The organism is Arcobacter sp. F2176 (genome assembly GCF_004116465.1).
Lineage (GTDB): Bacteria > Campylobacterota > Campylobacteria > Campylobacterales > Arcobacteraceae > Arcobacter > Arcobacter siniprincipis.
On record NZ_PDJV01000002.1, the window covers coordinates 1 to 57,671 of the forward strand.

Consider the following 57,671-nt stretch of genomic DNA (forward strand, 5'->3'; position numbering starts at 1 on the left):
GTTCATCGATATATTTATGCATAAATTTTTTGGTTAGTTGATTAGAACTAAATCTAAGTCATAATTCAAAACCTCCTGCATAGTTTAATTTTGTGTTAATGTATGAACCTACTTTTTCCCAAAGACTTCTTAACCATAGAGTAGACTTTGCTAAATAAATTCTTTTGGATAAAAAATTGTGAATATTTATTATGTGGAAAAGATGGTTTAGTATGAGAAGTTTGACCTTCTTCATTAAAATATATATTTGCACCTATTATCCAGTTTACAGTAGGATTTTGCATGAAAATATTTGCAATATTAAAGAGTGCTTTATCATGATATTTATCATCGGAATTAAGCCATCACATTATATCTTCAGTAGATTTGTTAAATCCCTTTTGTATAGCTTCATACATTCCTGAATCTTTTTCACTAATCCAATATGAGATATATTTTTCATATCTTTTAATAATTTCTATAGATTTATCATTGTTGCCCCATCTATTATTATGTATTCTAGATTAGGGTAATTTTGATTTATAACACTTTTAATAGTCTCTTCTAAAAATTTATTGCAATTTGGAGTAATAATTGAGACTTTAGGATAATTATTTTTCCTTAGTAATCTTTATTTTTTATATCTTAAAAATATATAACTTTTTTTTGTGAATACCAATCTCTTTTGTAAGATAATTTTGTATTTCTTTTTCTCTTCCCATCACACTAATGATGATTTTATCATATATTAAGTTACTTAAAACTTTTGAATGATCTTTAGAATCATTAATATCAATAAATCCAACAATTTTATTAGTTAATAAAGCTTCTATTATTTTTTTTATTGTTCCATTACCATAAATAATATATTTTTTATTAGGTTTTTTATTTAGTTTCTCTATATTTAAGTAAAAACTATTTATTAATATTGAAAAGTTATAGTTATTAGTTGTTAAAGCATCAAAAACTAAATCTTTAATTTTGTCATTATTTTGATTCTTTTCAGTATGAAGTCTTTTTTGTATTACTTTTGCAGAGGATTTTTTGTTTATAATTCTTTCATATAATTTTTTATATTGAGCTGATATTACTATACTATCAAATTTTTCTTTTGCATTTTCTCTGGTCTTTAGACACAAATTATTATAATTTGTATTATTAATAACCCATTCAATTCCATTTGCAAGGTCTTTAGGAGAGTATGGTTTGGCTTTATATCCATCTTTTTTATGTGAAATAATATCTTTTGGTCCTGTTGCATTAAAACATACGGCAGGAGTACCACTAAGCATTGATTCTACAATTGTTTTTCCAAATGCTTCTGTTATTGATGGTGCAACAAAAACATCAGATGCAGAGTATAACTTGTTTAGGTTTACACTATTTTTGACAAATCCGAATAGTTTATGGGGCATATTTATTTGAATAAGTAAATCAGTAGTTATTTCTCCAAATATGCATAAAAAATAGTCATTTCTATTTAAATAAGAAATGGCTTTTATAAATTTAGAAAAACCTTTATAAACGTCATCTAGACTCTGAGCTCCCACTAATATTATTTTTTTATCAAGGGGTAATAAAAGTTCTTTTTTAGATATTTCTTTATTAAGAGGAAGGAATGTTTTGCTATTAACATTATTAAATATTCTTTTTATATTAAAATTCTTAAAAAGAGAACTTTTTTTAGCATTATTTGTTACCCAATTACTAATACCAACAATTTGTATATTTGAGTTGAAAGAATCTTTCTTAAGTTGAAGGATCTTATTTGATAAATCATATTGATCATTACTTGAAATTTGGGGACAAGCACCACATTTATCAAAAAAATTTTTACAATCCATTGGGTAGTGGCAACCTCCTGTCATAGGCCATAAATCTCTAACTGTCCAAACTATTGGTTTCTTGAATTTTTTTATATCTTCAATTTTAATAAAGGAGTCATTTATCCAATGAAGATGTATAACATCTGCTTTTTCAAATTCCTTTAATTTTGTTATGTCGAACCCAAATAATCCAGTAGAAAATATTTGTTTTGTTCTATTAGGATAATTTTTATCTAAGACTATTTGTTCTAATCTTCTCCTGTAATAGTTATCCTCTGACACATAAATAATATCAGTATCTTCAATTATTTTGGTACTAGTGGTAATAATTTTAGAGTTTATATGCAATTCTTTTAATGCAGTATGGAGCCAAAATGCACCTCTTGCTGCTCCACCATCTAAATTACCAGAAATTACATGCAAAATATTCAAATTACTTCCTTTACCTTAATATATTATTTCGTACAAAAGTAAATTTCACCTGCTGAAGGGGTAATTCTCATAAGTTCTATATCATCTTGAGTTAAAAAATCTTTTGGATATATAGTTTTTACTTTAAACCCTGATCCCTCTAATCTATCTTTATAATCTGTGCCATAATTTCTAATATGATCTGCTTGCCCGAAAATTTTTGTTCTTTGAATTGGATCAACAATAGAAAAATCTTCAAATGTTGGTTTGTCATTATAGACTATAGGGACATTTAAAATAGCCCAGCCACTTTTTTTTAATACTCTATTTAATTCTTTCATAGCTTTTCTATCATCAACTACATGTTCGAGAACATGACTACAGTATATTGCATCAAAACTATCGTCATCAAATCTTATGTTTGTTATATCCATCTTAATCATGGCACTTTTATCATGTAAGTCTACTGATATATAATTATTTTTGAGTAACTTTTGAAATATTTTTTGAAATATTTTTTCTGGTGCGACATGAAGCATTTTTATATTTGGATTACTTGAAATATTAGTTTGCTTAATTAAATATAACCAAACCAATCTATCCTTTTCAACTGATCTACATGTGGGACACATTGCATCTTCTCTCATGGCTACGCCATAAGGGCTAAACTTGTGTGTACTAGTATTACAAATTGGACAATATCGTTTTGTTTTCATTCTTCCATTTTTATTTAAAAAATCAAATAGGTTATATTTATTAAACACTTGATTTATTTGTTTATTATTACCATTTATTTCATCAATATTTAATAAACTCAAGCCATTTTCTTGTGTATTCTCAATATATTTTAAATCCATGTATTTTTTATTTTTTTGCGATATTATTTTAGATTTAATACCATTTCTTAAGGTCATAGCTTTAAACCATATATCATCTCCATGTGGGGCTAACGTCATGAAAATATTTTTATTTGTTATCTCTTTATCAAAACAGTCAGGAGGATATAGAATACCACCTGCGCCTGTGGGAAATATTTCAAACCCTTCTTTAAATACTTCAGAACAATGTTCCCATTGATTATATGAACGTACATTGTTATCCTTATCAAATCTTATTCTATGACCTCGCGCACAATGAACTACCATAGGTTCTTTTTTATACGCGTCCACTAATTTTTCAATAATATCCTTCTCATAAATAATATCATCATCAAAAGTTATAATTAAATCATTTGGATATTTCTCAAGTGTTGGTATTAGTTTTTTATAAGATTTTATGTCTTCACAAAAATTGAGTTCTAAACCTTTATTTTGTAATTTTTTCAAACTCTCAGGAATAGATTTTTCTTGAAACTCATCTTCTGCAAGCCAAAGGATAACTTTATTCGCTTTAAATGTTTGATTTAAAATAGTTTCAATTGCAATATGTACAGTATTTATTCTTGTCCCATAAGTTGTTAGTGATGCAATTATTCTATTTTTTGAAGTCATTTTTCTTTTTTCTTTGCAATTACAAAAAAACTTTGTGCCTCTAAAGACCAACCTCTATGCATATTATCAAGTTTAGGGGCAAGTTTTTGATTTAGCCACCAAATTGGCATTAATATACCTTTAATAACTTTTTTTCTTAGTTTTGAACCTTTTATTGCTCTTTGAGTAAAATAATTTATTTTTAATAGTATAGTTGTAAAAAAACCTGAGCTTGGTTGAATATGAATATCTAAAAATCCCGCATTATTCAAAAGATACCTTAGCCCATAAGGCGTATATCTAAAGTAATCATATGGGTGTTCATGTATCCACCATTGAAATGGTATATGTAAAATTAAAGTTCCATCATTTTTTAAAAGTCTATGACATTCATTGAGAAAAACTTGTGGTTCACAAAGATGTTCTAATACATTTAGAGAAACAATTGTATCTGCATAAGCATCTTCTAAATCAATCCTTTTATTTAGGTCTGAAACAATATCAGCTTTGTTATTATGAATAGTGTTTGACCAATCTACGCCTATATATTCATCAACATATTGTCTAAAAAATTCTTCAAAAGGTTTGTCTGCACATCCTAAATCTAGCATTACACCTTTATAAAAAGGTATATATTCAATCAAATACTTATCTGCTTGGTCATATAGTAGCCAATTATATGCTTTTCTATTTGTATGATTTTTAGATGGATTTATCATTGCTTTTTCTCAAAAATGTAAAAATCTGCAAAAGTTGTTTCTGTAGGATTCTTAGAATCATATTTATTTTTGTTCATTAAGATAACCTCTTATTTATTAAATTGTAGTCTCTAATTAATTCATCTATTATTTCTTCTTCTCTTCCCAATACAGAAATAACAACATAATCAAACTCTAATTGCTTTATTTTTTCTAATCCAAAAATATCTAATTTATATTGATTCCTTAATACTTTATAGATTTTATCAATTATTGCTATGACTTGATTATTGAAATTATTGTAAATATTAATCCCAATATTACCATAACCATATAGAATAAATTTTTTATTTTCAATTAATTGATTTAAATTTATATTTAGTTTATTTAATAGCTTAGTAAGTAATATCTGATTGTTCGGATTATTAGAAATAAAATTATTAGTTACTCTTGTATTATATATATTTTTGTGATTTTTTTCAAACTTAGTTTGAGCAAACATGGATTCAATATGTGATAAAATTATATTCTTTTGAGATACCCCATTTCCAAAATTTATTCTTGTATCATAAGTTGTTAGAGATGCAATTATTTGTTTACACTTTAAAAGATTATTTATCATTTAAGACTCAAAATTTATAATTTATCTAATGTTTTTAATAGTGAATTAATATTATTGTCAAGACAGTAATACTTTTCATAGGCACTTAGTGAATTTTTTGAATATTCATCGTAATGAGCTAAGATTTCTGTTATCGCTCTGTTTATATTTTGAAATTCATCTATTCCAATTCCAAATTTTACTTTTCCATAAATATTTATATAATTACTATAGTCAAAACTTATTATTGGAAGACCTGCTCTAGTATATGAGGCTATTTTATCTGATGACATAATAGTTAACAGTTCATTTACATCATCTTCTACATAAAATGCTAAACCAATATCTGCAGTACAAAATAAATTATGTCTTTCTTCTGGACTATGCAAAATAGTATCAATAAATATTTGACCTTTTTTATCTAATATTTTGATTATTCTAAGTAATTCAGAATCACCATTATGTAGGCCACTTAATACTACTACAACTTCTTCTGGCATTTTTTGTGCTGCTATTACTATATCAATAATAAATCTTTTATGGACAGAAATCAATCCATTGTATAAAATAATTTTCTTTTGTTTCTCTAGATTAAATAGATTATGATATGATTTATTTGGAGAATTTGATATTTTTTCTCGTTTAAGTGAAATAGGAAAATATAATTTTTTTGTAAAAAATTCTTTTTGACAAATTCTAAAAAATTCCTTTTCTCTATTTTCATCAGCATGTATTATCAAATCTATTGAGTTTATAACTTTTCTTTCATAATCAAGTTGAATAGGCAGCCTATGATGAGAGTCAGCATGGCTTTCCATAGTATATAATTCTGTAGGCCAATAAATAATTTTAGTGTTTTTTTGCATAAATTCTTTTGCTATAACTAACGAGCTTTTTTCATTAGCAATACAATAGTCGTAGTTGTTTTTTTGTATAGAATTATATAGATATTGAATATTTCCAGATGTTAAGCTTTCAATAAGGTATGGTTTAATATCACTAAAATCTTGTTTTACATAGTGCTCTAAAATTCCATAGCTAATTACATTAATATTTTCATGAAGTTTAAGTGTACTACCTTGGAAATGATTTTCTTTTTGTCCCCAATATAAATCAATGAAAAAATAATTTGCTAATATATTAAGAAAATCTTGTGGCCAAATCATTCTATTTAAAGGAAATCCTGCAGGCCAAATAAATGCAATTTTTTTCATTTTAGAATCCATACAACATTCCAACTATTAAAATTTGGATTTTTAGAATCCAACCATTCTCTTTTTTCTTCAATATTGAATCCTTCTTTTTCACAAATAAGTTCAAGTTCTGTGTCAAAAAAATATCTCATTTGATGTAATTCATTTTTTTGTATAATATTTTTAGATAATTTATTTTCAATAAATATATTGTAGCTAACATTAACTAAGTTCTTTTGACATTCTAATGTTGGTTCTGCAATTCTCGTAACATTAATATGTTCATTTTTTAATCTTTTTATTCTAGTCGTTGGTAAATCAGTTAATACAGCTGGTCCATACCAAAAATCAAATATAAAAACCCCATTTGTATTTAAGTGAGTTTTAGCAACCTCAAAAGCTTTTATAAGTTCTTCATTAGAGTTTTGATAACTCATTACATGAAATAATGAAATTACAACATCAAATTTTTTACGTAAATTCAAATCTTGAATTTTTGACTGGCTAAAAGATAATCTATCTTCTTTGTTCCTTGCTCTTTCATGTGCAATTTTAAGCATATCTTCACTTAAATCAATTCCATGAACTTTGTATCCCTTATTGCAAAAAAGTTCAGCATGCTTTCCTGTTCCGCAGCCCATATCAAGAATAGTTTTTGCTTGTGGAAGGTTTGATTTAATTAATCTTTCTACATAATCAACTTCTTTTTCATAATCTTTATCACTATAAAGTAAATCGTAATATTGTGAATATAAATCTCCAAACTGATTCATTTTAAAACCTTATGTAATACTTCTGATACTTCTTCTATTTGCTCTTTAGTTAAAGCTAACCCACTTGGTATGTAAAAACCTTTTTCATAAAGTTTTTCACTATATGGCAAGTTATCGTTTAAAAACAATCCCATTTTATTAAACACTGGTTGCTTGTGCATTGGATAAAAAAATGGTCTGCTACCTATTTTATATTCTCCAAGTTCTGAGATAATATCTTTTGCATTTTTTGTACATGTATCTTTTAGTGTAATCGCATATACCCAATAAATATTTTCACAATAATTTGTATTTGGTATAGGTAAATTAATTGATTCAATATCTTTTAATAAATCATTATATGTATTTCCTATCCATCTTTTTTTCTCAATTATTGTGTCAATTTGTTCAAGTTGTGCAACACCAAGTGCTGCTTGCATATTTGTCATTCGATAATTCCATCCAAGTTCTTCATGAATAAATCTATTTGTAGAAAAACAAAGATTTCTTAAGCTCTTGGCTCTTTTATTAAGGTTTTCATTATTTGTAAGAACCATCCCACCTTCACCTGTAGTTATATGCTTATTAGGATAAAAACTAAATATACTTATGTCTCCAAAACTACCACATTTTTTGCCTTTATACTCTTGTCCATGTACTTCTGCTGCATCTTCTATAATTTTAAGGTCATATTTTTTTGCAAGTTCTAAAATAGGATCAATATCAACTGCAAGTCCAAATATATGTACAATCATAATAGCTTTTGTTTTATTTGTTATTTTTGATTCAATATCTTCAACTATCATATTAAATGTATCAAAATGGCTATCTATAAGTACTGGCTTGATTCCTTGGGTTACAAGTGACTGTGCACATGAAATAATAGTAAATGAGGGTATTATTACTTCATCATCTTTTTTCAGTTCTAATACTTTGACTGCGATATCTAATGCTGCACTTCCATTTGCACAAGCTGTAGCATATTTTCGTCCTACATAAAATGCCATTTCTTTTTCAAATCTTTGGATAAATGGACCTTCACTACTTATCCATCCTGTATCTATACATTCATTTAGATATTTTTTTTCATTACCATTAAAGATTGGAGTATTTACAGGTATCATCATAAGTACTTTTGGCTAACTTTAGCATATTTTTCTTGTGCTATATTTAAAATATTATTTTTATCATTTAAAAAATTGGTATATTGAATAGAAGAAATTGTATTCCAATAGCTATTATTGGTATTTATTATCTCACTATTTGAATCTTTTTTACATACTATACTAAATGCAGCTCCCTTAATTATTATTTGTTTAATTCTAAATCCTACTTTATTTATTAATTTTTCGATTGTAATTGGATTAAAATACCATAAATGTCCAATATGAAAGAATTTTTGGAGTGAAATATCTGAATAGCTGTACATGTATTCTAAATTTGGTATATCAATAATTATATAATTATTATTTATTTCAAGTCTTTTGGATAAGTTATTTAAGAAAATCGTGGGATCATTTAAATGTTCCAATATATTACTTAATAAAATAATATTGTATTGAGAAAATATCTTATTATCTAATTCTAAAGCATCTGCAAACTCAATTTCTTCTACAAAAGATTTTCCATAATTAATTTTTTGAGAATCAATGTCATATCCTTTTACTGAGTTTGCTCCCCATTCTTTAAAAGCTTTTAATATCCCTCCTGAACCACAACCTATTTCTAAAATATTTGTTTCATTTGCTTCAAGGTCTAAGTTATTTAAAATATCTATAAAATATAAACTCATTATTTCATATTCTAATGCAAAGTGGGTTTTATCATCTAAATTTCCCATACATATTGCTTGATATTCACCAGATGTATAAAACTCATTTATATTATTTTTACCTAATCTATGAAATATTTGTAACAGTCCGCAAGATTTACATATACCCCATTTAAAACCTTCATCTGCTTCTGCAACGGTTGTAAAATCAGATGTGTTACAAATAGTACAAGAGTATTCACTTATGGAATAATCTTTATTTTTCAATTTTCTTTTGAAATTAGATATATGTTTACTATTCTTATCTGCATATTGAAAAATATCATTTCTAAAATTATGAGTTTTATATAAGTTATTCATTTGCTCCCTTAATTTTTATATTTTCTTTTAAAATATGGGTAAATCTTGTTTTATCTTCATCTCCTAGGTATGGACCTTGCTTTATTTCAATCATTTCAATGTCTTCCAATACTTCAAATCCATGTCCACCACTAGCAAGTAGTATTACATCTCCTTTTTCAAGAATTCTACTTTCTAAGTATTCTTTTTCCTGTGTGTAAAAATCTATACGAAGTTTGCCTTCTCTTATTACTAAAACTTCTTGAGTCATATGAACATCTCGAGTTACTTTATTATGTATATGTGCATCAATTTTTTTACCTTTTTTATGCGACATATAGGCAAGTTGTTGAGAGTAATCATTTGGCGTGAAAAACTCTACACCTTCTTTTTTGTAATTATTTTTAATAATAATAGCTATTTGTTGATTATCATGAATGATTGTTCTAATCATTTATTAAACCTAAGTATTTGCAAATTGCTTTTCCTTGTTGTGCAAGATTATCAATATCATATTGTTCTTTAACTAAATTATATCCATTTTTGGCAAGTTTATTTTTTGTTAGTTTATTTTCAATTAAATCAACAACTTTTTGATAAAAAATATTAGGTTCATCAGCTATTAATATATTTTCATTATCTGTTACAGGTATTCCTTCTGCACCTAATGTCGTAGATACTATTGCCTTTTTACAAGCCATTGCCTCTAAAATCTTAAACCTTGTTCCTGATTCGAAACGTAAAGGAACCAATACTACATCAACATGCTTTAAATATGGTAATACACTTTCAACTTTACCTACTACAAGTATATTTTGATTACTTAAATCACCTACTATTTCAGTAGATTTCTTCCCTAATATATATAACTTTAAATTTGGGTATTTAATTATTAAGTTTGAAAATACTTTATCTACAAGCCAACGAGTAGCATCTTCCATTGGAGAATTTTTCCAAAAAGTTCCTGCTAAATATAAAGAAGGAGATGTTATGTTATAAATATTTTCTATACAATTTTGGTATGATGATAAATCAATTACATTAGAAAAAAGATGGATTTTATTTTTATCTTTTGTTAATGACTTATAATATTCCATATCAATTTCAGAAACAGCAGTTGTTACATCACAAAAATCAACCCAACTTTCTTCTTCATTTTCCTTGATTTTACCTGCATCTAGGATTTCTATTTTTCTTTTCTCATTATTTTCTACATCTAGTTCTCTAAGAATAAATTTAGACCAAACACTATCAGTATCACAGACTAAAGGTATATTTGTTATTGACTTCAAGTATTTCATTAGAACATATGATATATTCCCATATCCAAACCAAATTAAATCAGGTTTTTCATTTTCTAAAATTTGTGGCCAAAAGACATCTTTAGGAATATGTGGGTCTAAATAATAAACTTCCTCAGATAAATCATTTAAAAAATTATCAGATTCACTAGTTAGCCTTAATTTTGGCAGTCTAATATAGCATACAAGATTACTAATTTTAGATAATGCTTTAATTGATGTTTCAATTCTTAATTCGGGTCCTCCTATTGATGGAAAGCGAAATATTGGTGTTGTAAATAGTATTTTCATTTAATTACCTTTATGGATGTAGTTATATTGGGAAAATTGAACAATTTAATTAGTATATTCTCCATCTTAGCCTTAATATTTTACCATGCAAATAACATATATGGTCTAGGAGGTTCAAAATAACAATATTCACCTCTAAACTCTATATTATATGAAGGATTAGCTTTTAATATAATTTCTCTACAAAGCGTGGCATTTTCATATTCATGATAGACTGCAATTGCTAATTTAGGTTTATATGTTTTCAAGAGTTGTGTTGCTCCTGATAATGCATCCATCTCCGCTCCTTCTATGTCCATCTTTATCATTCCATTTTTAGTAATATTTTGTTGTTTACTTACAAGATCAATAGTTGTGACTTCTACATCATATGAATGATCATTTTTTTGAGTATCTAAACAAATTTTAGAGTCACATAAATGTGTATCTCCACTAAAAAACTTTAGTTTTCCAGTCTCTTTTCCTAATGCTTTATTAATCAGAATCATATTTTTAGATTTTAGTTCTTTTGAAAATGTATTTACTAGTGCCTCTTCCATTTCTATTAATGGTTCAAAAGCAATAACTTTACAATTTGAGTTTTTTTGAAATGCAAATAATGGAAAATATCCTTCACAGCAACCAGCATCAATAATCCAATCTACCTTATCAATTTCCATACATGGATGATTATATGAAGAGGGGTTATTTTCAAAGGAGTCAAATATTTCATGATGAAGCCAGGGTAGAGCAGTATCTGAAATATTTGAAGGCCAAAAAACTTCATTTGTTGTAATTTTGACTGTATTCAATGTTTTAGAATATTGCTTCACACTTTTTTCTTGCATTTTTAATGATTGTTCTACTTTATAAAGATTGTTGTCTTTTTCTGTAAATATATAATTCATCAGCTTTCTTTTGGCCATTCTTTAGAATCTAGAATAGGTTCTCCTTTTTCTATTTTATCTATTATATAATCCCAATGTTGATGATTACCTTTTTTTAAATCTTTTGAAGAAGAAATTAATATATTTATTGGTTTTTTCCATTCAAATTCAAATAAACCTATTTTAGAATAATAATGAAAGAAGTTAAATTTAATAAATTTTTTAGCAAGATTTATAGTTTCTTTTGAATCAGATTCATTTGGATCTTTTAGTATACTTTTTAATGAAGTGAAATACTCAGAAATAGTACTAGGATCAATAGTAAATCCATACCCCCTATAGTGTGACTTTCCTGCCGTTATAATAGGAATACCTCTCGCCGCCATTTCCATAGCAACTGTTGTTGTATAAACAATACCTACAGTAGTTATTTTAAATAAATCATATACTGTAATAGAAGCTTTTGGTGATAAAAAGAAAATATTATTTGGTAATTTTACAAATACTTTTTTTATAACAGATTCAATTGTTTCCTTTGTAGCTGGTATTGTTGGATTAGCTTCTGCTGGATGTGTTTTTATAATTAATTGAAATTCTTGATGTTCACTAAACCATTTTATCGTTTCGATTATCCACTCTGAAATATTTTTTGTAAAAATTTCTTTATTCAGTGCGGCTAAATCCCAAGCAACATTTGTAAAAAGTGTTGCAGTTGGTTTATTCTTGTGAAATTTAGAAAAATCAGCAGTTTCATTTTGATAATCCAACAATGTTGCTGTATTTAAAATCATGTCATTACCCAAAGTTCTATTTTGAAGCCATTGTTCTACTCTTTCATCTTCTTCTTTTGTAAGTGAGATAGATGAGTAAGTTTCCCATATTTTAGAAAAATCAAGATTCATACTTGCATCGTTATATGCATAGCACCATCCTCCTTTTCTTGTTCCACTCCAATGAGAATAGAATGGTATGTTATTCTCTACTGCTAATAATTCCCACATTTTCCACATTCCATAGTAACTATCATTTGAGATTATTCTATTTGGTTTATTTACTTTTATAATTCTTTCATAGGCAATTTTTAGTAATAATAGATTTTTTAGATGACTTCTTCCTAAAATCTCATGATTTTCTATAAGTTTATAATCAGCAACTACATAATTATTTACTAAGATATCTTTACTCCATAGTCCATAATTAAAATCATCTTCATGATAATCTTTCCATTTATTATATGGAACAGCTATTAGCTTATTCTCAATATCTATATAGTCTTGTTTTTCTAAATAAGAAGAATATTTATATATATTTTCTTCATCTAAAATTGACCATAAATCTTGTGATTTTTCTTGGCAAGTTTGACAGTTCTTATTGAAAGTCTCACCTCCCCCCCATACTCCACCATAGACATTACATTCATTCTCTTGGATACCATCACAGAACGTTGCATAAATATCAAAACCTCTTAACATTAAAGAATATGCCATCAATCTATCATGCACAAAACAGGGTTCATATATACTAAATGATTGAGTAAATAAGACTTTCCCTCTGTTGGTTTGTTTAGGAATATTTTTATTTATTGAATTTAAAATTTCAGCTGTTTTCATTAGTATTATTCCTGTATTTGAGTATTTTGGCATAATCCATTTTAAATACCATGTATTGTTTTATTCTATTACTTTTATAGTTTCTAAAATTCATTAAATATCTCTCAAAATATTTCTAATCTCATCCATACTTTTCAAACTCTCATAAGTAGGTAGATTTAGTCCAACTTTTGAAAGCTTATGAGTAACTGGTGTTTTATTTTTACAATACTGCTTATATATATCCATATCACTAAGTGGATAAAAAAATGGTCGTACATCTATCCCTTTTTCTTTTAGTTTAGTAATATATACTTCTCTATCTATACTTTTCGCAAGTAGCACACTTACAAGCCATGTGATTCTTCTTCGATTTTCTATATCTTGTTGAAATGCAAACTTATCTTTGGGTAGTAGTTTTTTGTAGTTTTTTTCATATTCTTTTCTGTTTTTGTGTATTTCTTCTATTCTTTCCAATTGTGCTAGTCCTATAGCAGCTTGAAGGTTTGTCATACGGTAGTTGTAACCAATTACATCATGCCAGTATTTTTTGGTCTTACTCATACCGTGATCTCTTAGTACTCTCATTTTTTCATCTAATAGGACGCTGTTTGTTACACACATACCACCTTCACCAGTTGTAATTACTTTATTTCCAAAAAATGAAAAACACCCTATATCTCCAAAACTTCCAACTTTTTTACCACCATACATAGCACCATGAGCTTCTGCACAATCTTCTATTACTTTTAAGTTATATTTTGTAGCTATTTTCATAATAGTACTCATATCACAACTTTGCCCATAGATATGTACAGGGATGATAGCTTTAGTTTTTGGAGTAATGGCTTTTTCTATCTCTTTTGGGTCTATACACCAGCTATTTTCTTCAACATCAACTATCACTGGAGTTGCTTTTGAATGAAGTACGGTGTTTATAGTAGCTGGAAAAGTGAGATCTGGTACTATCACTTCATCCCCCTCACTAATTCCTAAAGCAATAAGTGCTAAATGAATCGCAACAGTTCCGTTTGAACAAGTAACACCATATTTGCAGTCTGAATATTTAGAAAATTCATTTTCAAATCGTTCTATATATTCACCACTACTAGATATCCATGTGCTCATAAAAGCATCCGTGAGGTATTTAAACTCATTTCCATTGAGATTTGGAATAGCTACAGGGAAATAAACATTTTGCTTATATTCAAAAAAATCCACTACTTCCTTCTGTTTATTTACCAAAGGTATAATTTTGATTCTATGGTCGATTCTTTTTTGCAAACTTTCATAGCTATCAGTGATATATCCAAAAGTAAACTCTTTTAAGATGATATTTTTGACTTTATCCTGCAGACCTATATCTTTAAGCAGTGCTCTTCGGATATCTCCATCTGTCACTGTGCCACATAGTTTATTAGATTCATCGACAACAAATGCTATTCCCATAGCATTTTCATTGATGATTTTCATCACTTCTATTAGACTGTCATTTGCTTTACATATCATTTTATTTATCACTGTATTACCTCTTTTAAAAGTTTATTTTGTTCTATTATTTCGTTAGGTTCAATTTTATAAACTTCTAGTATCAAATATCTATCTTTAAGCTTTTTTATATATTTTAAAATATCACTATTTAATGTTAGTTTTTCATTTGTGTCTCTTTTCCCATTATTATCACTTATGTGCAGTCCTATTATCTTTTTATCAAACTTCTCTATTAAATGGTCAATATTTAATCCAAGTGTATTTATATTAACTTTTGCATGTGCTAAATCAAGCAAAAGATGTAAGTTTTTATCATTTACAATATGAAATATTTTTTCTAATCCTTCAATATCTGCACCTAAACATATTTCATTTTTTCCATCTATAAGTCCAAAATCAGCTATTACATTGTTTTCTATAGCTAGTTTTACATTTTTAGACTTTGCATACTTATTGAGCTCTTTAATATTCCTTATATAGTTACTATAAGCATTTTGCATTGATAGCTTTGGTAAATCCATTTGAGAAGCATTACCTAAATGTGAACCATTTGAATCAAATGTAAATCCACAATGTACTGCATAAAACTCAGCATTTACTATCGCAGATATATCTATAGCTTGTTTAGCTAAACTCATAGATGATTCTATAGTCGTATCATTTTCAGAAGCAAAATTAAGTAAAAAAGAGTCTTTTGGTGTTGGGAAATAGTTATGCACTAAAAAGTTAAAATCTTTTTCAGCTTCAGATATTTTTGAAATAATATCTTCATCATAATCCATTCCAGCACTTAGTTCAATATTCATTATATTGTGTCTTTTTGCTATTTCTAATATTTCATCAAAATTTTTAGTTTTAAATGCACCTGTGCTTATATAAATATTATTTTCCAAAATAAATCCTTTCAAAGCATTTTAAAATATTTCGTTCAATTGATGGATTAAAAAGTATTTCATTAAAATATATTTCTCTATGTTCTGCTTCTTGATTATTTAACTCAGCTAACGATTGAACGATCATACAATCTTGAATAAATCTATATATCTTCAAGATTAAATCAAATTTTTCTATTCCATAGTTTAAAAATACTGCTTGAGTTAGTTTTATACCTGTATCCACTCCATTATCTACAAAATGCAATGTTGCTCCTAAAAATTTATCATCACTCTCTACCAACTTTTCTTTTTTAAATAATCCTGGATGAGCTGGCAGTAGAGAATGATGAGAATTAATGATTTTATTTATGTTAGTTTCTACAAGTTTTGAAGGTATTAGCCAATCAAAGCCAGATAAAACAATATAGTCATATTCTATTTTTGCAAGTAAATCTTGTACATTATCAAAAAATTGCACTCGACTTTCATTATCTTGTTTACAATAGAAGTTATCACTAATGATTTTATAGTCATTCATTGCTTTAGATAATGATGAATTAGAAATTATGTAAACAATTTCAATATTTTGAAGTAGCCCTTTTTCTATTGCTCTTTTTACAGCGAAATAATCACCACCCCTTTTACCTACGATAAATACAATTTTCATTTATAAACCTATATTTTAAAAAAAAATTTTTGTATTTACTCACCACATCGGAATAATTTACTTCCCATTGTTTACATATATTTTTATATATATTTTCATTATGGACTTTTTTCCCTATATAAACATCTCTTAAATTATCTCCAAATCTATTTTTATACTTAAACAATTTATCCTCTGGATTATCAGTTGTCCCTCCACCTAAACTAAGTAATGAATTGTTTATCTTTTTACTTTCATTAATCATTGCTTGCATAAGGAGTTCATTTGGATATAATTTTTTATACTTAAAATCAGATCCACTTAGATGATAAATCGTTTTTTTAAAACCATAATAGAACATAGAACTTGATATGATTTTATCTTCAAAAAGAATATTTATAATTTTTGTATTAGCTATAAAATATTTTTTATGATTATTAAAATAATTATCGTTGAATAAGTAACTTTTATCCATATCTAATCTTTTAGCTGTCATATTATATAATTTAGTAAAACTATCTATGGTTTCTAGATTTTCATCAATTTGAATACTTAGATTATTTTTTATTGCCTGCTTAATATAATTTCTTCTACTTTTACTAGGAATTTTATAATTATCTGTTGATTTTAAAAAAACATTGGTTCTCACTTTCAAATATTCAGCATCTCTTATGAAGTTATCTAATTTATTTATAGATGGGTTTTCTCGTATAAATTCAGCAATGATATTATTGTTTTTGCACCATCTATTAAACTCATAATTAAATATTTTTCTATCAGTCTTCTCTTTTACATCAGACACTACTCCTCCATATCCATACGCACTAAAAATATCATAATATTTTGCATCAAGTTCATATCGTTTAATCTCTTTTTTAAAAAATGGATATAAAAATTTACTATTATTTATTTCACAATAGATACAAATGGGTTCTGCTTTTTCATGTTCTATCCACGTTTGATAGTATTCTGGTAAATAGTAAATATCTAATTTTTCATCATCAAATGAAGAAATTCTCTCATCCCATTTGAGCTTATCTGAAATAGTATAAACTTCAAACAGCATTAAAACATTTCCTTTGTAATGTATTCATCCTCATCTATATCTACTTTTGCCACTTTTCCTAAGATTGAGTCTATCTCTATGGGTAGAATGCCACCTCCTGGTCTTTTTGAACCAATATTTTTGAGACTAAAAATATCACCTTTTTTTATAGAGCTTAAACTAAATAATGATTTTCTCATAGTTTTTAAGTGCTCTTTTTCACTCTCTTTTATCTCTTTTAGTCCATCACCTAACGCATCTTCAATCTCTCTTATTTTTAAAACCATCTCTTTTAACTCATGCGGTTCAATCGAAGCGATATGATCTACTCCTGGTAGATTTCTACTTAACGTAAAGTGTTTTTCAATAATTTTTGCACCCATTCCAATAGAAGCATAAGGTACATGTAATCCTTGCGAATGATCAGAAAGTCCAACTGGTACATCAAACTCTTTTTTATATTCATTCATTACATTTAGATTGATATCTTTAAAGGGTGCTGGATACTGTGAAGTACATTGCAAAATCGATAAATCTTCAACACCTGAATTATAGAGATAATCAACTCCCATTCGTACATTTTCAAGTGTCGAAATACCTGTAGAGTAAATTATCGGAAGTTTCGATTCTCCCATGAGTTTAAAAAGAGGAAAATTAAGTGTATCTGATGAACCAATTTTGATAGCAGGACATCCTATATCAAGGAGTATCTCAAATGATGGATAATCAGCTGCCATAGATAAGAACATTATCCCTTTTTCATCACAATATTGTTTTAGGTCTTTAAATTGTATCTTATTAAATTCTAAAGATTTTGAAAAATCTTTTTTATTAAATTCTCCATCTCTTCCTTTAAAATACTCTGGTTTTAATGCATATTTACTCTCACACATCTCTGTATTGAATGTTTGAAATTTTATACAATCTGCACCTGCCTTTTTCGCTTCATCTATTAATTTAAAAGCTAAATTCATGCTACCATTATGATTCACTCCTGCTTCTGCAATAATAAAGCTTGGTGCTTGATCTGAAATCTCTCGACCTTGTATAATCTGTTTTTTCATATTAGCTCTTTTTCTATCATAAACTCACACAACATAAATTCAAATTCTGTATCTATGTCAATCGCTCTTTCTTCATCTATTTCAATATATCCTATAGCGTTACCATATATATTTTGGTATTTTTTTAGAGTATTTACTCTTGTTATATCCACAACACCATTTAACCTAAAGCATTCTGGTAAAAGCTGACTTTGGTAAAACTTTTCTACTTTTAAATCATCTACAAAAGTATTTAAAAAACCATTTTTTTGTTTATACATCCAATAAGGGTGAAATACTCCTTCAGATTTTGTAACACTTCTTATAGCTGAATATTTTTTATCTTCTATCTGTTTTAATGCTTCTTCTATCATTTGGGTACTTTTAAATGGAGTTGTTGGTCTAATATAAATTAGATTATCAAAGGTGTAATTTTCATTTTTTTTCAACCAGTCTGTTAAATGTAACATAACTTCTCTATCTCCAACTTTGTCTTTTGCAAGATATTTAGGTCTTATAAATGGAACTTCTGCACCATATTCTTTCGCAACTCTTGCAATATTCTCATCATCAGTAGATACAATAACTCTACTAATATTTCTAGATGCCAAACAAGTTTCTATACTATAGGCAATAAGTGGTTTACCATTTAGTTTTTTTATATTTTTTCCTGGAAGTCTTTTACTTTCACCTCTTGCAGGAATTAGAGCTATATTTTTCATATTTATATATTGTGAAATAATTTTCTAATAAAGGTAATATAGCTTTTACTCTCAACTGCACGATATATTTTAGAATCTCTTTGAAGTGAATACATAGAGTAATCCTCTTTTAAATTATTACTTGATTTTATGATAAACTTACTTAAAATTAAATTATATTTTTATTTAATTTAAAGAATTGGATAATATTAATCTTGATACGCTTTTACAACTCCTTTTTTAATACTTTGTAAATTGTAAAACTCTAACTAATTCGCTTGATTATTATTTTGAAATGATGGTGTAAGCTTTTCTCTCCCCACCCAATATTGGACAAAATAAAGAACCAAAGAGATAAATAGAATATTGGAAAAGGTTTGAAACGATTAGAAAAAAGAGTTAAATCAGGAAAGCTCTCAAAAAATCAAATCAAGAGTAGAGGATACAATAAATATATTTATTAAAAAATAGCTGATAATATTGATTATGATAAATTTCATTAAGATGAGCTTTGGGATGGACTTAAGGGGTATATTACAAATACAAAGCTTTGTCCAAATGAAATAGTAGAAAATTACTCTAATCTTTGGCATATTGAGAAAGCTTTTAGAATATCTTAAACAGATTTAAATATAAAATCAATTCATCATTAAAGTAAGTATAGGGTAGAAGTCGATACATTAATATTATTTATTGCATATACAATTTACAAAGGACTTGAAGAATTATCAAACTGCATACTAAAGATATTTTTATATTACATGCAATAAAGAGATTAAAACTATCTATGGATTAGAATATACTAATCCTCTTAGAATAAGAAAATTTTTGTGGTATTACAACTTAATAAAATTCAATTAAAAATTCAAGATATTATTGAGTTTGAACTTGGGTGACCCATTTGATGAAGTCAGGAATAATTATCTATTACCATTTGAGTTTGAAGAAAATGTTACATTTAGAAAAGCTTGCTTAGAATATAGACTTATTTGTCTGATTTAGGGTTGATATACTATACTTCTTGCTACAGCAACAAGTACCAAAAAAGAGGATGAACTAACAGTTCTTTATATCTGCTCATTTTTATTATAGATAGCATTCTTAAATAACTCTTCATTACTTACAATTAAATGTAGTATTATTCCCCACTAGATTTAAAAAGACCTGGTAAATGAAGTTTTCTTAATTTATTAATCTTTTGTATAAAAGAATTGTTCTGTAGTGCAAATTCAATATATATATAATGAACAATATGTGCTAATGTTGTATTATTACCAATTTGTAAATTATTTGAATTCTCTTCTAAGAAATAATTAGTAAGAATTATGTGATAGTTATTATTAAATTTTTTAAAAATATTTGGATCGATACCAATTTCTTTTAATGAATTTAGAAAAAAATTGTCTTTATCAAGTACAAAGTCAGATAATTTTCTTGTAGATAACGCTCTATCATAGATAGAATAATATATATTTTTGTTAAATGGTAACATTTTTTGTTCGATGTCTTGATAAAAAATAGAATTCTTATTATTTATAAAAATCTTTAAATTATTAAAAAAATTGTCTTTAGTAAATTTCAATATTGAAAAATTTGTATTATGAAGCTTTTCTTTTACCAATGTACTATCTGAATCATTAAAATAGTACGCATTAATACTTACTGAAGGATGGGCTTTCTTTAAACTTAACAAGTACCTAATAAACTCATCATCATAAATATTATCATTAGTTGCTAAAAATGCTATATTATTTTCAGGCATTGTATTTTGCAATCTTTCTATATTTAGGTTTCTATTCAGTTGTTTTACAAAGATAGTTTCATCATAATTTTCAACTAAATTATCTAAATAATTACTTGAATCTTCTTGTATAATAAAATCTTCATTTAAAACTAATGGATATAAATAAACACTATCATTGATTAGTTTATATATTTTATCAAATAAAAAACTTTGATTAGGAATCTTAGCTTGCACCCAAACTTCAGTATTATCTGCAATTTCATAAATATTTTTAGGACAAATAAGTTTGAATCTATTTATTACAGGACTAAAGATACTAATATACTCTTTTAGCACTTCTTCATCAAAATAAAAAGCAGAGAATTTTATATTTGGGAATTTATTAGAAATCTCTACGATCTTATTTACAAATTCCTGTTGAAGATTCTCTTTTATAGCAAAGAATCCTATGTGTTCTTTTAGATACTTTTCATTGAATAAATCTTTATCAATATCTTCTTTTAGACTATTTGCAAATTCAAAATAGCTAGTATTTGAAAGAGTGAAGTTTTCTTTTAAATTATTTGCAAGGGTGAACTTTTTTGGTACAATTAATTCAGTTTCTAGCTCTTTTAATGCTTTTTCTTTATTGTCAAACATTACACCATAGATATTTTCATAGTTATTTAAAATAATGTCATCTATTCTTTTTACATTTATTGTATTATCATATGTTTCAAGCCATAGTTCTACACTTGAAGTTATATTTGAAATATTATTTGGGATTGAAAGTTCGATTCTATTTAACTCTTGTTTAAATACAAATTGTGCTTGAATTTTTTGAAACTCAAAAAAGTAGAAAAGTTTTAATTCTACTTCTGGAAATCTTTTAAGTACTTCTTTTACATAGTTTACAAAATCTTTATTTGTAAGATTATCTTCTATTGCAAAAAAGCCAATTGAGTTTGGCTTGAAATCATATTGATAGCCTCTTTTTGAAGTTTCAACTAGTTCTTTAAAGAATGGTTCAGAGTAGATACTATTTTTTATAGAGTACTCTTTTAAATATTTGTTTAATTTTTTTAGTAAAATACTATTTTCATCACTTGAATATGATATTGAGATTACATAAGTATCAATTATCTTATTTAGTTGAGTAAGTAGATTCTTATTTATCTCATAAATATACTTTTTCTTATCATTCTCACTATCTAAATCAAATAGATAAAAGATATAGTGTAGATTGTGTGAAGAGTAGTTTAACAATATAGATTGCAAATCTTCGCAATGTTGTTTTTCAAATAGAACACTTTGAACAACATTTATTAGGGTATTTTGATATTCATCAAAATTGTTATATTTTTTTATTTTTTGAAATTGCTCAAGGTGTTTTTTCATTTTTTTAACACCACTAAGCTTTAAGTTTATTTTTTCTAAATCTTTTTCATTGTATCCAATTTCACTAATACCTTCTAATGCTTTAAAAATCTCATTTTTGTATGATTCTTGATCTTTCTTTGGGAAAGTTGAAAAATCTATATCTTCAATTCTTAAAGGAACTGCACCAGAAAGATATGCTCCATTTGATAGGTTATATACTTTTTGACTTTCATCTTTGTAGAATTCTGTGAATTGAGCAAAGGTATCAATATTTGTTTTAAATACAGGTATTGATTTAACTTCAGGCAAAAAGTTACCTTTTACAATAATTGTATTTTTTCTAAATGAGTAATTCTTATCTGATGAATCTTCTAACTCTTTTATTTTATTAAATGCACCAGCTCCTGAGTGACCTTCAATATGAGTTGCTCCTGATTCAACATCCATCGCAAAATCTAGACCTAAAAGATAAAGTTCTTTTGTTTGGAAAAGAAGTAATAACGCGTAGGTCAATTCACCAATACTCGGGCTTGTCAATATCCCAAAGTTTTCTTTTACTTCAAACATTGCTTGGAAGATAAAGATATTTTCTTTTGGAAAACTATTCATTAGTTTTGCATTTACATGTGAGGCAAAGATAAAAATTGTATCTTTGAAATAGTTTATATCATTTAGTTTATCCAAGGTATTAAGTACTTGAATATCTTGTTCATCATACTGTGTTACGATATCTGGTTTTATACCATTTTTTTCCAAAATAGGTAAGGTTGCATAGATAGCAACTATAGTAAATTTGTCTTGATTCTCTTTTACAAAATTAATATTATGTTGTAAAGAAGGACCAGCTGCAAGAAAAAGAATAGGTTTCTCAAAAGGTTTGAGGCTTTGTTTATATTTTACATTCAATAATTTAAAATTTTGAGTAATATATGAGTTTGTTCTACTTATACTTAAAAATGTTCTATCATAAGAATACAACAAATGTGCTTGTGAGACTAAGTAGTTTTGGATCACCTTCATATACATATCTGACCCAGAAGATATATTTACAAATTTTAAATAATGATTATAAATAAAAATTTCACCATAAAAACTATCAAATGTCTTTCTAAATTCATACTCATTTTGTGCTATTGAAAAATATAATTTTGTTTTTGTTGCCAGATTTGCATAATTTGTCACAAACAAAGATAATCTAAAAAACTCTAGATTAGGTTCAACTATTAAATATACATCTGAATTGAGTTTCTCATGTATCAAAGGTATATGAATTCCAAGTAAAACTCCAAAAATTATAAATTTGTGGAACTCTTTTACATTTTGTGGATTTGATACATTTTTATTTACAAAATTTATAACAGGAGCATTTCCTATAGAATATGAAGCTAAAATGTCTTGTTCAAGAGCTCTTTTTGCCATTTTGTCATTATAGGATAATTCATAATAAGTTTTAAAACTATTAACCGTAGCATCATAACTTATGTCATCAGCTATCTTTTGTGATATCTCATTTGAGTTTTGTGTGTATAAAAACTCTTTTGTTGTAGGATTTACTATGTCAAAGTGTGTGTTTAAGTATTGAAGTTCAAATTCTGGTTTTACTTGACCTAATTCAATTGCTGTTGCATAAAGTTCTAGCGTTTTATATAAATCAGGGTGATTTTGTTTAAAAAACTCTAAATTTTCATTATAAGTTTGTAATGCTAATTGCTGAACTTGATCCAATGACATTTTATACCTTATATAAATCTTTTTACTTAAGTAAAAAAAGTATTATTTAATAAATATTTTATCATAATAGCTCTAAAGATAGCTGAATTTTAGAAGATTTTTTTTATTTTTAACTAAAAAAAAGTAGTACCCAAAGAGCACTACTTTTTAGATGTTTAAGATTAATTACTATTGTAATAATCTTAATACATTTTGTTGGATTGAGTTTGCTTGACTCATAGCATACGATCCAGCTTGAGATATAATATTTTGTTTGTTGAAGTTTGCAGATTCTTGTGCATAATCAACATCTCTAATAATAGATTCTGCTGCTTTAACATTTGTTTGTTGAGTCATTAAGTTTCTAACCCCAGATTCAATTTGATTTTGAGATGACCCTAAATCTGCTCTAAATGTATTAAGTTGAGTAATAGCAGCATCAACTACACCTTGGAATTTATCCGTTTGAGCCACTGTTAACTGACCAGCTTGTAAAGATTTCAATGCAGAAAGAGTTAATCCACCTCTCATACCTTTATTTTCATCTGTTTCAGTATCTGCAACACCATCAGTGATTTTTAATTCTTTATTGCTTCCTGTCTCTTCATTGTAAATAGACAAATTAGCTGCATTAGCACTGAATGTCACACTTCCAGAAGTATCTGTTTGCTCTATTTTCATAGACCCAATATTATAAGTAGCTAGTGCACTACTTGCTGTATTTGCAGTATCTGTTGTTTGTCCGCCAAAGCTAATTACAGTTCCAGATGCAATAGTATATGAAGCTGCTTTAACTTCTACACCATTAACGATAGTTGCAGCTACTTTTACAATACCACTAGCACCATTAGTTGCACTAAATGTACCTAAACTATTTCCATTTATGTCTTTTACTTCTACTGATGCACCACTATTAGATGATAATTTATCTAAAATAAGTTGTGTATTAGAATCTAATTCACTAAGTGTACTTTGTTTACCAAAAGTAATATCTCCAGTAACCCCTGAAATACTTACTTTACCTACAGCACCACCTGATGCAAAACTTTCAAGTTTAAGTGCATTTGTTCCATCAGCTGTTACTCTGATTGAAGTTTCAGCTGAAATAGTATTACCTTTTGAACCAGTAGTATCTTGCATGATTCTTTCAGTTCCACCACCTAAACCTACAGTATTAGATTGAATTGATGCAGATTGGATGATATCATCTTTATTTTCACCAATTTGGAATCTTAATTGATCTGAACCTCTAGTATTATCATAACCACTTTGTAATAAAGTTGTACCATTATAGTTAGTTTGTGCAGCGATATTATCTAATTGCTCAAGTAATTTATTAATATCTTTTCTAATAGCTTCTCTACCATCATCAGAAGTAGTATCAGTATTAGCTTGAATTAATTTAGCTTTAACAGTATCTAAGATATTTGATTGTTCAGACATAGATTTATCAGCAATTTGGATTAATGAAACAGCTGAGTTACCATTGTCAATACCTTGACCAATAGAATTAGCTTGAGTTCTTAGTTTATCAGCAATTGCTAAACCAGATGCATCATCAGATGCTTTATTGATTTTTAATCCAGTAGAAAGTTTTTCTAATGAACTTGAAATTTTGTTACTTGTATTTTTTGCTGCTTCTTGTGCAGTAAGCGAAGCAACGTTAGTATTAATTCTCATAATAAATCCTTTAAATTATGACACATTGTGATAAATCACACCGAATACATTCTCAGGTGAATGAGCATAGAGTAAAACAACTCTTTGGAATCAATCGATCCCTACTTTGTAAAAAGAATTATTACATACCAATTCTTAAAAGTAGATTAAAATAAAATTTGACAATAAAAAAAGAGAGCTTTTATACTCTCTTTAAATTTGTTATTTAAAAGTGCTATTTATTGAAGTAGTCTAAGAACATTCTGTTGCACAGAATTAGATTGGCTCATAGCATAGTTTCCTGCTTGAGAGATGATATTTTGTTTATTGAAATTTGCAGATTCTTCAGCATAATCAACATCTCTAATTACAGATTCTGCTGCTTTTACATTTGTTTTTTGAGTCATTAAGTTTCTAACTGCTGATTCGATTTGATTTTGAGTAGAACCTAAATCAGACCGGTAAATATTCATTTGACTTAATGCAGCATCAACTATTGCTTGATACTTATCTGCTTGTACTTTTGTTAATTGACCTGTTGCTAAAGCTTTTAATCCAGCTAATGTACCGCCACCAATAATACTTCCTGATGCTGTAGTCACTTTTAATTCTTCACCATTTGCACTATTTAAGTTTTGAATATTAAGATTTTGAGCACTTGCATCAAAGGTAATACTTCCTGATGCTGAAGTTTGAGTAAGTGTCATTGCTCCAATTGTAAAAGTATTTAGAGGTTTGCCAGCAACTTCAACTGTATTTACTGTTTGTCCACCCATTCCAAGTGTTGTACCTGATGCAAGTGTAAATGTTATAGTTGGTTCTGCTCCATTTACTCCTGGTGTTGAATGTCTAATTAAAGCATCTTCTATTGTAGTAGGACTAGTTGGTGTTAGTGTAAAAGTTCCAATAGTTCTATTGTTTATGTCTTTTACTTCTACTGAGGCAGGATTTCCATTTACCCCACTTGTTGCATTTGCTAAAGCTTCTAATACAAATTGAGTAGTTGAATCTACATCACTAATCTCTGTTGTACCTGGTCCATTTGCAGTTATATCTCCAGGTATTCCTGTAATATTTACTTTTAAAGCAGTTCCTGTAGCATATCCATCTAATGTAATAGGATTTGTTCCATCTCCACTTATAACAGTTGATAAACCTTGAGAAATAACATTATTTCTTGTACTTGAACCAGAAACTTGGTCAAGAGCTTTGTCTCCTCCGCCTAATCCAACTGTATTTGACTGTACGAACGAACTTTGCATAACATCATCTTTATTTCCACCAATTTGAAATTTCAATTCAATTGAACTTGACATGCTGTCATAGCTATCTTGTAAAAGTGTAATACCATTATAACTTGTCTGTTGAGCGATATTATCTAATTGTTCTAATAGTTTAACAATATCTTTTCTAATAGCTTCTCTACCATCATCAGAAGTAGTATCAGTATTAGCTTGAATTAGCTTAGCTTTTACAGTATCTAAGATATTTGATTGTTCAGCCATAGACTTATCAGCAATTTGGATTAAAGAAATAGCTGAATTACCGTTATCTATACCTTGGCTAATTGATGAAGCTTGAGTTCTTAGTTTATCAGCAATCGCCAAACCAGAAGCATCATCACTAGCTTTGTTAACTTTCAATCCAGTAGAAAGTCTTTCTAATGAAGTTGCAATCTTCTTATTAGTATTGCTTGCCGCTTCTTGTGCAGTAAGCGAAGCTATGTTTGTATTTATTCTCATGTTTTTTACCTTGTTACAGCTTTTATACTAAATTTTAACAAGTTTTTTTGAGAATTACTCCTGTTTCGATGTGCCCAGAATAGGAAAATTGGTCAAATAAAGAAAATTTTAAGATTTGGTGAGATTTGATTAATCCTTTTAAATCTCTATGCAAAGTTTCTGGATTACATGAGATATATATAATTTGCTCGAAATTTTTAACTAATTCTCTAGTTGTATCATCAAGTCCAGATCTTGGAGGATCTACAAATATAGTTGAAAAGTTGTATTCACTTAAATTTATGTCTTTTAACCTTCTAAACTCTCTTACACTATTTAAAGCTTCCACAAACTCTTGCGCACTCATTCTTATAAAGTCAATATTTGTTATGTCATTTAACTCACAATTTAGAAGTGCAGAGTTGATTGAAGTTTTTGAAATCTCTGTAGCTAAGACCTTATTAAATTTAGTAGATAAAGGGATAGTAAAATTTCCACCTCCACAATAAAGTTCACATAAATCATCTTTTGTTTCAATATTATTTAAAACCCACTCTATCATTTTAATATTTACTTTTGTATTTGGTTGGGTAAATCCACCTTCTTTATAATGAAATTTAAAAGTATAATTATTTATATTTAGTTCTTCTTTAATAAAATCCTCTTTTAAAACAAGCTTTTGTTTACGGCTTCTTCCTATGATTTTGATATTTAGTTTCTCTTGTACTTCTCTTGCAACTTTTTCCCAAGTAGTATCTAATTTTTTGTGATAGATTAAAGTAACAAGTATATCATTTGTAGTTGAACCTAAAAATTCTACTGAATAGATTTTATAGTTTAATATTTCACTTTGTGAAATTTCAGTCAATAGTTTTGGCATAAGCTGGCTTATTTCTTTTGAGACAATTGAACAATTATTTATTTCAATAATATTTTTTTCAAAGCTTGTCATTCCATAAGATAGGGTTGGATTTTCTTCATCATCATAATTTTTCCAAAATCTAAATTCTGCTCTATTTCTAAAGTGCTCTTCATCACTTCTTATAACTTCAAAGTCCATCGTAGTAATATCTTGAAATCTCTGTTTTTCCCTAGATAGTTTATAATTTAATTGTTCTTCATAATTCATATCGTAAAAAGTACAACTACCACATTTTCCAAAATATTCACATGTCATCAAAATCCCTTAAAATCTTTTATTATAATATTATTATTTTATGATAAAATGAATTTAATACTTATAAAATTAAAAAGAATAATATGAAAACAAATTGGCAAGAACAATTAAAAGAACTTTTAAATTGTGATATAAAATCACTTTATCCCTTAGCAAGAACAATAAAAAGAGAACTGCACTTTTTTGTGGGACCAACAAACTCTGGTAAAACATATAAAGCAATGACGGAGCTTAAAAAAGCAGATTGTGGACTTTACTTAGCACCTTTGCGACTTTTAGCTTTAGAAGGGTATGAAGATTTGACTAAAGAGGGAATTCCAGCTTCTCTAATCACAGGTGAAGAGCAAAACTTAAACGAAGATGCAGCACATGTTTGCTCAACTATAGAGATGATTGATTTTAATATGGATGTTGATGTTGCAATTATTGATGAAGTTCAAATGCTCGATGATGATGACAGAGGTTGGGCTTGGGTAAATGCAATTATTGGCTGTCCTGCCAAAAAGATAATTATGACAGGAAGTGTAAATGCTCTTGATGCTGTTAAAAAAATAGCTGCATATTTAGATGAAGATTTGATAATTGAAAAGTTTAAAAGAAAAAATGAATTACAACTTTTAGATAAACATACAGCTTTAGGAAACTTAGAAAGTGGAACAGCTTTGATTGCATTTTCAAGAAGTGATGTTTTAAAATTAAAACAAAAACTTCAAAAAAAACATAAAATCTCAATCATCTATGGAAACTTATCTCCTGAAGTAAGACGGGATGAAGCAAGAAGGTTTAGAAATAAAGAGACAGATATCCTAATAGCAACAGACGCTATTGCAATGGGACTGAATCTTCCTATTAAAACAATACTTTTTACAACTCATATGAAATTTGATGGTATCTCAAGAAGAGGAATAAGCGTAAATGAAATAGTTCAAATAGCAGGAAGAGCAGGGCGATATGGACACCATGAAAAAGGTTTTATTGGAGCTACAACAAAAGATAGTTTAAAATATATAAAAGAAGAGTATTCTCAACCAATCAAAACTATTAAACCTCCATTTAAAGTGAAAATAAACAATGAGCAACTAACAAGTTTAGCAATGCATCTAAAAACAACCTCTTTGACAAAGGTATTGAAGTTCTTTTCTACAAATATGGTATTTGAGGGACCTTTTATTGCTGCAAATATTGGCTCAATGATTAGTGCGTCAACTATTGTTGACCAAAAGTTTAATTTAAAACTTGAAGATAAATATATGCTTGCTCAAGCACCTATTTCTGTAAAATCAAAGATTATTTTACAGGCATATGATATATATATTTCTGCAGTTTTAAAAAACAGAGTAATACGATACAAACCTTCAATAACTTTACCTAAAGTTGCACGAACACAGAAGGATTTATTGTTAGTTGAAGATGAGATTAAAAAAATATCCCTTTATTTATGGCTATCTTATAAATTACCAGAACAGTTCCCAGATGGTATAAAAGCTACGATAGCTAGAACTTCTTTTAATCAATTTATGGAAAACTCATTGAAAAAAGATATCAAATTATCAGCTGATGAACACAAAAGAGTTTTTCCACCAAGAGAAAAAAAAGAGTTTAGAGCAAGGAGAAGATTTTAATCTTCCCTTAGATATAATTGCGTATTATTGAAGTACTGTACAGGAGAATTAATGCTTAATCTATTTCGTTCAGATGATAGTACAACTTTACAAAAAGAGTTGATGAAAGACTATGTAAATGAAGAAAAAATACAAAAACTTATTGATAGTGGATTAAATATTAATGTAAGTGATGAAAAAGGTAGAACTCTTCTTTTTGAACTTGTACAAAAACGAAGAATAGAGGGAATGAAAATCCTAATTGAAAATGGTGCAAATATTGACCATGAAGATAAATTAGGAAAAACAATATTATCAATTGCAGCTTCAAATGCTGATGGTATGATGATAAGATTTTTACTCGATAAAAAAGCCTCTCTAAACTATGTAAACTCTTCTGGTAGGATTCTTATTCAAGATATAGCCTTAGAAGGAAACTTAAAAGTATTTCAACTTTTACTTGCACATGGAGCAGATTTAACTTTCAAAGATAGTTATGGAAGAACCGTACTTTTTGATGCAATTGAAGGTGGAAATATAAGGATTGTAAGAGAGATTTTAAATAATATTGACGATATAAATGTATCTGACAATGAAGGTGAAAGCGCTTTATTTTTGGCTAGCTTAAAAGATGATCAGACAATTATGAAATATTTAATAGAATTTGGATTAGATATAAATCATTTGAACAAAAATAAAAGAAATGTACTTTTTAAAATAGTTTTAAAAGGTGCTAAACACCTTGATACTATTGATGCTTTATTACAAAGAGATATAAATATAAATCAAAGAGATATTGAAGGTAAAACTGTTTTAGATGAGATATTAAAAATATTTAATATTGTAAGAGAAAATAATTTAGATAAGTACAGACAAACAGATTATAAATATGTAAAAAAAGAGAATGATTATCAAAAGCTTTTGACAGTATTAATTGAAAATGGTTTAGATATTGATAAAAAAGATGAAGAAGGTAAAAGTGCACTTTTTTATGCTATAGACAATAAAGATTTTGAGTTAATTGAGTTCTTTTTAAATGCAGGTGCAGATATCAGTACACAAGATAGAGATGGGAAAACAGTACTTTTTCAAGAGTGTTTAAAAGGCTATTCAAATTATGAAATGATTGATTACCTATTTGATAAAGGTATAGATGTAGACCATCAAGATTTTGATGAAAGAACTATTGTTGATGATTTAGCAGAGATGATTCTAATCCAAGAAAATGGCAAAAGAGCTCATTCAAGAAGATTTTTAGATATTGCTGAAAACGGAGATTATTTTAAACTTTTAAAAAGAATAATTATAAAAAGACCAAAATTAAATCAAGCCAGAAGCGATGGGAAAACTATTCTTTTTGATGTAATAAATTATAATAATATTGAGCTAATAAAAGCTCTTTTAAATAATGGTGCAGATATTAATAAAGTTGATAATGAAGGAAACACAGCATTTTCTTGTATGATAGATTTTGGGTTAAAAGCAAAAACAAAAAATGAAAGAAAGCAATTTTTAGAGAGAATTGTTTTTATGCTTAAATTTAGAGTTGATGTAAATAGTGTAGATAAAGATGGAAGAACTATTTTTCATAAAGCAGTTATTGCAGATGATTATGAACTTGTAGAGAAACTTTTATCTAAGAAAACAGATTTAAATATCAAAGACAAACAAGGTAGAACTGTCTTACATCATACACAATGGAAAGGTAATTATAAAATTGCAAGACTTTTAATAGCAGCAGGTGCAGATATGAATGAACCTGATTTTGCAGGGTTTACAATTTTGAATTATGCGGCAATATTAGGACATGCAAAACTTGTGATGGTACTTATTGCTTCTGGAGTTTTGATGTACAATAGAGCTAAAAAGAGTAAAGCAGTAGCTACTTTTTTTAAAGAAAAAGAAGCTAATCTAACAAAATTAGTTGAGAGCAATATCACTGATGAGAAGATGAGAAGTTCACTTCAACAAGTTGCAGATAATTTAAGAAAAGAAATATCAGAAGCGTTAAGGTAAGGTATAAATGTTTAATAAATCAATTATTATTCTAGCAGCTGGTGCTGGGACTAGAATGAAATCAGAGACTCCAAAGGTATTACATAAAATTTCTGGTAAACCTATGTTGTACTATAGTATTAAAGAAGCTTTAGAAATAAGTGATGATATTACAGTTGTATTATATCATCAAGCTGATTTAGTAAAACAAACAATGCAAGAGTATTTTTCTGACAAAGTTAATTTTGTAATACAAGACCATATAAATTTCCCAGGAACTGGTGGGGCTGTTATGGGAATAAAACCAAAGTATGAAAAAACTTTGGTTTTAAACGGTGATATGCCACTAATCCAAGCAAGTGAACTTGAAAGATTTGATATAGATGCAACTATTGTAATGTCAGTTTTAGAGTTGAAAAGTGCTGATGGATATGGAAGAGTAGTTATCCAAAACGGTGAAGTAAAGAAAATTGTTGAACAAAAAGATGCAAGTGCTGAAGAGCTAAAAATCACAAGTGCAAATGCTGGTATTTATCAATTTTGTACAGAATTTTTATTAAATTCTTTACCTCTTTTATCAAATGATAATGCTCAAGAAGAGTATTACATCACTGATTTGGTAGAAATAGCAATTAATAGTCAAAAAACATTAAAACCTTTAGTTGTAAATGAAGAAAACTTTAAAGGCGTTAATTCAAAATATGAACTTGCTTGTGCTGAGGTTATTCATCAAAATAGAATAAAAGAATCTTTTATGAAAGCTGGAGTTATCATGAGATTGCCTGATACTATTTATATAGAGTCTGATGTTGAAATTATTGGCGAAAGCATTATTGAAAATGGAGTTACTATTTTAGGAAATAGTAAAATAGAAAATTCTCATATAAAAACAAATACAGTAATTGAAGATGCAACTCTTATAAATAGTGATGCTGGTCCAATGGCAAGAATAAGACCAGGTTCAATTATAAAAGATACTCACATAGGAAACTTTGTAGAGACTAAGAAAGCAATATTAACAGGTGTAAAAGCTGGACATCTTTCTTATCTAGGAGATTGTGAAATAGATGTTGGCACAAATATAGGCTGTGGAACAATTACTTGTAATTATGATGGGGTTAAAAAATATCAAACTAAAATAGGCAAAAATGTTTTTGTGGGAAGTGATACTCAGCTTGTAGCTCCTGTTACAATAGAAGATGATGTATTAATTGCAGCTGGAACTACTGTTACAAAAAATGTAAAAAAAGGTGATTTAGTTTTAACAAGGGCAGCTACAAAAGTAGTAAAAGGGTATTTTTATAAATTCTTTGGAAGAAAAAATGCTTAAAAATAAAAATATATTAGTGGGAGTTACTGGCTCAATTGCTATTTATAAAACTTTAGAACTCATCAGATTGTATATAAAAGCAGAAGCAAATGTAAAAGTTATAATGACTGCTTCTGCTAAAAAATTTATAACACCTTTGACTTTTGAAACTATCTCTCAATCTCAAATTTTAGATGATACTAATGAGTCTTGGGACAAAGATTCTCACTATAATCATATAGCAATAGGTAAGTGGGCTGACATTTTTGTAATAGCCCCTGCTAGTGCTAATACTATAAATAAATTAAGCCATGGAATAGCTGATAATATCTTAACTCAAACAGCGTTAGCTTATCCTAGAGTAAAACTTCTGTGTCCAGCAGCAAATACAAATATGATACAAAATCCAATGACAAATGCAAGTATGAAGATGCTAAAACTTTGTAATTACAAAATCTTAGAACCTGTATCAAAAGAACTAGCTTGTAGAGATATTGGTAATGGAGCTTTAAGTGAAGTAGATGATATTTATTATGCTACATTAAAAGAGCTTTTAAAAGATGAGTATTGGGAAAATAGAAAAGTTATATTAAGTGGTGGTGGAACAGTTGAAAAAATAGATGATGTTAGATATATCTCAAACTTTTCTTCAGGTAAGATGGCCTCTTCTTTAGCTTTAGCACTTTATTTAAAAGGTGCAGATGTATGTTTGATAAGTTCAAGAGGACATGAAGATTTACCAAAAGGCATACATATAATAAATGCTCAAAGTTCTCAAGAGATGTTTGAATATCTGCAAGAATCAATTGATGTTGCAAAAAAAGGAATAATTAGTTCTACTACTTTAATGGATAACTCAAATCCAAGTTTGATACAAAAAAAGCCATACCTTTTTATGGTAGCAGCTGTGAGTGACTATCTTCCTTCTTTTGCTCAAAAAGGAAAACTAAAAAAATCTATACTTGGTGAAAAGTGGAACTTAGAGTTAAAACAAAATATAGATATTTTATCAAGTTTAAATAGAAGTGATATTTATACAATAGGCTTCAAAGCTGAGCTGGATAAAAAAGTTGCTTTTGAAAATGCAAAAAATATGGCAATTGAAAAAAATGTTGATGCTGTTTGTCTAAATATAATTGATGAAAAGAATTCATTTGGGTCTAGTTCAAATAATATTGACTTGATTATAAAAGATAAGACAATAAATCTTACTGGAGATAAGTTTGATATTTCATTTAATATTTTAGATATGCTTTCTTCGGAGTTTTATGAATAATTTACCGCAACATGTGGCCATTATTATGGATGGTAATGGAAGATGGGCAAAAGAGCAAGGACTAAATAGAACAGCTGGACATGAAGAGGGTGCTAAAACTGTAAGAGAGATTACCACTCATGCAAATAATTTAGGTATAAAATACTTAACTTTATATGCTTTCTCCACTGAAAATTGGACGAGACCAAAATTAGAAGTTGAGTTTTTAATGAAACTTTTAGAGAGATATTTAAAAAATGAGTTATTAATTTATTTAGAAAATAATGTTAAATTTAAAGCAATCGGTGATTTGTCAAAGTTTTCAAAATCTTTACAAAAAGTTATAAGTGAAACTCAAGAAAAAACAAAAAACTGTAAAGGCTTAACTCAAATATTAGCTTTAAATTATGGTTCAAGAGATGAAATTACAAGGGCTGTTAAAAAATTAGTTGATAAAAAGCTTGAAATAAATCAAGAAAATATAGAATCATGTTTGGATACAGCTGGTATTCCTGATGTGGATATGTTAATACGAACAAGTGGTGAGATTAGAATTTCAAATTATCTTTTGTGGCAGTGTGCTTATGCAGAAATGTTTTTTACAAAAACTTATTGGCCAGAATTTTCTAGAAATGATTTTGATGATTTATTAAGTGATTATACAAATAGAGAGAGAAGATTTGGATCTGTTTAATATTTTTGTATTTATTTTTGGTGCAATAATAGGTTCATTTTTAAATGTAGTGATTTATAGAGTTCCTAGGGGTGAGTCTATTGTTACTCCAAGAAGTCATTGTACAAAATGTGGAAAAACAATATCTTGGTATCATAATATTCCTATTATTTCATATATTATTCTTGGTGGAAAATGTAAATATTGTGATGAGAAATATTCTATAAACTATTTTTTTGTGGAGATGTTATCTGCTCTTATTGCTTTGAGTCTTTTTGTAAAAATTGGTTTTTCATTGGAATATTTTTTAATATTAGCACTATTTTATACTTTACTTGTATTATCATTTATTGATTTAGAGTATAAAGCTGTTCCCGATTGGATTTTGTTACTTGTGGTTATTTTAGGTTTTTCTTGTGTTTATAATAATTTTTTAGACTCTATTAAAGATGGATTTATTTTTGTTGGAGCTTTTGTTATGCTAGATTTTTTTGTAACTTTTTATATTCAAAATATAAAATCAAAGATATTAAAAGATGAAACTTTAAAAACACAAAGAGCTTTGGGAGAGGGTGATTTACCAATTATTGCTGTTATTGGGGCACTTTTAGGTTTGGCTTCAGGAATGATAGCTATATTTTTAGCAGCACTTTTTGCTATAATTCCATCAATTTATAATAATATCAAAAACAGTGAAAAACAAACAGCCTTTATTCCTTATTTGTCTTTAGGTTTTTTTGTTGAGTATATATTTCAAATTTCAAAGGTTATTTTGTGAAGCTAAAACAATATTTATTATCACAATTTTCAAATACATTTTTTCCCATATTTTTAGTACTTTTTTTTATTACTTCAATTATATTTTTAGTAAGAATAGCCTCAATTACTTCGGTTATTACCCTAAATATCTTAGAACTTGGTACTTTATATGCATATAATTTACCTAATATTGTTTTTTATACTATGCCCATATCTTTTTTTGTAGCTATGGTAATTACTTTGTCTAAATTATCAAGTGAATATGAGCTTATTGTTATAACTTCTTTTGGTTTAAATCCCTCAAATATTTTAAAAGTATTTTTACCTATTACTTTTTTTATATCTTTGTCTTTATTGATTATTTCAATAGGATTAATTCCCAAAACAAAATATCTATCTCATGAATTGATTAATCAAAAAACAAAAGAAGCAAACTTTAATATAAAAGCATCAGAATTTGGGCAAAAGTTTGGTGATTGGCTTATATACATAAGTAAAAAAGATGATAAACTTTATGAAGAAGTTAAACTTTTCAAAACACAAGATAATGGTACCGATCAATTTATTATAGCTAAAAATGCAAAGCTAAATAATGACTTAGGAAATTTGAGTTTTGTTTTAAAAGATGGAAAAGCTTTTTATTTTGAAAAAAATAAGATTAATCAAATAGATTACAATGTTATGCATATAAATGACACTTTAAGCGAATCAAAATCAACTTCTTTTACAAATGCTTATGCCTATTGGAAAGAAAAAATTGGAAGTGATGGGGATGTAGCAAAGTTCTCTTTTTATGTATTAACTTCAATTTTTCCGTTTATCTCTATTTATTTGGTAGTTGCTTTTGGTTATTTCAATCCAAGATATGAAAAAAATAGATCGGTTGCTTATGCAATTATTAGTGTTGTTGGGTATTATTTGATTTCTGATCCTTTAACTAAGACAATAGGTCTTTTTTCTATCCCATTAATAATTGTTTTTTGGACGATATTATCATACTTTGTTTATAAGTTAAATGTAAAAAAAGTATATTAATGAATGTAAAAATGACAATCTCTTATGATGGTTTTTCTTATCAAGGTTCACAAAGACAAAGTAATAAAAAAAGTGTGGAAGATAAACTTATAGAAGTATTTAAATTGTTAAATATTGAACCTAAAATAACATTAAGTGGAAGAACTGATAAACAAGTACATGCTACCGGACAAGTTTTTAATATACTTATTCCTGCTTACTGGTCAAACTTCTCAAAGCTAAAGCAAGTTATGAATTATAAGCTACCAAGTTCTATAAGAGTTAGAAATATTCAAAAAGTAAGTGATGAATTTCATGCAAGATTTCATGCTAAAAAAAGAGTATATAGATATGTTATTTCTACAAAAGAAGTAACACCTTTTTTGGCAAATTATGTTACTTTTGTAAAACAAATAAATGAAGAGAAAATAAAAGAGGCAATAAAACTTTTTATTGGAGTGCATGATTTCGAATATTTTCACAAAAGTGGTAGTGAAAAAGAGAATAAAGTAAGAGAAATTTTTGATGCAAAATTTTACAAATATAAAGATTTTTATATCTTTAGATTTGAAGCAAATTCATATTTGAGATCTCAGATTAGAATTATGGTTGGTTTTTTATTAAAAATTTCAGAAGGAAAATTTTCAAAAAATGATTTAAAATCTCAACTTTCCAGAGAAAAATATATCTATAAAACCCCCGCTATTCCTAATGGTTTGTACTTATCACAAGTTAAGTACTAAATATAAATATAAATTAAATTATTTTTTATAATTTTTATGTTAAAAGAAAAATAGAAAAAAGATGGTATAATAGAAAGAATAATCAATAATAATTATAAAAAAATATAGGAGCTCTGTATGAGTATATATACAACTAGAGTTTTGCTAGTAGAAGATGAAGAAGTTGCTAGGAAAACATTATCTTTTTATTTAAACACAATCTTCGATGAAGTAGTCGTAGCAAGTGATGGTCAAGAAGGAATTAATTTTTATAAAGAAAGCTTTAATAATGATAAGTGTTTTGATTTAGTTTTAACTGATATTAAAATGCCAAATAAAGATGGTATTGAAATGATTGATGAAATTTTGGAAATTGTTCCAGATCAAAAGTTTATAATAGTTTCTGCACATAAAAATGAAGAAGATTTATTAAAACTTATCAATTTAAAAGTTTTAGGGTATTTTGTTAAACCATTAAATGTAGATGATATGATGGATATGTTACAAAAAGCAAATGATGAATTAATTAGTGCTAAAAAAGACAGCAAAGAAGATGATTCTCCATTAGTTTTAAATAATACATATACCTATAATAGAAGTAGAAGTTTATTATACAAAGATGGGTTGAGTGTAAAACTATCTAAAAAAGAGTCTCAAATTTTAGAAGTTTTAATTAAGAACTTAGGTGAAGTTGTTTCTGTAGAAAAATTCAAAGAAGATGTTTGGGGTGATTTGACTACAAATGATTCTGCATTTAGAACAGTAATGAAAAGATTAAAAGATAAAGTTATTGATGATGATTTTATTATTTCACAAAAAGGTTATGGTTATATTATAGAATTACCATATATGTAATTTATTGATATTTAACTTTTAAAAAGGTGGGAATTTTTTCTCACCTTTTTTTATTTCTTTTAAATCGGACAAATTTGAAAACAAAAGAACTTTCTATAATTATATACAACATAGTAGTTGTATTATCTGTAATGTATGCAACTCAGCCACTTCAACCCTTACTTGCAAAAGAGTTTGAAGTATCAATTGTAAAATCTTCACAATTTACAGCAGTTATCATGTTATTTTTAGCAATTGCACCTATTATTTATGGATATATATTAGAACGAGTAAATGCAAAAAGGGTTTTATTGACAGCTTCACTTATTTTAGCCGTTACAAATACTTTTTTATCTTTTTCAACATCATACGAGATGTTTTTAACTATAAGAACAATAGAAGCCATAGTAATACCAGCGATTTTAACTTCATCTATGAGTATCTTAGCAAACATAGATAAAGTAAATGTGAAACTAAATATGTCAATATATGTGGCTTCAACAGTTTTTGGTGGTTTAGTAGGAAGGGTATTTTCAGGATATATTGCCACATATTTTTCTTGGCAAATGGTTTTCTTATCTCTATCTTTTGCTTCAATTATTGGATTGTTTTTAGTTACAAGATTAAACTATGATGCCCAAGCTCACTTAACAAAAGCTACAATAAAAGATATCACACATATATTAAAAGATAAAAGATTTTTTGTAATATATCTTTTGATGTTTTCTATATTTTTTGTATTTGCAGGAGTTTTAAATATCTTGCCATTTAGACTTAAAGAGTTAGATCCAAGTACAAGTGAGAGCCAGATAGGACTTTTATATTTAGGATATGGGGTTGGAATAGTTGTCTCACTTTTTATTCATAAGATTATAAAATTCTTTGATAAAGAGATGAAAACTATACTTTTTGGAATAATAATCTTTTTAATCTCAACAGCACTATATATAGTAGAAAATCCACTTATTATATTTCTAAATGTATTTTTATTTTGTTTAGGAATGTTTACAGTTCATACGGTTAGTACTAGAATGGCAAACTCCCTAAAAGAGTCACAAAAATCATTAACCTCAGGTATGTACCTAAGTTTCTATTACATAGGTGGAACAGTTGGTTCAATTATCCCTCCAATGTTTTATTCTCTTTATGGTTGGGATAAAACTATATACTTATGTATGTTTTTACTTTTTGTAATCTTTATTTTTGTATATTCAAATAGAAAAATATTTAAGGCGTATAATTGATTTTAGGAAAATGTCCTTATTGTAAAGATGGACAAATAGAAGTAAGAAAAAAAGAGGTTAATGGCAAAAAAATAGAGCTTTATGCTTGTTCTAATGCCAAATGGTACAGCGAAGATGGAGAACTCTTCGAACTCACCCCTGAGGCAACTTGTGATTTTAAGATATGGCAAAATTCTTTGAGGAAGTATGGGAAGTATTTGAAACAAAGAGAAGTGAGAGCTTTACTTTTAGGAGAAGATGTTGTTGTTACTTTTCATTCTAAGAAGTATAAAGAGAAGGTTACTTATCAGAAGTATATAATGCTAAGTCAAGAGTATGGAGTGTCAGTCATCTGGGACATCGACATAGAATAAAAAAGCCATCTTTTTACAAATTTCTGCGTCAGAACAATAAATTTACTCAGTCACATACTGCTTGTATGTTCCTTCCCAAATTGATTCCTCTTCCTTGAACTTACTAAAAATATGGCTTTTTTGTATTTTATTTAAAGTGTCGAAATGCTAATTTTTAAATAATATTCTTGTAACATACTTATAAATATTTTATTTAAAGAGTTATTATGGAATTGGTTTATTTGTGGGTTGAGGATTATAAGAATATAAAGAAGCAGGGGTTTAATTTTTCTCCTAGGTTTAAGTGTGAGTTAAAAGATGAGTATGATGAGAAAGGAAAATTAAAAGATAATTGCGAATTAATTATTGATAAAAATGAAGATTATGTGAGTATTTTCCCTGAGAACATAAATATTACTGCTATTGTTGGGGAGAATGGGAGTGGGAAGAGTAATCTTATTAAATGTATTGATTTTGTGTTTACTAGTTGTCAATATAACATTTATTTTTCGAATAATATTCTTTATTCTGATTTTCCATTAAAACAAATTATTAATAAAACAAATTATGAATTAAAAGAAAAAGAAGAACATAATGAAATAATATTTTTGAACAGAAATTTTTTTATGGAAGTTCCTTTAAATGGTGCATTATCTCCTTTATTTTTAGATAATAAAAATTTATATTCAAAATATTTTAAATTAGACAAAAAAAACTCTACAATAAATATAAATAATTTTCATAAAGAGATTCTAAGAACTTTGTTATTTAGTAAAAGTAATATTAAAAATACATTCTTTAATCCCAAAAAAATAAGAATTAAATTTAATCAATTACATAAAGATTTCATTGAATCTAAAAAAATAAGAGAAATACGAATTTATAATAATTTATATAATTATAAAGAAATATATAAAATTTATTTAAAATCTAACGATTTGATTTCATCTCAAAATAAGGGGATTGATGTTGAAAGCGAAATGATTGATTTTTTAAACGATAAAGATAAAATATTAAACTTTAATATTTATGATGAATCCTTTATATTAAAAGGAGATGATGATATTTTTAAGTTTTTGGAGAAGTTTATCGTAAATAATCCTAGCTTGCTTTTTTCAAAAGATTTTATATTTCGAGAATTAAAAAGAATTGAATTCTTAAAAGATAATAATTTTGAAATATTTCTTTATTTAAATAAAATAGGATTTTTAGAGTATGACTTTATAGATGAACAAAAAACTTTTTCGTCTTTAAGTAGTGGAGAAAAATCTTTTTTCAGTGAATTCTTATTTTTAAATAAAGAGATATTTTATAATCGAGAAAATAAAACTTTTTTATTAATTTTTGATGAACCTGAAACTACTTTACATCCACAATGGCAAAAAAAATATATAAATGAGGTTGTAACTTTTTTAAAGAATTATACAACAAAAGATATTCAATTCCATGTACTCATCACATCTCATTCTCCATTTATTTTGTCAGATTTACCAAAAAAGAATATAATATTTTTAGAAAAAGGAAAACAAGTTTATCCGTTTGAAGATAATCAACAAACTTTTGGAGCAAATATTCATACTTTACTTTCTCATGGATTTTTTATGAAAGATGGACTTATGGGTGAATTTGCAAAAGATAAAATTGATATAGCAATCAAATATTTAAATCAAACAAAATTAAGTGATGATGAGATTAGTTATTGTGAAAACATTATCTCAATTATTGGTGAGCCAATAATTAAAAGAGAATTGCAAAGAAAATTAGATAGTAAAAGATTATCAAAATTAGACAAAATTGATGAAATTGAAGAACAAATGAGATTGCTTGAACATCGTTTAGAAATGATAAGGAAAAATCAGAAATGATTAAAATTGATACTTCTAAAATAGATAGTTCGAAATATTATAAATATATAGAAAATTATATAAATCAAAAAGATACTAAGTATTCTCTAGAAAATATTAATTACGATTTATTAATGATTTTTGATAAAGATTTAGAACAAATAGTTACGGCAAAACCTAATGAAGTAAGAGAATTGATAAAAATAGCTCCTAAAGATTTTACAAAAGATATTACTCAATTAAAAGATTTATATGAAGTTTTTAGAAATAAGTGGGCGGTTGAATTTATAGAAGATTTAAATATAAAAGTTTGCCCTTTTTGCAATAGAGAATATATATTTAAATTTGAGGATAAAATAAAAGGAGAACCACGAATAATTGCTTCTTTAGATCATTATTATGATAAAAATACTTATCCTTTTTTATCTGTAAGTATCTTTAATTTCATACCTTGTTGTCATATTTGTAATAGTAAATTTAAACATACAAAGAATTTTTACAATAGAAAACATCTTCACCCATATGAAGATAGTTTTAACGGAAAAGCAAAATTTACGAAATTTTTTAATAATGTAAATTATGAAAATAAAAAATTTGATTTGTTATCCAAAGAGAGAATATCATTAACTCTAAAACCTTTAGATACTAATGATATTGCAACACAAAATACAATAAATACATTTAGATTAGAAACTTTATACCAAGAGCACAAAGATATAGTTCTAGAACTCATCCAAAAAGCACAAGTTTATAATGAAAGTTATATTGATGAACTTTTTCAAAAATATGAGGGAACTTTATTTAAAAATCGTGAGGATGTTTTACGGCATATAACTGGTGGATATATAGAAGATAAAGATATAAACAAACGACCTCTTTCAAAGTTGATAAAAGATATTAGTGAAGAGTTGGATTTAATATAATATTTTCTCTTGAAGAGGTAAACCTCTTCGCTTCTCTTACTTTGTGTGGACAAAGTAAGCAAAACCACCAACGGTTTCAAAGCCCTTTAGGTTCCCTCATTTATTATTTATCTTTTCTAAGTTACAAAACTCATAAATAAATGTGCATTTAGCACATTTATTTACTCAAACAGTTGTAACTCTTTTCCGAAAAGAGAAATAAACATTCGGCTTTTGCAAATGTTGGAATAAAAGGTGGGATAAGGACATTTGCATTTTTGATTTGTTTAGACTTCTAACTTCTCTTTTCTAAATTTACAAATGATAGTTTGAACTGTAGGGATTTTTTCTGCCTTTGATGAAGCTGGAAGTTAGATGTTTATTTTCGGTAAAGCCCGAAACTGTTTGAGCGTAAAGAAGAGTGCTAAATGCACTCTTTAGTGAGTTTTGCAGGGCAGAAAATAAATATATAGCTGAAAGGGAGCTTTGCCTTCATCAATTCGGCAGTCTTTTTTGCTTACTTTTTCGAGACCAAAAAGTAAGAGAAGCGAAGACTGCTAAGTCTTCAAGAGAGCAAAAATTTATTTTTGATATATAAATTTATTCCAAATTTACTTAAAATTAAGTTTGCATAAATCCCACAAATTCAGGCTTAAACAACAAATTAGCACTTTTATTTATTAATTGCTAAAAAATACTTGACAAATAAACACTCAATTGAGTATAATTATTTAGCAGTTTAAGATTATGAGTGCTAAATAAACAAAATTGGTTGAAAATGATTGACAAAAAAGAGTTTTTACTACAATCTATTATCAAAGCATATATTGAGCATCTAGAACCTATAGGTTCTTCACAGCTTAAAAGTATGTATGATATCACATATTCACCAGCAACTATTAGGGGATACTTTAAAAAGTTAGGTGATGAGGGCTATTTGGCTCAAGAACATGTAAGTAGTGGAAGAACTCCTACAACTGAAGCATTACGACAATATTGGAGTTCAAAGTTAAACTTTAAACTCAATTTCGTAGATGAAAAAGCAGTTGATTATTATTCTTCTCAAGTTGGATTGACAGCATTTGTCTTAGAACAAACTAGCGATGTTTTAAAAAATATACTTAATGTAGAAAATCGATATATGATTTTAGAGTTTTCAACTTTTAATGTAACAGTAAAGTTTACAGATGCTCTTTATAGATTTTTAAGTGATATGATAGGTTTAGACTTGATTCATATTGTAAATATTTCTAAGCAAGTTGGCGCTTTCGAAGTATATGAATCAGTAAACCAATTTTTAAAAAATAGAGACTTTAGAATTTTTAATACTAAAGAATTTTTTTCATTGGTATTAAGATTTAATTATGATGAAGATACTATTGAAAAGTTTCTAAAAGGAACTATTTTTGAGAGCATTGAAAATGCTATATATTTTGACACAATAGTCCCAGAAGGGTACATCGGTATTTGTCATGATTGTATAATTAACAGCAAAGAATCTAAACTTTTGGTGGTTGGAGAACTATCAAAAGATTATGAATTCTTTTATAATAAAATAAGTATGAATTAGGAGAGTTATTTTGAGTAAAGATACAGAAAATACAAATAATGAAGAAATAATACAAGAAGTTGAGACAAAAGAAGAGTGTTGTAAAGATGAATCTTCATGTTGTAATGAAAAAGATACAACGGAAGAAGTAAAAGAAGCAACAACAGAAGACAAAATTGCTGAACTTGAAGCTAAGTTAAAAGAGACAGAAGAAAAATATTTAAGAGTTCATGCGGATTTTGAAAATATCAAAAAAAGATTGGAAAAAGAAAAATATCAAGCAATTGATTATGCAAGTGAAAAATTTGCAAAAGATTTATTATCTCCAATTGATACATTAGAAATGGCATTAGCAGCTGAAGAAGCAGCAACAAATCTTAGTACTGAAGATTTACTTGCAAAACTAAAAGAGGGTGTAGAACTTACAATTAAAAACTTCTATACAGCTTTTGAAAAACATAATATTACAGTTGTAGAAACAGATGGAGAGTTTGATCCAAACTTTCACAATGCAATTATGCAAGTGGATAGTGAAGATAAACAAACAGGTGAAATTGTGCAAGTTATGCAAAAAGGTTATATGTTGAAAGAAAGATTGCTAAGACCAGCAATGGTAAGTATAGCAAACTAGAATAAGAGAAGTGTTAGTGAGAAAATTTTTAATTTTTCACTATTCATTTTTCATTTGATGCAAAGCATCATTGACCGCAATGTCAGAAAACTATTAATTGAATTTAAAATTTAATAATAAAAAATGATAAGGATATAAAATGGGAAAAGTTATTGGAATAGATTTAGGAACTACAAACTCTTGTATGGCAGTTTATGAAAATGGTGAAGCAAAAATTATCTCTAACAAAGAAGGGAAAAATACAACTCCATCAATTGTTGCATTTACAGATAAAGGTGAAGTTTTAGTTGGTGATCCAGCAAAAAGACAAGCGATTACAAATCCAGAAAAAACTATTTATTCTATTAAAAGAATTATGGGTCTTATGATGGATGAAGAAAATGCTAAAGAAGCACAAGAAAAAGTTGGATATAAAATTGTAAATAGAAGTGGAGCTGCTGCTGTTGAAATTGGTGGAAAAGTTTATACTCCACAAGAAATCTCAGCTAAAATTCTTGGTAAATTAAAAGCTGATGCTGAAGAGTATTTAGGACAAGCTGTAACTGATGCAGTTATTACTGTACCTGCATACTTCAATGATGCACAGAGAAAAGCAACTCAAGAAGCTGGAACAATCGCAGGACTAAATGTTCTTAGAATTATCAATGAGCCAACAGCTGCATCATTAGCTTATGGTTTAGACAAAAAAGGTGAAGAAAAAGTTCTTGTATACGATTTAGGTGGTGGTACATTTGATGTTACTGTATTAGAAATCGGTGATGGTACATTTGAAGTACTTTCAACTGATGGTAATGCATTCTTAGGTGGAGATGACTTCGATAATAGAATTATTGATTGGTTAGCAAAAGAGTTCAAAGACGAAAATGGGTTTGATATCAAAACTGATAAAATGGCATTACAAAGATTAAAAGATGCAGCTGAAAATGCTAAAAAAGAGCTTTCATCTGCTGAATCAACAGAAATCAACTTACCATTTATCTCTATGGGAAATGCAGGACCAGTTCACTTAGTTAAATCATTAACAAGAGCAAAATTTGAGTCTATGACTGAAGATTTAATCAAAGAAACTCTAGACCATATTAAAACTGCTCTTAAAGATGCTGGTTTAGAAAAAGGTGAAATCCAAGAAATCATCATGGTTGGTGGATCTACAAGATTACCAAAAGCAAATTCAGTTGTTAAAGAATTCTTTGGAAAAGATTTAAATAAAGGTGTTAACCCTGATGAAGTAGTTGCTGCTGGTGCTGCTGTTCAAGCTGGTGTATTAAAAGGTGATGTTAAAGATGTATTATTACTAGATGTTACTCCTTTATCACTTGGAATTGAAACTTTAGGTGGAGTTATGACTAAACTTATTGAAAAAGGTACAACAATTCCTGTTAAAAAATCTCAAGTGTTCTCAACAGCTGATGATAATCAACCTGCTGTTTCTATTCATGTAGGACAAGGTGAGAGAGAATTTGCAAGAGATAACAAATCTTTAGGTATGTTTGAATTATCTGACATCCCAGCAGCTCCAAGAGGTGTACCTCAAATTGAAGTAACATTTGATATTGATGCAAATGGTGTTTTAAATGTAAGTGCTAAAGATAAAGGAACTGGTAAAGAAAACAAAATTACTATTTCTGGTTCATCTGGATTATCTGATGAAGAAATCGAAAAAATGGTACAAGAAGCAGAAGCAAATAAAGAGACTGATGCTAAGAAAAAAGAAGTAATTGAAATCAGAAATCAAGCTGATGCTCTATTACATAGTACAAGAAAAACTTTAGAAGAAAATGGTGATGCCGTTTCTGAAGAAGAGAGCAAAAAAATTGTTGACGCAGCAGCTGCATTAGAAGAAATATTAAAAGATGAAAATGCAACAAAAGAGCAAATTGAAGAAAAAGTTAAAGCTTTAACTGAAGTTTCTCATAAATTAGCAGAAGCAATGTATAAAAAAGAAGGTGATCAAGCTGGAGCAAAACCAGATGCAAAAGCTAAAAAAGATGACGATGATGTTATCGATGCTGAAGTAGAGTAAATCTCTGCTTCATGCAAACTATTCTTTTCCTTTTTTTACTATTTTTAATAGTATCTTTCTCTATTTTACTTTACTTAAAAACTAAGACTTCAAGATTAGATAAATTAAATAAAGGAGAATGTCCTTCTTGTCACCAAAAAACTAAAGAGTTTTTTGATACTAAAACAAATACAAAGTTTAAATATGAAATTATCACAACAAGATTATTAAAAGATCACGGATGCTCTGGGGTAAAAGAGATTGAGTATGTTTGTAAATCTTGTGGTTTAAAAGAAGTTCACTCAATCAACTAAATATTTTAATTAAATTACTATTAACTAAAAAGTGCTAAAATCCCATGACAGGAGTTAAAACTTATGAAAAACCTTATATTTATTACTATTTTAATCGCCATTTTTTCAGGATGTGCTCCAAAATTTGAAAAAATTGATAATTCAAAAGCAAACTTGGAAAAGGTCTCTTTTTCTGAAATAAAAGATTTTGATAAAGATGATTTATCTTTGGCCTTAGATGTTTTTAAAAAAGCTTGTACAAAAAGTTCTAGAAAAGAGACTTTTGAAGAGGTTTGTTTGAAAGCAAATGATACAACTAATCCAAAAGCATTTTTTCAAAAAAACTTTACTCCATATAAATTGTATAATAAAAATGGAACTGATAAAGGAACAATTACGGGTTACTATGAACCTTTGTTACATGGAAGTTTTACAAAAACGAATAAGTACAAATATCCCATTTATAAAGTACCAGATGATTTGATAACTGTGGATTTAAAAAGTGTTTATCCCCAACTTAAAAAATATACTTTAAGGGGTAAAATAGAAGGGAATAGACTTATTCCTTATGAAGCTAGAAAAAATATAAGTAAAAATAAAAATCAAGATGTATTATTATATGTTGATAACAATATAGAACTATATTTTTTACATATACAAGGTTCTGGAAAAGTAGAATTGCCAAATGGTGATTTGATTAATATAGGTTATGCAAATCAAAATGGACAACAATATACCTCTATTGGGAAATATATGATAAGTAAGGGTTATATTGGTGGGAAAAGTGATTATAGTGCTTCAGTTCAAGGCATGAAAAAATGGTTTTATGATAACCCTGATAAAATAAATGAAGTTATGAATAAAAATCCTAGTTATATCTTTTTTGAAAAAAGATCTCAAGGAGCAACGGGAAGTTTAGGGGTAGAATTAGTTCCCCAAAGGAATTTAGCAGTTGATACAAGATATATTCCTTTAGGAATGCCTGTATTTATAAATACAAAGAATCCAGTTACAAATAAAGAGATAAATCAATTAATGGTAGCAGCAGATACAGGTGGAGCGATAAAAGGTGATATTAGAGCTGACTTTTTTTGGGGTTTTGCAAAAGATGCTGAGAAATATGCTGGTAGGATGAAGGAAGCGGGGGAACTATATATTTTAGTTCCCAACTAAAGGTTAAAGCCTTTAGTGTGAACCACATCCACCACCACAGCATCCGCTTGTAGTATTTGTTGGAGCTTCTTGCTTGAAAGAAATTACAAAATTATTGTTATCTTCAACTAATTGAAAATCGTGTTTACCACAGAAATCTTCATTCATAGTTGTTGTCATTTCCATAGCTTTTGTTAAAGCATCATCTTTATTCTCTAATTGTAAATTGTTTTCTAAATCACTTCTTTTAAAACAACCACAAACATGTTCAACTTGTATAGTATGCATATTATTATCCTTTTATATTAATAATGGAAGATTATCAAATTAATATTTTTTTATTCTTAGGAACTTAAGTTAAATAGTAATTTTAAAAATCAAGTGATAATTAGGTAGAATACATTTTTTATAAGGATTAAAATGCATATTACAAATTTGATTTCACAGTATTTTGGTAAGTTTGCAAAAAAAGAGTTTCCCTCTTTTATTCAAAGTACCATAAATAGTCTTTATGTGAAAAGTTTCCATTTAGATATGAGTGAGTTTAGAAACCCTAAATATTATAAGTCTTTAAATGATTTATTTACAAGAGAATTAGCAATTCAAAGGGAAATAGAGTTGGATGATGATTTAGTTATTTCACCAACTGATTCTTTAATAACAGAGTGTGGAGCTTTGAAAAAAGATACTTTATTACAAATAAAAGGTATGGAATATAATGTTGAAGAGTTATTAACATATCATATAAAAAAAGATAATTTAGAAAAAGTTATTGATGGAAGTTTTATGAACTTTTATCTTTCTCCAAAAGATTATCATAGATACCATGCCCCATGTGATTTTAGTGTAACTAAACTTATTCATGTTCCTGGGAAACTCTATCCAGTAAATTTAAAATATCTAAATAAAGAGATAGATCTATTTTGTCAAAATGAAAGAGTTATTTTAGAATGTATTGATAAAAACAAGAAACTTTTTTATATGGTATTTGTTGGGGCTTTAAATGTGGGACAAATGGTATTTGAATTTGAAAGTGCAGTTGAAACTAATGTTGATGCAAAAGAGATAAAAGTTTATGAATATGAAGATTTAAATATTAAAAAAGGTGAATGTTTAGGTTACTTTAAAATGGGCTCAACAGTAGTAATGATTTGGGAAAAAGATAGTATCAAACTAAAAAATTTAACAAATCAAAAAATCCTATTTGGTTCAGTTATTAGTAAAAAATAAAAAACTAAGTTATAATAACTAAGTTTAACATTATAAAAGTTTATTTTTGTAAAATGTTATAAATCAAATAAAAGGAAAAGATATGTCTACAACTACAGAATTGGCTGAAATTCAATTAGCAGGAACAAAAAAAGGTAAGATATTTATCTCTAATATTACTGAGCCTTACGGAAAAGGTACTGATGATGTTGTTAGTATTGGTATTTCACTAAATGGTGAAAATGTTGAGTGGAAATCTCATATTCCTTATGCAAACTTAGAAGAAGTAATCGAAGTTTTACAAAAAGCTAAAAAATAATAAAAGAAGCCAAAATCTTTGGCTTTTTTTAAAAAACTACTTCTTTCCCTTGTTCTATCCATAAAGCCATACCACCTTCAAGATGATAAGCATTTTCATAAGATAATTTGTTTGCTAAAAAATCACCAACAACTCTAGTTCTATTTGCATGGGCACATACTAAAATAAAGTTTTCACTTTTATTTTTCACAATCTTTTTAAACTCTTTTAGCCAAGTATCTAAATCATGTTGTCCATATTCATTAAAAAAAGTTAATTTATATGCGCCTTTTATTATTCCAGTTGCTTTAAATTCATCTTCTCTTCTAATATCTATTATGGGTGTATTTTTATTTATAAACGGTTCTATGTCCTTAGGAAGGACATTTTTTAAAGTATTATTCATCATAAATCCTAATAAAATTTCCCAATCTTACATAAAGAATTCTTATAATAAAGTATAGAATTAAAGTTAATTGACTAAACAATATTTACACACTTTTTAACTATAATGTTGCAAAAGGAATTTATATGAAAAAATTTATAATTGTATTATCTCTATTTGTTACTAGTTTATTTGCATATGAACATTTAACAGTAGATAATATGGCAGAAAAGATAAAGGGTAAGAAAGTCATTGTGGACTTTTATGCGTCTTGGTGTCCACCTTGTAAAATAATTGGGAAAAATTTAAATGAATATAATGATACTAAACCTGATGAAGTAACTATTTATAAAGTAGATATTGATGATCAAAGAGAGCTTGTAAGTAAATATGGAGTTGAAAGTATTCCTACTGTTTTATACATCAAAGATGGAAAGATAATTAAATCTATCATTGGTATACAAAGTGTTAGCGATATAAATAACAATGTTAATAACTATTTATTAAAATAATAGGATAAAAAATGAAAAAATTAGTTCTTTTATTTTTAAGTTTTATTTTTCTTTTTGGACTTGAACAAGATTTTTTATCTCCAAAAGAAGCATTTAAAGAGAGTTTTGAAACTAAAAACAGTAGTTTAATCATAAATCTTGATTTAGGAAAAGATATTTATTTATATGCTGATAAAGTAAGTGTAAAAATCAAAAAACCTCAAGAAATTGATATAACAAAAGAATTAGTTTTGCCAAAATCAATGCCTTATGAAGAGTATATAATTTATTTGTATAATTTAAATATTGAGGTTCCATTTTCCCTATTAAAATCTAAAGTTGATGCAAAAGAGTATGAAATTGAATTAAATTTTCAAGGTTGTTCAAAAGCTGGACTTTGTTATGCACCTATGAGTAAAACAACTCTCGTGAAAATACCAGATGATTTTGTAACCCAAAGTACTACTAATTCAACTAGTTCTACAAAAAGTAGTAATGATTTAAATGAAACAGATACTATTGCAAATAGTTTAAAAGATGGTAATTTCTTTATTATTTTGCTTACATTTTTTGGATTTGGGCTTTTATTATCTTTGACACCTTGTGTTTTCCCTATGATTCCTATTTTGTCTTCTATTATTGTAAAAGCTGGACAAAATGAACAATTAAGTATGAAAAGAGGCTTCTTTTTATCATTGGTTTATGTAATTTCTATGTCTTTAGCTTATACGATTGCTGGAATAATTGCAGGACTTTTTGGGGCAAACTTACAAGTTGCACTCCAAAATCCTTATGTTTTAAGTGCTTTTGCAGCTATTTTTGTAGCTTTAGCATTTTCAATGTTTGGATATTATAAATTAGAACTGCCACAAAGTGTTCAAAATAAGATAAATAAAACAACAGAAGGAAAAGAGAAACAAGGAATCTTTGGAATAGCAATAATGGGATTTTTATCAGCTCTTATTGTAGGTCCTTGTGTTGCTCCACCACTTGCTGGTGCTTTAGTTTATATTGGACAAACTGGAAATGCCTTTTTAGGTGGTGCTGCTTTATTTGTACTAAGTTTAGGAATGGGAGTACCACTTCTTTTAATTGGACTTGGAGCTGGAAAGTTTATGCCAAAACCTGGTGGCTGGATGGAAAATATTACAAGAATCTTTGGAATAGTAATGTTAGCTATTGCTATTTGGATGTTAGATAGAGTACTTGAACCAATTATTGTTATGTATTTATGGTCACTACTGTTTTTAGGAACGACACTTTATTTAAAACTGTATGAACATATTTTAATGAGACTTATTACTTTAGTTATTTTGATATATGGAGTTTTGACTTTCGTTGGTGCTGTAAGTGGAGCAACAAATGTGTTAAATCCTTTGGAAAAATTCACTTCAAGTAAAGTTGTTTCTACAAGTGAGGCTGGAATTACATTTAAAAGAATTAAAAACTTAACAGAGTTAGAAGCTGAGATAAAAAAATCAGATAAACCAGTTATGTTAGATTTTTATGCTGATTGGTGCGTGGCTTGTAAAGAGTTTGAAAACATTACTTTTAAAGATGACAGAGTAATAGAAAAATTAAAAGGCTTTACACTTTTACAAGCTGATGTTACAGCTAATAACCAAGATGACAAAGAGTTACAAAAAAGATTTAACATCATTGGCCCTCCTGGAATAATTTTTTGGGACAAAGACAATAATGAGATAAATGCTTCAAAAATAGTTGGATATAAAAATCCAAAAGAGTTTTTGGAGATACTTAATAAACATTTTAGTAGTAGCGACATTTAGTCGTTACTACAAATCATTTCTACAATTTTTTCTGAATTAACACTAAAATTACCATTTTTCTCAATTAAAAATAAATCTCTTACTCTTTTTTTATTTAATGAAAGTTTTGCACTTTCTATTTCTACTCCAAAGTCATCGAAAATTTTAGTAATATATGCTAATAATCCTTTTTGATTTATAGCATGGATTCTCATACTTGCAAGATATGAAGTATGATTACAATTTACTTCAACTTCATTTTTTAGAATAATAGGTTGTTTTAGATTTAATTTTTTGCTCATATCAAAAGAAGCATTTATTATTTCTTCAATATGTAATAAATCACCATCTTCAACTTTTTCTGTAAATTGGATTTCAAAACATTTTTTATCATCAAATAATTTAAAAATATTCATAACTGAAATATCTAAAAATTCTAATTTACCAAGTAGATATCCTAAGTTCAAAGGAATCTTTCTTATTATTCTTATTGTTAGGGCTTTGTCATTTAATATCTTATAAGTATAAGTTTCTACTTCTTTTGCTTTTAATACTAAGTCTAATATATCAGCAGCCTTAAGTTGTAAGAAGATTTGGTTTGAGGCAATATATGTTATTTTTTTCTTTAGTATTTGAGGTAAGTCATTATATTGTTTTAGTTTTTTGATACTATTTATTTTTGCAATTCTTCTTGAACTTTCAGTTAAAAGAGTAGTATTTTCAAAGGCATATAATGTTTGATGGTATAATTCTCTTAATAGGGTTGAAGTTGAACTTTTATAAATATTTTTGCCAACAGCAGAAATATCCCCATAAGTTAAAACAAATAACATATCTAAAAATTTTTTATTTTGAACTAATCCTGAAAAATTTCTAATAATTTTTTCAGAATATATATCTTCACTTGTAGCAACTTTACTCATCATATTGTGATATCTTATTAGTTTTGCTATAACTTGTGTATGTTCAGCCTTAAAACTAAGTCCTTTTGCCATATTTCTAAATAGTTTTTCACCTGCAATATGATGATCCGTAAGTCTTCCTTTTCCTACATCATGAAAAAATGTTGCAATTTTGACTAATGATTGTTCTGTTTTATCAAAATTTTCATATAACTCTTTTACAAATTCATCTTTTATATCACTTAAGTGTTTTAATGTTTTTATAGAATGTACATCAACTGGAAGTTCATGGTATCCATCAAATTGTGGTTGATTTATTATCTTTTTAGTAATAGGGAATATTGATTCAAATATTCTTGCATTGTAAAGAAGTTTTATTATTGGATATAAAGATTCTTTAAATAATAATCTTCTTAATAATAGTTTATGCTCTTTTGTTTGTTTTTGTGGCAAGATAGTTTTACTTGCATAATAAACATATGATTGGTCAAATCTTTCTACACTTATTGGTAAAGATATGAGCTCTTTGAGAAAGGCAGTTAGTGTTTTTGGTTTATTGAAGTATGAAGTATATATTTTACCTTCATAAATATAAAGATTTTTTTTGAATCTATTTTTTCTAACTAAATCATAATTTTGATTTTTAAATTCTAATTCTCTTGTGAATTTTTTGCTTAAAATATTTGTGAAGAAGTGAATATTATGCAAAGACTCAAAAATTTTGTTCATAGCCTGAGTCTCTTTTGTCTTTCTTGGCGTATGTTTAAATCCAAGTTTAGTACTTAACTCTGGTAGAATATCAAAATTTACAGTATCAAGTTTTTTCTTTGCAATATTATGTAAGTGATTTCTTACTTGAAAAATATACTCTAAAGATATTCTATATTTCTTGTACTCTTCTTCCGTAAATTCTTTATCCATAAGATGTCTTAGTCTTGTAACTCCAAAAACTACATTTGCGATCCAAAATACCATATTTGCTTCTCTCATACCACCATAACCATCTTTTATATTAGGTTCCATTTTTAAAGGGTATTTTAAAAGTCTATCTTTGTGTTCTTGCTTTTTTTCTAGAATAAATTCTAATTGGTTAGTTTTTCTTATTCTATTTAATACATTTTCATAACCAAACCATAAATATTTTGAACCATAAATTAGTCTTGATTCTATGATTGCAGTTTTGATTGTAATATCTTCTTTAACAGATTCTGCTACATCATTAAGTTCATGAACCCTAGAACCTAACTTTAGTCCACAATCCCAAGCTAAAGTAATAAATTCTTGAATTATATCTTTGATATTATAACCCTTAACATCTTCATATAAAAGTAGTAAATCGATATCTGAATAAATACAAAGTTGTTCTCTTCCATAAGAGCCTAGAGCGATTATTGAAATAGGAATAGAAGTGCTCATTGGTTGATATGAACCAAAATTTTTTCTAAGAATATATTTATAAAGTGAGATTAAAAACTTATCAGTAACTTTTGTGTGTTGAACAAAAAAATCTTTCCCACCATTTGTATCTATACTTGTATCAATAGAGTTTACATAGCTTTGGATATATTTTTTAAATACTTTTGATATTTGAAAATCATTAGCATTTTTTTCTATAAGTTCTTCAACTTCTAGATTCATCTCATTAATCATATTAGTTCTTTATGCATCTCTAGTTTTTTTCTTAGGGTTATTCTGTTTAATCCTAGATTTTTTGCCATTTGTACTTGAGATTTATATTTCTTTTGTGAAGCACGAAGAAGGGGTGCTTCAAATAGATATACAAAATCTCTATACCCATTTTCTCCATCCATATTATCAAGTATATAGTTTTCTAAAAGCATCATAATCTCATTTTCACCAATTGATTCAAAAAGATAAGAGAAAAATATTGATTTTCTTAAACTGTAGGCATTTTCATGGGTATTTACTATTAATTTAGAAGGTTTTTCCTCTATCCCTAAAATCTCACCTGCTTCTTTAGCAAATTTATTTGCTAATGGTTTTATATCCTCTTTTCTTGTATCTAAAGGTGGAATATTTATTGTTATAGAAAATATATCTGAGAGTTTTTCATTTAATTCATCTTTTTTTGATGTTGCTATAACTTTAATAGAGTTATTTTCAACCCAATTTATAAATAAATCAATATTTGTAATCTCATCAATATTTTCAATTATTACAGTACAGTTAGAAATAGAAATTACATTATCACTTATGTCATCTTGTAGAGTTTTCGCACTATAAATATTTGAATCTTGTGTAATATATTTAGCTAAACTTTTTTTCCCTACACCTTTTTGTCCAGTTATTAACGCATTGATATCTAAAGACTTCAGTAACTCTGCTGAGTTTTTTATTTCTCTAGATATCTCTGAAAAAGCTATAAATTCTTGCATAATTATCCTCTTAATTTTGTATATATAGTATACAATTATTTAGATTTTTTTGAAGTTAAATAAATGAAAATTGATAAGGCAATGATGATAAAAGATATACCTGTTATCAAATAAAGTGCATTTATCATTTGAGTGTAGTTTTCTATTGCGATTTTAAAAACTACCATTAGTCCTTCAATTGATAATGCAATTATTATAGTAATTAAGAATTTAGTTATCATTTTTGTATCTACTTTAGAATTTCTCGAATAAGATTTAAAATATACTTCTTGTTCTAATATAGTTTTTGCTAAATCAAATATTGCTATTCCAAGTGTAAGTGCAATGATAGGTTTAAAAATTGCATCAAGAGTAAAATCACCATGAAAAACCATGCTTGTCAAAAAAGTACCAAGTGAATATATAATAAGAAATAAAGCAAGTAATGCTAACGAAAACCCTGCTATACCATAGAATATCTTTGTAAGTGTATGAAATGGTTTATTTAATTCTATTAATTCTAATCTCTCAAGTAAAGTCTCTATTTTAAAGTCTAAAAAAATAATAATATCATCTTCTTTTATTGTAAGAGTTATACAATTACTTCTTGTAGCACTACTTATATATGGTGAAGAAAAGGCTGTATTATTATCTTTAAAATGTAATTTATCTAGGATATAAGTACGACTTTCATTAGTAGCACTTTTGTCTATTCTCTTTTTAAAATAGTTTGGAGAATTTTGTATTTTTGTGTCTTTATTTACTGTATAAACTAATTCCAATGATGGAAAAATTGAAAATAAATTAGAAAAATTATTTTTCTCATAATCTTTAATATTTCCTAAATTATGAATACTATTTAAAATAAAGTCTTCTACTTTGTCTTTGTTTACATCATATATTGTTAAAAACTCTTCCATTTATATTTTCCTTGTTTAATCTGTTTATATTATATCATCTTAAGTAAAAGTAGAAAAAACGATAATTGTATACTAATTATACAGATTAAGTCTAGGCAAAGTTTATAATTTATTTTATACTTTCTTATATCAATTCGAAAAGGAAAAAAATGGAAAATTTTGCTGATGTAAAATATGTTCTTGATGGGTTCTTATTTATTGTAATGGGAGTTCTAGTAATGTGGATGGCAGCTGGGTTTGCTATGTTAGAATCTGGTTTAACAAGATCAAAGAATAATGCTACAGTATTAACAAAGAATCTTGCTTTATTTGCAATTTCTTGCATGATGTATTATTTCGTTGGATACAACTTAATGTATGGAGATGGTGGATCTATAATGGGTAGCTTCTCAACAATTAGTATGGTAACTGCTGCTGATGCTGCATATCCTGCTGCTGCTGATTTCTTCTTCCAAGTTGTTTTCGTTGCTACTGCTGCATCTGTTGTTTCAGGTTCAATTGCAGAGAGAATGAAATTATGGCCTTTCTTAATCTTTACAGTGGTTTTAAGTGGTGTTATTTATCCAATACAAGGACATTGGTCTTGGGGAGGAAGTGAATTAGGTGGTGTTATGGCTGGATTCTCTGACTTCGCAGGTTCTACTATTGTTCACTCTGTTGGTGGATGGGCTGCTTTAGCTGGTGTTCTTATTTTAGGAGCTAGAAAAGGTAAATATGGTAAAGATGGAACAGTGAGACCAATTCCTGGTTCAAATTTAACATTAGCTACTCTTGGTACATTTATTTTATGGATGGGATGGTTTGGATTTAATGGTGGTTCTCAATTAGCACTAGGTTCAAAAGCTGATATTGATGGTATTGCTTTAGTTGTTGCTGATACAAATATGGCTGCTTGTGCAGGAGCTATTATGGCTGCAATTTTAACTCAACTTATTTACAAAAAAGTTGATTTAA

General features: G+C 27.3%; 51 protein-coding genes (1 of these 51 running past the window's edge). 23 read left to right on the plus strand and 28 right to left on the minus strand.

Annotated features, from left to right (window positions below; genetic code table 11):
* Positions 1 to 457: 457 nt before the first annotated feature.
* From CRU95_RS16975 to trmA, 23 genes are all read right to left on the minus strand, one after another.
* Positions 458 to 574 (minus strand): glycosyltransferase, encoded by a 117-nt coding sequence (locus CRU95_RS16975; protein ID WP_375153681.1) that lies wholly within the window; start codon positions 572 to 574, stop codon positions 458 to 460.
* A 43-nt stretch (positions 575 to 617) separates the two neighbouring features.
* Positions 618 to 2,237: a glycosyltransferase gene (locus CRU95_RS01720; RefSeq protein WP_129099431.1), complete on the minus strand. Its 1,620-nt coding sequence runs from the start codon at positions 2,235 to 2,237 to the stop codon at positions 618 to 620.
* 23 nt (positions 2,238 to 2,260) lie between these two features.
* Positions 2,261 to 3,706: a class I SAM-dependent methyltransferase gene (locus tag CRU95_RS01725; RefSeq protein ID WP_129099432.1), complete on the minus strand. Its 1,446-nt coding sequence runs from the start codon at positions 3,704 to 3,706 to the stop codon at positions 2,261 to 2,263.
* Positions 3,703 to 4,404, minus strand: a complete 702-nt coding sequence (locus CRU95_RS01730) for a bifunctional 2-polyprenyl-6-hydroxyphenol methylase/3-demethylubiquinol 3-O-methyltransferase UbiG (protein WP_129099433.1) — start codon at positions 4,402 to 4,404, stop codon at positions 3,703 to 3,705. Before CRU95_RS01730 ends, CRU95_RS01725 begins: the two co-directional genes overlap by 4 nt.
* A 76-nt stretch (positions 4,405 to 4,480) precedes the next feature.
* Positions 4,481 to 5,005 carry a hypothetical protein gene (locus tag CRU95_RS01735; protein ID WP_129099434.1) on the minus strand — a complete coding sequence of 175 codons (525 nt, stop codon included), beginning with the start codon at positions 5,003 to 5,005 and terminating at the stop codon, positions 4,481 to 4,483.
* 14 nt (positions 5,006 to 5,019) lie between these two features.
* Positions 5,020 to 6,198: a hypothetical protein gene (locus tag CRU95_RS01740; RefSeq protein ID WP_129099435.1), complete on the minus strand. Its 1,179-nt coding sequence runs from the start codon at positions 6,196 to 6,198 to the stop codon at positions 5,020 to 5,022.
* The gene (locus tag CRU95_RS01745) at positions 6,195 to 6,950 is read right to left on the minus strand and encodes a class I SAM-dependent methyltransferase (RefSeq protein ID WP_129099436.1); all 756 of its coding nucleotides are present in this window, start codon (positions 6,948 to 6,950) and stop codon (positions 6,195 to 6,197) included. The genes CRU95_RS01740 and CRU95_RS01745 overlap by 4 nt, the downstream gene beginning before the upstream one ends.
* A complete protein-coding gene (locus CRU95_RS01750) occupies positions 6,947 to 8,056 on the minus strand; it encodes a DegT/DnrJ/EryC1/StrS aminotransferase family protein (protein WP_258238595.1) in 1,110 nt (369 codons plus the stop codon). The genes CRU95_RS01745 and CRU95_RS01750 overlap by 4 nt, the downstream gene beginning before the upstream one ends.
* Positions 8,053 to 9,060, minus strand: coding sequence for a bifunctional 2-polyprenyl-6-hydroxyphenol methylase/3-demethylubiquinol 3-O-methyltransferase UbiG (locus CRU95_RS01755; protein WP_129099438.1), 1,008 nt, complete (start codon positions 9,058 to 9,060; stop codon positions 8,053 to 8,055). Before CRU95_RS01755 ends, CRU95_RS01750 begins: the two co-directional genes overlap by 4 nt.
* The gene (locus CRU95_RS01760) at positions 9,053 to 9,493 is read right to left on the minus strand and encodes a hypothetical protein (RefSeq protein ID WP_129099439.1); all 441 of its coding nucleotides are present in this window, start codon (positions 9,491 to 9,493) and stop codon (positions 9,053 to 9,055) included. Before CRU95_RS01760 ends, CRU95_RS01755 begins: the two co-directional genes overlap by 8 nt.
* On the minus strand, positions 9,486 to 10,631 hold the full coding sequence (locus tag CRU95_RS01765) for a glycosyltransferase (protein WP_129099440.1): 1,146 nt from the start codon (positions 10,629 to 10,631) through the stop codon (positions 9,486 to 9,488). The genes CRU95_RS01760 and CRU95_RS01765 overlap by 8 nt, the downstream gene beginning before the upstream one ends.
* An 80-nt stretch (positions 10,632 to 10,711) precedes the next feature.
* Entirely contained in the window at positions 10,712 to 11,518 is an 807-nt protein-coding gene (locus CRU95_RS01770; protein ID WP_164969709.1) for an FkbM family methyltransferase, read from the minus strand.
* Positions 11,518 to 13,107, minus strand: a complete 1,590-nt coding sequence (locus CRU95_RS01775) for a hypothetical protein (protein WP_129099442.1) — start codon at positions 13,105 to 13,107, stop codon at positions 11,518 to 11,520. Before CRU95_RS01775 ends, CRU95_RS01770 begins: the two co-directional genes overlap by 1 nt.
* Before the next feature lie 93 nt (positions 13,108 to 13,200).
* Positions 13,201 to 14,607: an aminotransferase class I/II-fold pyridoxal phosphate-dependent enzyme gene (locus CRU95_RS01780; protein ID WP_129099443.1), complete on the minus strand. Its 1,407-nt coding sequence runs from the start codon at positions 14,605 to 14,607 to the stop codon at positions 13,201 to 13,203.
* Entirely contained in the window at positions 14,604 to 15,470 is an 867-nt protein-coding gene (locus tag CRU95_RS01785; RefSeq protein ID WP_129099444.1) for a sugar phosphate isomerase/epimerase, read from the minus strand. Before CRU95_RS01785 ends, CRU95_RS01780 begins: the two co-directional genes overlap by 4 nt.
* Entirely contained in the window at positions 15,460 to 16,119 is a 660-nt protein-coding gene (locus tag CRU95_RS01790) for a formyltransferase family protein (RefSeq protein WP_129099445.1), read from the minus strand. The genes CRU95_RS01785 and CRU95_RS01790 overlap by 11 nt, the downstream gene beginning before the upstream one ends.
* Positions 16,094 to 17,164 (minus strand): peptidoglycan bridge formation glycyltransferase FemA/FemB family protein, encoded by a 1,071-nt coding sequence (locus CRU95_RS01795; RefSeq protein WP_129099446.1) that lies wholly within the window; start codon positions 17,162 to 17,164, stop codon positions 16,094 to 16,096. Before CRU95_RS01795 ends, CRU95_RS01790 begins: the two co-directional genes overlap by 26 nt.
* Entirely contained in the window at positions 17,164 to 18,207 is a 1,044-nt protein-coding gene (locus CRU95_RS01800) for an N-acetylneuraminate synthase family protein (protein ID WP_129099447.1), read from the minus strand. The genes CRU95_RS01795 and CRU95_RS01800 overlap by 1 nt, the downstream gene beginning before the upstream one ends.
* Positions 18,204 to 18,908, minus strand: coding sequence for a cytidylyltransferase domain-containing protein (locus tag CRU95_RS01805; RefSeq protein WP_129099448.1), 705 nt, complete (start codon positions 18,906 to 18,908; stop codon positions 18,204 to 18,206). The genes CRU95_RS01800 and CRU95_RS01805 overlap by 4 nt, the downstream gene beginning before the upstream one ends.
* 1,117 nt (positions 18,909 to 20,025) lie before the next feature.
* Positions 20,026 to 23,721, minus strand: coding sequence for a 6-hydroxymethylpterin diphosphokinase MptE-like protein (locus CRU95_RS01810; RefSeq protein WP_129099449.1), 3,696 nt, complete (start codon positions 23,719 to 23,721; stop codon positions 20,026 to 20,028).
* Between the two features lie 168 nt (positions 23,722 to 23,889).
* The gene (locus tag CRU95_RS01815) at positions 23,890 to 25,380 is read right to left on the minus strand and encodes a flagellin (protein WP_129099450.1); all 1,491 of its coding nucleotides are present in this window, start codon (positions 25,378 to 25,380) and stop codon (positions 23,890 to 23,892) included.
* A 218-nt stretch (positions 25,381 to 25,598) separates the two neighbouring features.
* Positions 25,599 to 27,101 carry a flagellin gene (locus CRU95_RS01820; RefSeq protein WP_129099451.1) on the minus strand — a complete coding sequence of 501 codons (1,503 nt, stop codon included), beginning with the start codon at positions 27,099 to 27,101 and terminating at the stop codon, positions 25,599 to 25,601.
* A gap of 34 nt (positions 27,102 to 27,135) precedes the next feature.
* Positions 27,136 to 28,257, minus strand: a complete 1,122-nt coding sequence (gene trmA / locus CRU95_RS01825) for a tRNA (uridine(54)-C5)-methyltransferase TrmA (RefSeq protein ID WP_129099452.1) — start codon at positions 28,255 to 28,257, stop codon at positions 27,136 to 27,138.
* An 83-nt stretch (positions 28,258 to 28,340) separates the two neighbouring features.
* Between trmA and CRU95_RS01830 the strand changes: the two genes are divergently transcribed.
* The 18 genes from CRU95_RS01830 to CRU95_RS01915 all read left to right on the plus strand — a co-directional run bounded on the left by CRU95_RS01830 (position 28,341) and on the right by CRU95_RS01915 (position 48,389).
* Complete coding sequence (locus CRU95_RS01830; protein ID WP_129099453.1) at positions 28,341 to 29,879, plus strand: helicase-related protein; 1,539 nt, start codon at positions 28,341 to 28,343, stop codon at positions 29,877 to 29,879.
* Positions 29,880 to 29,930: 51 nt separating this feature from the next.
* Positions 29,931 to 31,874 carry an ankyrin repeat domain-containing protein gene (locus CRU95_RS01835; protein WP_129099454.1) on the plus strand — a complete coding sequence of 648 codons (1,944 nt, stop codon included), beginning with the start codon at positions 29,931 to 29,933 and terminating at the stop codon, positions 31,872 to 31,874.
* Positions 31,875 to 31,881: 7 nt separating this feature from the next.
* Complete coding sequence (glmU, locus tag CRU95_RS01840; RefSeq protein WP_129099455.1) at positions 31,882 to 33,183, plus strand: bifunctional UDP-N-acetylglucosamine diphosphorylase/glucosamine-1-phosphate N-acetyltransferase GlmU; 1,302 nt, start codon at positions 31,882 to 31,884, stop codon at positions 33,181 to 33,183.
* Positions 33,176 to 34,438 carry a bifunctional phosphopantothenoylcysteine decarboxylase/phosphopantothenate--cysteine ligase CoaBC gene (gene coaBC, locus CRU95_RS01845; protein ID WP_129099456.1) on the plus strand — a complete coding sequence of 421 codons (1,263 nt, stop codon included), beginning with the start codon at positions 33,176 to 33,178 and terminating at the stop codon, positions 34,436 to 34,438. Before glmU ends, coaBC begins: the two co-directional genes overlap by 8 nt.
* Complete coding sequence (locus tag CRU95_RS01850; protein WP_129099457.1) at positions 34,431 to 35,111, plus strand: di-trans,poly-cis-decaprenylcistransferase; 681 nt, start codon at positions 34,431 to 34,433, stop codon at positions 35,109 to 35,111. Before coaBC ends, CRU95_RS01850 begins: the two co-directional genes overlap by 8 nt.
* Positions 35,071 to 35,868 (plus strand): A24 family peptidase, encoded by a 798-nt coding sequence (locus tag CRU95_RS01855; RefSeq protein ID WP_258238596.1) that lies wholly within the window; start codon positions 35,071 to 35,073, stop codon positions 35,866 to 35,868. Before CRU95_RS01850 ends, CRU95_RS01855 begins: the two co-directional genes overlap by 41 nt.
* Positions 35,865 to 36,884, plus strand: a complete 1,020-nt coding sequence (locus tag CRU95_RS01860) for an LptF/LptG family permease (protein ID WP_129099458.1) — start codon at positions 35,865 to 35,867, stop codon at positions 36,882 to 36,884. The genes CRU95_RS01855 and CRU95_RS01860 overlap by 4 nt, the downstream gene beginning before the upstream one ends.
* A complete protein-coding gene (truA, locus tag CRU95_RS01865; RefSeq protein WP_129099459.1) occupies positions 36,884 to 37,606 on the plus strand; it encodes a tRNA pseudouridine(38-40) synthase TruA in 723 nt (240 codons plus the stop codon). The genes CRU95_RS01860 and truA overlap by 1 nt, the downstream gene beginning before the upstream one ends.
* 117 nt (positions 37,607 to 37,723) lie before the next feature.
* On the plus strand, positions 37,724 to 38,440 hold the full coding sequence (locus CRU95_RS01870; protein WP_129099460.1) for a response regulator transcription factor: 717 nt from the start codon (positions 37,724 to 37,726) through the stop codon (positions 38,438 to 38,440).
* A 74-nt stretch (positions 38,441 to 38,514) separates the two neighbouring features.
* Entirely contained in the window at positions 38,515 to 39,663 is a 1,149-nt protein-coding gene (locus tag CRU95_RS01875) for an MFS transporter (RefSeq protein ID WP_258238597.1), read from the plus strand.
* The gene (locus CRU95_RS01880; RefSeq protein WP_129099461.1) at positions 39,660 to 40,016 is read left to right on the plus strand and encodes a hypothetical protein; all 357 of its coding nucleotides are present in this window, start codon (positions 39,660 to 39,662) and stop codon (positions 40,014 to 40,016) included. The genes CRU95_RS01875 and CRU95_RS01880 overlap by 4 nt, the downstream gene beginning before the upstream one ends.
* Before the next feature lie 206 nt (positions 40,017 to 40,222).
* On the plus strand, positions 40,223 to 41,860 hold the full coding sequence (locus tag CRU95_RS01885; protein ID WP_129099462.1) for an ATP-binding protein: 1,638 nt from the start codon (positions 40,223 to 40,225) through the stop codon (positions 41,858 to 41,860).
* Positions 41,857 to 42,762, plus strand: a complete 906-nt coding sequence (locus CRU95_RS01890; protein ID WP_129099463.1) for a hypothetical protein — start codon at positions 41,857 to 41,859, stop codon at positions 42,760 to 42,762. The genes CRU95_RS01885 and CRU95_RS01890 overlap by 4 nt, the downstream gene beginning before the upstream one ends.
* Before the next feature lie 730 nt (positions 42,763 to 43,492).
* On the plus strand, positions 43,493 to 44,311 hold the full coding sequence (locus CRU95_RS01895) for a heat-shock protein (protein ID WP_258238598.1): 819 nt from the start codon (positions 43,493 to 43,495) through the stop codon (positions 44,309 to 44,311).
* Between the two features lie 10 nt (positions 44,312 to 44,321).
* The gene (gene grpE, locus CRU95_RS01900; RefSeq protein WP_129099464.1) at positions 44,322 to 44,921 is read left to right on the plus strand and encodes a nucleotide exchange factor GrpE; all 600 of its coding nucleotides are present in this window, start codon (positions 44,322 to 44,324) and stop codon (positions 44,919 to 44,921) included.
* Between the two features lie 139 nt (positions 44,922 to 45,060).
* Complete coding sequence (dnaK, locus tag CRU95_RS01905) at positions 45,061 to 46,944, plus strand: molecular chaperone DnaK (RefSeq protein WP_129099465.1); 1,884 nt, start codon at positions 45,061 to 45,063, stop codon at positions 46,942 to 46,944.
* Positions 46,945 to 46,955: 11 nt separating this feature from the next.
* On the plus strand, positions 46,956 to 47,237 hold the full coding sequence (locus CRU95_RS01910) for a hypothetical protein (RefSeq protein ID WP_129099466.1): 282 nt from the start codon (positions 46,956 to 46,958) through the stop codon (positions 47,235 to 47,237).
* A 63-nt stretch (positions 47,238 to 47,300) separates the two neighbouring features.
* Positions 47,301 to 48,389 (plus strand): murein transglycosylase A, encoded by a 1,089-nt coding sequence (locus tag CRU95_RS01915; RefSeq protein WP_129099467.1) that lies wholly within the window; start codon positions 47,301 to 47,303, stop codon positions 48,387 to 48,389.
* A gap of 12 nt (positions 48,390 to 48,401) precedes the next feature.
* Here CRU95_RS01915 and CRU95_RS01920 read toward each other — a convergent pair whose 3' ends face one another.
* Positions 48,402 to 48,656, minus strand: coding sequence for a hypothetical protein (locus tag CRU95_RS01920; protein ID WP_129099468.1), 255 nt, complete (start codon positions 48,654 to 48,656; stop codon positions 48,402 to 48,404).
* A 132-nt stretch (positions 48,657 to 48,788) separates the two neighbouring features.
* On the opposite strand from CRU95_RS01920, the gene CRU95_RS01925 reads away from it, so the two are divergent.
* Positions 48,789 to 49,598 (plus strand): phosphatidylserine decarboxylase, encoded by an 810-nt coding sequence (locus tag CRU95_RS01925; RefSeq protein ID WP_129099469.1) that lies wholly within the window; start codon positions 48,789 to 48,791, stop codon positions 49,596 to 49,598.
* A gap of 82 nt (positions 49,599 to 49,680) precedes the next feature.
* On the plus strand, positions 49,681 to 49,896 hold the full coding sequence (locus CRU95_RS01930; RefSeq protein ID WP_013136687.1) for a hypothetical protein: 216 nt from the start codon (positions 49,681 to 49,683) through the stop codon (positions 49,894 to 49,896).
* A gap of 28 nt (positions 49,897 to 49,924) precedes the next feature.
* Here CRU95_RS01930 and CRU95_RS01935 read toward each other — a convergent pair whose 3' ends face one another.
* Positions 49,925 to 50,281, minus strand: a complete 357-nt coding sequence (locus CRU95_RS01935) for a rhodanese-like domain-containing protein (RefSeq protein WP_129099470.1) — start codon at positions 50,279 to 50,281, stop codon at positions 49,925 to 49,927.
* A gap of 125 nt (positions 50,282 to 50,406) precedes the next feature.
* On the opposite strand from CRU95_RS01935, the gene CRU95_RS01940 reads away from it, so the two are divergent.
* Both CRU95_RS01940 and dsbD read left to right on the plus strand, forming a co-directional pair.
* Positions 50,407 to 50,772, plus strand: a complete 366-nt coding sequence (locus CRU95_RS01940) for a co-chaperone YbbN (protein ID WP_129099471.1) — start codon at positions 50,407 to 50,409, stop codon at positions 50,770 to 50,772.
* Between the two features lie 11 nt (positions 50,773 to 50,783).
* A complete protein-coding gene (dsbD, locus tag CRU95_RS01945; RefSeq protein WP_129099472.1) occupies positions 50,784 to 52,541 on the plus strand; it encodes a protein-disulfide reductase DsbD in 1,758 nt (585 codons plus the stop codon).
* On the opposite strand, the gene CRU95_RS01950 is transcribed toward dsbD, so the two are convergent.
* The 3 genes from CRU95_RS01950 to CRU95_RS01960 are packed head-to-tail and all read right to left on the minus strand — an operon-like array spanning position 52,538 to position 56,717.
* Entirely contained in the window at positions 52,538 to 55,072 is a 2,535-nt protein-coding gene (locus CRU95_RS01950; RefSeq protein ID WP_258238599.1) for an HD domain-containing protein, read from the minus strand. The two genes, dsbD and CRU95_RS01950, sit on opposite strands and share 4 nt — an antisense overlap.
* Positions 55,069 to 55,818, minus strand: a complete 750-nt coding sequence (locus tag CRU95_RS01955) for a sigma 54-interacting transcriptional regulator (protein WP_129099473.1) — start codon at positions 55,816 to 55,818, stop codon at positions 55,069 to 55,071. The genes CRU95_RS01950 and CRU95_RS01955 overlap by 4 nt, the downstream gene beginning before the upstream one ends.
* 35 nt (positions 55,819 to 55,853) lie before the next feature.
* The gene (locus CRU95_RS01960; RefSeq protein ID WP_129099474.1) at positions 55,854 to 56,717 is read right to left on the minus strand and encodes a hypothetical protein; all 864 of its coding nucleotides are present in this window, start codon (positions 56,715 to 56,717) and stop codon (positions 55,854 to 55,856) included.
* A gap of 149 nt (positions 56,718 to 56,866) precedes the next feature.
* On the opposite strand from CRU95_RS01960, the gene CRU95_RS01965 reads away from it, so the two are divergent.
* A protein-coding gene (locus tag CRU95_RS01965) for an ammonium transporter (RefSeq protein ID WP_129099475.1) crosses the window boundary here: on the plus strand, positions 56,867 to 57,671 show its 5' portion. Its footprint extends 410 nt past the window's final position; 805 of the gene's 1,215 nt are visible here — the first part of the coding sequence; it begins with the start codon at positions 56,867 to 56,869; the stop codon falls past the right edge of the window.

What these genes read in the sequence shown, in the direction of transcription:
- CRU95_RS01725 (WP_129099432.1), bottom strand. Translation starts at nt 3,706, where the DNA reads ATGACTTCAAAAAATAGAATAATTGCATCACTAACAACTTATGGGACA.
- CRU95_RS01730 (WP_129099433.1), bottom strand. Translation starts at nt 4,404, where the DNA reads ATGATAAATCCATCTAAAAATCATACAAATAGAAAAGCATATAATTGG.
- CRU95_RS01735 (WP_129099434.1), bottom strand. Translation starts at nt 5,005, where the DNA reads ATGATAAATAATCTTTTAAAGTGTAAACAAATAATTGCATCTCTAACA.
- CRU95_RS01740 (WP_129099435.1), bottom strand. Translation starts at nt 6,198, where the DNA reads ATGAAAAAAATTGCATTTATTTGGCCTGCAGGATTTCCTTTAAATAGA.
- CRU95_RS01745 (WP_129099436.1), bottom strand. Translation starts at nt 6,950, where the DNA reads ATGAATCAGTTTGGAGATTTATATTCACAATATTACGATTTACTTTAT.
- CRU95_RS01750 (WP_258238595.1), bottom strand. Translation starts at nt 8,056, where the DNA reads ATGATGATACCTGTAAATACTCCAATCTTTAATGGTAATGAAAAAAAA.
- CRU95_RS01755 (WP_129099438.1), bottom strand. Translation starts at nt 9,060, where the DNA reads ATGAATAACTTATATAAAACTCATAATTTTAGAAATGATATTTTTCAA.
- CRU95_RS01760 (WP_129099439.1), bottom strand. Translation starts at nt 9,493, where the DNA reads ATGATTAGAACAATCATTCATGATAATCAACAAATAGCTATTATTATT.
- CRU95_RS01765 (WP_129099440.1), bottom strand. Translation starts at nt 10,631, where the DNA reads ATGAAAATACTATTTACAACACCAATATTTCGCTTTCCATCAATAGGA.
- CRU95_RS01770 (WP_164969709.1), bottom strand. Translation starts at nt 11,518, where the DNA reads ATGAATTATATATTTACAGAAAAAGACAACAATCTTTATAAAGTAGAA.
- CRU95_RS01775 (WP_129099442.1), bottom strand. Translation starts at nt 13,107, where the DNA reads ATGAAAACAGCTGAAATTTTAAATTCAATAAATAAAAATATTCCTAAA.
- CRU95_RS01790 (WP_129099445.1), bottom strand. Translation starts at nt 16,119, where the DNA reads ATGAAAATTGTATTTATCGTAGGTAAAAGGGGTGGTGATTATTTCGCT.
- CRU95_RS01795 (WP_129099446.1), bottom strand. Translation starts at nt 17,164, where the DNA reads ATGCTGTTTGAAGTTTATACTATTTCAGATAAGCTCAAATGGGATGAG.
- CRU95_RS01800 (WP_129099447.1), bottom strand. Translation starts at nt 18,207, where the DNA reads ATGAAAAAACAGATTATACAAGGTCGAGAGATTTCAGATCAAGCACCA.
- CRU95_RS01805 (WP_129099448.1), bottom strand. Translation starts at nt 18,908, where the DNA reads ATGAAAAATATAGCTCTAATTCCTGCAAGAGGTGAAAGTAAAAGACTT.
- CRU95_RS01810 (WP_129099449.1), bottom strand. Translation starts at nt 23,721, where the DNA reads ATGTCATTGGATCAAGTTCAGCAATTAGCATTACAAACTTATAATGAA.
- CRU95_RS01815 (WP_129099450.1), bottom strand. Translation starts at nt 25,380, where the DNA reads ATGAGAATTAATACTAACGTTGCTTCGCTTACTGCACAAGAAGCAGCA.
- CRU95_RS01820 (WP_129099451.1), bottom strand. Translation starts at nt 27,101, where the DNA reads ATGAGAATAAATACAAACATAGCTTCGCTTACTGCACAAGAAGCGGCA.
- trmA (WP_129099452.1), bottom strand. Translation starts at nt 28,257, where the DNA reads ATGACATGTGAATATTTTGGAAAATGTGGTAGTTGTACTTTTTACGAT.
- CRU95_RS01830 (WP_129099453.1), top strand. Translation starts at nt 28,341, where the DNA reads ATGAAAACAAATTGGCAAGAACAATTAAAAGAACTTTTAAATTGTGAT.
- CRU95_RS01835 (WP_129099454.1), top strand. Translation starts at nt 29,931, where the DNA reads ATGCTTAATCTATTTCGTTCAGATGATAGTACAACTTTACAAAAAGAG.
- glmU (WP_129099455.1), top strand. Translation starts at nt 31,882, where the DNA reads ATGTTTAATAAATCAATTATTATTCTAGCAGCTGGTGCTGGGACTAGA.
- coaBC (WP_129099456.1), top strand. Translation starts at nt 33,176, where the DNA reads ATGCTTAAAAATAAAAATATATTAGTGGGAGTTACTGGCTCAATTGCT.
- CRU95_RS01850 (WP_129099457.1), top strand. Translation starts at nt 34,431, where the DNA reads ATGAATAATTTACCGCAACATGTGGCCATTATTATGGATGGTAATGGA.
- truA (WP_129099459.1), top strand. Translation starts at nt 36,884, where the DNA reads ATGAATGTAAAAATGACAATCTCTTATGATGGTTTTTCTTATCAAGGT.
- CRU95_RS01870 (WP_129099460.1), top strand. Translation starts at nt 37,724, where the DNA reads ATGAGTATATATACAACTAGAGTTTTGCTAGTAGAAGATGAAGAAGTT.
- CRU95_RS01885 (WP_129099462.1), top strand. Translation starts at nt 40,223, where the DNA reads ATGGAATTGGTTTATTTGTGGGTTGAGGATTATAAGAATATAAAGAAG.
- CRU95_RS01890 (WP_129099463.1), top strand. Translation starts at nt 41,857, where the DNA reads ATGATTAAAATTGATACTTCTAAAATAGATAGTTCGAAATATTATAAA.
- dnaK (WP_129099465.1), top strand. Translation starts at nt 45,061, where the DNA reads ATGGGAAAAGTTATTGGAATAGATTTAGGAACTACAAACTCTTGTATG.
- CRU95_RS01910 (WP_129099466.1), top strand. Translation starts at nt 46,956, where the DNA reads ATGCAAACTATTCTTTTCCTTTTTTTACTATTTTTAATAGTATCTTTC.
- CRU95_RS01915 (WP_129099467.1), top strand. Translation starts at nt 47,301, where the DNA reads ATGAAAAACCTTATATTTATTACTATTTTAATCGCCATTTTTTCAGGA.
- CRU95_RS01920 (WP_129099468.1), bottom strand. Translation starts at nt 48,656, where the DNA reads ATGCATACTATACAAGTTGAACATGTTTGTGGTTGTTTTAAAAGAAGT.
- CRU95_RS01925 (WP_129099469.1), top strand. Translation starts at nt 48,789, where the DNA reads ATGCATATTACAAATTTGATTTCACAGTATTTTGGTAAGTTTGCAAAA.
- CRU95_RS01930 (WP_013136687.1), top strand. Translation starts at nt 49,681, where the DNA reads ATGTCTACAACTACAGAATTGGCTGAAATTCAATTAGCAGGAACAAAA.
- CRU95_RS01935 (WP_129099470.1), bottom strand. Translation starts at nt 50,281, where the DNA reads ATGAATAATACTTTAAAAAATGTCCTTCCTAAGGACATAGAACCGTTT.
- CRU95_RS01940 (WP_129099471.1), top strand. Translation starts at nt 50,407, where the DNA reads ATGAAAAAATTTATAATTGTATTATCTCTATTTGTTACTAGTTTATTT.
- dsbD (WP_129099472.1), top strand. Translation starts at nt 50,784, where the DNA reads ATGAAAAAATTAGTTCTTTTATTTTTAAGTTTTATTTTTCTTTTTGGA.
- CRU95_RS01950 (WP_258238599.1), bottom strand. Translation starts at nt 55,072, where the DNA reads ATGATTAATGAGATGAATCTAGAAGTTGAAGAACTTATAGAAAAAAAT.
- CRU95_RS01955 (WP_129099473.1), bottom strand. Translation starts at nt 55,818, where the DNA reads ATGCAAGAATTTATAGCTTTTTCAGAGATATCTAGAGAAATAAAAAAC.
- CRU95_RS01960 (WP_129099474.1), bottom strand. Translation starts at nt 56,717, where the DNA reads ATGGAAGAGTTTTTAACAATATATGATGTAAACAAAGACAAAGTAGAA.